Here is a 51,173-nt window from a genome sequence, read left to right on the forward strand (position 1 = left end):
AGTGAAACGATGCATCGCCGATGGTAGTGTGGGGTTTCCCCATGTGAGAGTAGGTCATCGTCAAGATTAAATTCCAGAACCCCTGTTTGCTAACGCAAGCAGGGGTTTTGTTTTGGGCGGTTGGAAAGTGCGAAGAGGCTCATTGCGGTGGCCTTTATTGCTAAAGCCCCACCTTTCTATGCAATGACCCCTCGCATGGCTATCATGCGGGCCTCATTGTGAGGCGATACTTGCATGCTGACGTTGCTAGAACTTCTGAAAGATGGCCGATTCCACTCCGGAGAAGCGCTTGGCGCGGCCTTGGGCATTAGTCGCAGTGCTGTCTGGAAGCAACTCCAGCACCTAGAGGCCGAATTGAACCTGCCGATCCATAAGGTTCGCGGCAAGGGATATCAGCTGGCTTCGCCACTGGTGTTCTTGAGTGCCGAGAAGATCAAGTCGAGCGCGCCTTCCCTGGCGTGGCCTATTCATATCTTCGACTCTATCGACTCCACGAATGCGGAAGCTTTGCGCCTGGTTGATCAGGCGCCTACGACACCGTTCCTGGTTCTTGCGGAGCAGCAAACTGCGGGAAGAGGTAGGCGTGGCCGAAAGTGGGTCAGTCCATTCGCCCAGAACGTTTACTACAGCCTTGTGCTGCGAGTTGAGGATGGCCTCCGGCAGTTGGAGGGCCTGAGCCTTGTCGTAGGTCTGGCTGTCATGCAGGCCTTGCGCGAATCGGGGGTGCAGGGTGCTGCTTTGAAGTGGCCAAACGACGTGTTGGTAGGGCAGAAGAAAATTGCCGGGATTTTATTGGAGTTGGTAGGGGACCCTGCTGATATCTGTCACGTTGTCCTGGGAATAGGTATCAACGTGAATATGCAAAAGGCAGATGAGGTTGACCAGCAGTGGACTTCGGTCCAGCTTGAAACGGCCTCCCCTGTTGATCGTAATACTCTGGTCGCTCATCTGGGCCTGCAGCTGCAGTGTTACCTGGATCGACACAGGGCGTCCGGATTTGCGGTACTCCGGGCGGAGTGGGAGCAAAATCACGCCTGGCAGGGCAGGACGGTGTCCCTAATAGCGGGTGTCAATCATGTTGAGGGTGTCGTGCTGGGGGTCGACCGCCAGGGTGCATTACGTTTAAGTGTTGATGGTGTTGAGAGAATCTACAGTGGTGGCGAGTTAAGTTTGAGGTTGCGTGATGATTCTTGAGCTCGACTGTGGGAATAGCTTTATCAAGTGGCGAGTGCTTGATTTGGATCGGGCCAGCGTCTCTGCGGAGGGCGTTGTTGGTTCGGACCTTGCGTTGATTGAAGGCCTGATCGAGTTGCCGGGCTTGTTGCTTACACGCTGCCGTCTGGTGAGTGTTCGTGCTCAGGGAGAAACAGATAAGCTGATCAACGCTCTGGTAGATGCGTTTGGCGTTGTGGTCTCCTGCGCTGCCTCTGCGCGCGAAATGGCTGGGGTGCGCAACGGTTACGAAGACTTCGAGCGTCTTGGTCTTGATCGCTGGCTGGCGATGCTGGGAGGGTTCAAATTGGCATCAGGCGCTTGCCTGGTGCTGGATTTCGGTACGGCTGCGACTGCAGATTACATTGCTGCAGATGGTGAGCACTTGGGTGGATTCATTTGCCCAGGTATGCCTCTCATGCGTAATCAGCTGCGCACGCATACGCGCAAGATTCGTTATGACGACGCCTCCGCTGAAAAAGCCTTGGAGCGCCTTCGGCCCGGGCGGACGACTGTTGAGGCGGTCGAGCGAGGCTGTACGTTAATGCTCAGGGGATTCGTGCTGACCCAGCTTGAGCTGGCCCGAAGCTACTGGGGCGACGATTTCAGTGTATTCCTGACCGGGGGGGATGCTGAATTGGTGGCGGATGCTGTACCTCAGGCGCGATTAGTGCCTGATCTGGTTTTTGTAGGGTTGGCGATGGCGTGCCCGTTATCTTGAGGTGATTATGCGTTGGCTGTTTTTGCTTTTACTCGTCCTCAACGCCTTTTACTACATATGGCATCAGCAAGAGGCCCCGTTGCGTGCCAAAGATGTCACTCCATTGAGTCTCTACCGGGGATCGCAGCAGGATATCCGCCTATTGAGTGAATCTGCTGATGCCGTAGTTCGTAAGGATCGAGCAAAGGTGCCTGATTCATCCAATACCTGCCTGTATATCGGTGGGTTTGCGGATCAGCGTCAGGCGCAGTCTGTCGAGCAGCGCCTGATGAGCCTGGATATAAAGGCCAAGGTTCAACTGCTAAACACGCCTGAAGCATCGGGTTACTGGTTGCGCGTGGCTCCTGAAAGTCGACGTCTGGCTGATGATCTGCCGTTTGAAAACCTTGCTAAGGAATTCAATGAGTTAAAACATAAAATAATGTTGTGCGAAGGCGTTGCAACTCTCGAATAGTTTGCATAGAATGGCGCCCGCTTCGCAGTGAAGACCTTAAAGGTCTTTGGTGAGAGGCGAGGTCAAAGCAGCTAACCTCATATTTTTAAATGAGAAAATGCTTGACAGAAGGCCGGCGTGATGTAGAATGCCGGCTCGCTTAGGAGGGGTTCCCGAGCGGCCAAAGGGATCAGACTGTAAATCTGACGTCTACGACTTCGAAGGTTCGAATCCTTCCCCCTCCACCATTTTTAGCGTGAGCTGCAAGCTCCGCGGGTATAGTTTAGTGGTAGAACCTCAGCCTTCCAAGCTGATGATGCGGGTTCGATTCCCGCTACCCGCTCCAAGTTTGCAGGTTGTGCAAGGTGTTTCGCTCTTGTAGCTCAGTTGGTAGAGCACACCCTTGGTAAGGGTGAGGTCAGCGGTTCAAATCCGCTCAAGAGCTCCATATAACAAGGCAGATATGAAAATATCTGCCTTTGTTTTAACAGCTGCCTCGGCTTGATGGTGTTGTATCTGGCTTTATCGTCAGGTGTTTTCAAGTCTAGTGGGGTTGGTTGTTGTAAAGTCTTTTTCAGGCCTGCATAATGGTCGGCCTGATTTGTTTTAGGTCAGTAGCTCAATTGGCAGAGCGACGGTCTCCAAAACCGTAGGTTGGGGGTTCGATTCCCTCCTGACCTGCCAGATTCACGTGGTGTGTCTGGCTTTCTTTTCACAGGATCTTCATAGATGACTCCTAAGGCTGAAGCTCAAAGCTCTCGTTTCGATCTCGTTAAGTGGCTCGCTGTAGTCGCATTGGTGGTCGTAGGCGTTGTTGGCAATCAGTACTACTCTGCTTCGCCGATCCTGTACCGCGTTCTCGCTTTGCTAGCCCTTGCTGCTGTAGCTGCCTTTGTAGGCCTGCAGACTGCCAAAGGCAAGTCTTTCGCGGTCCTGGTGAAGGAAGCTCGCACCGAAATCCGTAAAGTCGTTTGGCCAACTCGCCAAGAAACCACGCAGACCACGTTGATTGTTGTGGCTGTTGTTCTGGTTATGGCGTTGCTGTTGTGGGGGCTTGATTCCCTGCTCGGCTGGCTTGTTTCCTTGATTGTTGGCTAAGGGTGTCCCGTGGCTAAGCGTTGGTACGTTGTGCATGCTTACTCGGGTTACGAGAAGCATGTTATGCGCTCTTTGCTGGAGCGCGTAAAGCTGGCAGGCATGGAAGATGGCTTCGGCGAAATTCTGGTTCCCACTGAAGAAGTGGTTGAAATGCGGAATGGTCAGAAGCGCAAGAGTGAACGCAAGTTCTTCCCTGGCTATGTGCTGGTACAGATGGACATGAACGAAGGTACTTGGCACTTGGTCAAGGACACTCCTCGTGTTATGGGTTTCATTGGCGGTACCGCTGATAAGCCTGCTCCGATCACTGACAAAGAGGCGGAAGCAATTCTGCGTCGTGTTGCTGATGGTAGCGACAAGCCCAAGCCGAAGACGTTGTTCGAGCCGGGTGAGGTTGTTCGTGTCACAGATGGTCCGTTTGCTGATTTCAACGGCACCGTCGAAGAAGTTAACTACGAAAAGAGCCGGATCCAAGTGGCAGTGCTCATTTTCGGTCGCTCTACTCCGGTAGAGTTGGAGTTCAGCCAGGTCGAGAAGGTCTAGCTGAGCAAGCATCCCAACCCCGCAGCCTTAGGCTGTGGGGTTTTGTCGTCACTGGGATAAACGCGCAAGTAACCGGGGAGCCTTTCGAGGCGTTCGAACCCGTAATTGGAGTGCCTCATGGCCAAGAAGATTACCGCTTACATCAAGCTGCAAGTGAAGGCCGCTCAGGCCAACCCTAGCCCACCCGTCGGTCCAGCTCTGGGTCAGCACGGCGTGAACATCATGGAATTCTGCAAGGCCTTCAACGCCCGTACTCAGGGTCTTGAGCCAGGTCTGCCGACTCCAGTGATCATCACTGTATACAGCGACCGTAGCTTCACTTTCGAAACCAAGTCGACCCCGGCTTCGGTTCTGTTGAAGAAAGCTGCTGGTCTGACTAGCGGTTCCGCTCGTCCTAACACCGTTAAAGTCGGCACCGTAACTCGTGCTCAGCTGGAAGAAATCGCGAAAACCAAAAACGCGGATCTGACTGCAGCTGATATGGATGCAGCCGTGCGTACCATCGCCGGTTCTGCTCGTAGCATGGGCCTTAACGTGGAGGGTGTGTAATGGCTAAGCTGACCAAGCGCCAAAAGGCTATCGCCGGTAAAATCGAAGCAGGCAAGGCCTATAGCTTTGTAGACGCCGCTGCCCTGCTGACCGAGCTGTCGGCTGTCAAGTTCAGCGAATCCGTTGACGTTGCCGTAAACCTGGGTGTTGACCCACGTAAATCCGACCAGGTCGTTCGTAGCGCTACTGTGCTGCCACACGGTACTGGCAAGACTGTACGTGTTGCTGTCTTCACTCAAGGCCCAGCAGCTGAAGCTGCTCTGGCCGCCGGCGCTGATCGCGTTGGTATGGACGATCTGGCTGCCGAAATGAAAGGCGGCGACCTGAACTATGACGTAGTTATTGCTTCCCCGGATGCAATGCGCGTTGTAGGTCAGTTGGGTCAGATCCTCGGTCCACGTGGTCTGATGCCTAACCCTAAAGTCGGCACCGTAACCCCGGACGTAGCTACCGCGGTTAAAAACGCCAAGGCTGGTCAGGTTCGTTATCGCACCGACAAAAACGGCATCATTCACACCTCCGTTGGCAAAGTCGGCTTTGATGCCGTCAAGCTGAAGGAAAACGTTGAAGCCCTGATCGCTGATCTGAAGCGTATCAAGCCAGCCTCTTCGAAAGGTATCTACGTCAAGCGCGTTACCCTGAGCACCACTATGGGCCCAGGTCTGGTCATCGACCAAGGCTCGCTGGACGTATAAAACACAGGTTGGCGCAAGCGATTGCGTCAACTGAAAAATTGGGGTCCCTGCCTGGCGGGGGCTATCCAAGACCGTAGGCGGCGCAAGTCTTAAACCACAAGCCTACGCAGATGGTGCTCCCGGTTCCTTACCGAATCAGACACCAAAACGACATCCGGCCTCGGCCAGATGAAACGGTAACAAGCAGGAGTTAAACCCGTGGCAATTAATCTCGAAGACAAGAAGGCCATCGTCGCTGAAGTCAACGAGGCTGCCAAAGCTGCTCTGTCCGCTGTCGTGGCTGATGCCCGTGGTGTGACAGTAGGCGCTATGACCGGACTCCGTAAAGAGGCTCGTGAAGCTGGCGTATACGTACGTGTTGTACGTAACACCCTGCTCAAGCGCGCTGTTGCTGACACTGAATACAGTGTCCTCAACGACGTGTTCACCGGCCCGACTCTGATCGCGTTCTCCAAAGAACATCCAGGCGCTGCTGCCCGTTTGTTCAAGGAATTCGCCAAGAGTCAGGATAAGTTCGAGATCAAGGCAGCTGCGTTCGAGGGCAAGTTCCTCGCAGCTAACCAAATCGACGTACTGGCAACACTGCCGACCCGTAACGAAGCTATTTCGCAGCTGATGAGCGTGATTCAAGGCGCTACCAGCAAGCTGGCTCGTACTCTGGCCGCAGTTCGCGAGCAAAAGGAAGCTGCAGCAGCCTAAGGCTGGGCAACCTCTCTCGCGTTTTTTTGTTTATTTCGATGGCCGCGTAGGCCGTCCCCCAATTCAGGAAATACAGTAATGTCTATCTCCCAAGAAGATATCCTCAACGCCGTAGCTGAAATGTCGGTTCTGCAGGTTGTTGAGCTGATCAAAGCTTTCGAAGAAAAATTCGGCGTTTCCGCTGCCGCTGCTTCCGCTGGCCCAGCTGTTGCTGCTGTTGCTGCTGAAGAGCAAACCGAATTCAACGTCATGCTGCTGGAAGCTGGCGAGAAGAAAGTAAACGTGATCAAGGCAGTACGTGAGCTGACCGGTCTGGGCCTGAAAGAAGCCAAGGCTGTAGTTGACGGCGCTCCTGCCATGGTTCTGGAAGCTGTTGCCAAAGACGCAGCTGACAAAGCCAAAGCTACTCTGGAAGAAGCAGGCGCTAAAGTCGAGCTGAAGTAAGCATCGACTTTGCGTCTCCAGCCCAAGCGTTAAGCTGAAGGCTGATGGCTGGTGGCTCTTGCCACCGGCCTTTTTCCGTTCTTGGCTGTCGACTCGGTCGCCGCCATTAACGCGCTGTAGCCACCCGAAGCGGTGGTGCAAACCATGGGGTTTGCGAGATTTTCTGGCTGCTCCCGTCGGAGGGGCCAAACAAGCAGGTGACCAAGCTGGGGAACGCTGATGGCTTACTCATATACTGAGAAAAAACGTATCCGCAAGGACTTTAGCAAGTTGCCGGACGTCATGGATGTCCCGTACCTTCTGGCTATCCAGCTGGATTCGTATCGTGAATTCTTGCAGGCGGGAGCGACCAAAGATCAGTTCCGCGACGTGGGCCTGCATGCGGCCTTCAAATCCGTTTTCCCGATCATCAGCTACTCCGGCAATGCTGCGCTGGAGTACGTCGGTTATCGCCTGGGCGAACCGGCATTTGATGTCAAAGAATGCGTGTTGCGCGGTGTTACGTACGCCGTACCTTTGCGGGTAAAAGTCCGTCTGATCATCTTCGACAAAGAGTCGTCGAACAAAGCGATCAAGGACATCAAAGAGCAAGAAGTCTACATGGGCGAAATCCCACTGATGACTGAAAACGGTACCTTCGTTATCAACGGTACCGAGCGTGTTATCGTTTCCCAGCTGCACCGTTCCCCGGGCGTGTTCTTCGACCACGACCGCGGCAAGACGCACAGCTCCGGTAAGCTCTTGTACTCCGCGCGGATCATTCCGTACCGCGGTTCGTGGTTGGACTTCGAGTTCGACCCGAAAGACTGCGTGTTCGTGCGTATCGACCGTCGTCGCAAGCTGCCGGCCTCGGTACTGCTGCGCGCGCTCGGCTATACCACCGAGCAGGTGCTGGACGCGTTCTACACCACCAACGTTTTCAGCCTGAAGGATGAAACCCTCAGCCTGGAGCTGATCGCATCGCGTCTGCGTGGTGAAATTGCCGTCCTGGATATCCAGGATGAAACTGGCAAGGTGATCGTTGAGGCTGGCCGTCGTATTACTGCGCGCCACATCAACCAGATCGAAAAAGCCGGTATCAAGTCGCTGGAAGTGCCTCTGGACTACGTCCTGGGCCGCACGACCGCCAAGGTCATCGTTCACCCAGCCACTGGCGAAATCCTGGCAGAGTGCAACACCGAGCTGAACACCGAGATCCTGGCAAAAATCGCCAAGGCCCAGGTTGTTCGCATCGAGACCCTGTACACCAACGATATCGACTGCGGTCCGTTCATCTCCGACACATTGAAGATCGACTCCACCAGCAACCAGTTGGAAGCGCTGGTCGAGATCTATCGCATGATGCGTCCTGGTGAGCCGCCAACCAAAGACGCAGCCGAGACCCTGTTCAACAACCTGTTCTTCAGCCCTGAGCGCTATGACCTGTCTGCGGTCGGCCGGATGAAGTTCAACCGTCGTATCGGTCGTACCGAGATCGAAGGTTCGGGCGTGCTGTGCAAGGAAGACATCGTCGCGGTACTGAAGACCCTGGTCGACATCCGTAACGGTAAAGGCATCGTCGATGACATCGACCACCTGGGTAACCGTCGTGTTCGCTGTGTAGGCGAAATGGCCGAGAACCAGTTCCGCGTTGGCCTGGTGCGTGTCGAGCGTGCGGTCAAAGAGCGTCTGTCGATGGCTGAAAGCGAAGGCCTGATGCCGCAAGACCTGATCAACGCCAAGCCAGTGGCTGCGGCGGTGAAAGAGTTCTTCGGTTCCAGCCAGCTCTCGCAGTTCATGGACCAGAACAACCCGCTCTCCGAGATCACCCACAAGCGCCGTGTTTCGGCACTGGGCCCGGGCGGTCTGACCCGTGAGCGTGCAGGCTTTGAAGTTCGTGACGTACACCCGACGCACTACGGTCGTGTTTGCCCGATCGAAACGCCGGAAGGTCCGAACATCGGTCTGATCAACTCCCTGGCCGCTTATGCGCGCACCAACCAGTATGGCTTCCTTGAGAGCCCGTACCGTGTGGTGAAAGACGCTCTGGTCACCGACGAGATCGTGTTCCTGTCCGCCATCGAAGAAGCTGATCACGTGATCGCTCAGGCCTCGGCCACGATGAACGACAAGAAAGTCCTGATCGACGAGCTGGTGGCTGTTCGTCACTTGAACGAGTTCACCGTCAAGGCGCCGGAAGACGTCACCTTGATGGACGTTTCGCCGAAGCAGGTAGTGTCGGTTGCAGCGTCGCTGATCCCGTTCCTGGAGCACGATGACGCCAACCGTGCGTTGATGGGTTCCAACATGCAGCGTCAAGCTGTACCGACCCTGCGTGCCGACAAGCCGCTGGTAGGTACCGGCATGGAGCGTAACGTAGCGCGTGACTCCGGCGTTTGCGTCGTGGCTCGTCGTGGCGGCGTGATCGACTCCGTTGATGCCAGCCGTATCGTGGTTCGTGTTGCCGATGACGAAGTTGAAACTGGCGAAGCCGGTGTCGACATCTACAACCTGACCAAATACACCCGTTCGAACCAGAACACCTGCATCAACCAGCGTCCGCTGGTGAGCAAGGGTGATCGCGTTCAGCGTAGCGATATCATGGCCGACGGCCCGTCCACCGACATGGGTGAGCTGGCTCTGGGTCAGAACATGCGCATCGCGTTCATGGCATGGAACGGCTTCAACTTCGAAGACTCCATCTGCCTGTCCGAGCGTGTTGTTCAAGAAGATCGCTTCACCACGATCCACATTCAGGAACTGACCTGTGTGGCACGTGACACCAAGCTTGGCCCGGAGGAAATCACTGCAGACATCCCGAACGTGGGTGAAGCTGCACTGAACAAACTGGACGAAGCCGGTATCGTTTACGTAGGTGCTGAAGTTGGCGCAGGCGACATCCTGGTCGGTAAGGTCACTCCGAAAGGCGAGACCCAGCTGACTCCGGAAGAAAAGCTGTTGCGTGCCATCTTCGGTGAAAAAGCCAGCGACGTTAAAGACACCTCCCTGCGTGTACCTACCGGTACCAAAGGTACTGTCATCGACGTACAGGTCTTCACTCGCGACGGCGTTGAGCGTGATGCTCGTGCACTGTCCATCGAGAAGACCCAACTCGACGAGATCCGCAAGGACCTGAACGAAGAGTTCCGTATCGTTGAAGGCGCGACCTTCGAACGTCTGCGTTCCGCTCTGGTAGGCCACAAGGCCGAAGGCGGCGCAGGCCTGAAGAAAGGTCAGGACATCACCGACGAAGTTCTCGACGGTCTTGAGCACGGCCAGTGGTTCAAGCTGCGCATGGCTGAAGATGCTCTGAACGAGCAGCTCGAGAAGGCCCAGGCCTACATCGTTGATCGCCGCCGTCTGCTGGACGACAAGTTCGAAGACAAGAAGCGCAAACTGCAGCAGGGCGATGACCTGGCTCCAGGCGTGCTGAAAATCGTCAAGGTTTACCTGGCAATCCGTCGCCGCATCCAGCCGGGCGACAAGATGGCCGGTCGTCACGGTAACAAAGGTGTGGTCTCCGTGATCATGCCGGTTGAAGACATGCCGCACGATGCCAATGGCACCCCGGTCGACGTCGTCCTCAACCCGTTGGGCGTACCTTCGCGTATGAACGTTGGTCAGATCCTTGAAACCCACCTGGGCCTCGCGGCCAAAGGCTTGGGCGAGAAGATCAACCGTATGATCGAAGAGCAGCGCAAGGTCGCAGACCTGCGTAAGTTCCTGCACGAGATCTACAACGAGATCGGCGGTCGCAACGAAGAGCTGGACACCTTCTCCGACCAGGAAATCCTGGATCTGGCGAAGAACCTGCGCGGCGGCGTTCCAATGGCTACCCCGGTGTTCGACGGTGCCAAGGAAAGCGAAATCAAGGCCATGCTGAAACTGGCAGACCTGCCGGAAAGCGGCCAGATGCAGCTGTTCGACGGCCGTACCGGCAACAAGTTTGAGCGCCCGGTTACTGTTGGCTACATGTACATGCTGAAGCTGAACCACTTGGTAGACGATAAGATGCACGCTCGTTCTACCGGTTCGTACAGCCTGGTTACCCAGCAGCCGCTGGGTGGTAAGGCTCAGTTCGGTGGTCAGCGTTTCGGGGAGATGGAGGTCTGGGCACTGGAGGCATACGGTGCTGCTTACACTCTGCAAGAAATGCTCACAGTGAAGTCGGACGATGTGAACGGTCGGACCAAGATGTACAAAAACATCGTGGACGGCGATCACCGTATGGAGCCGGGCATGCCCGAGTCCTTCAACGTGTTGATCAAAGAAATTCGTTCCCTCGGCATCGATATCGATCTGGAAACCGAATAACACGTGACGCGAATCGAGAGCGGGGCTGTTTAGCCCGCTCTCTGCTCCGCCAGGAGGAAAGGCCTTGAAAGACCTACTGAATTTGCTGAAAAACCAGGGTCAAGTCGAAGAGTTCGACGCCATCCGTATTGGGTTGGCATCGCCTGAGATGATCCGTTCGTGGTCGTTCGGTGAAGTTAAAAAGCCGGAAACCATCAACTACCGTACGTTCAAACCTGAACGTGACGGCCTGTTCTGCGCCAAGATCTTTGGCCCGGTAAAGGATTACGAGTGCCTGTGCGGTAAGTACAAGCGCTTGAAGCACCGTGGTGTGATCTGCGAGAAGTGCGGCGTTGAAGTTGCGCTGGCCAAAGTTCGTCGTGAGCGCATGGCGCACATCGAACTGGCTTCGCCGGTTGCCCACATCTGGTTCCTGAAATCGCTGCCGTCCCGTATCGGCTTGCTGATGGACATGACCCTGCGTGATATCGAACGCGTTCTCTACTTCGAGAGCTATGTCGTCATCGACCCAGGCATGACCACCCTTGAAAAAGGTCAGTTGCTGAACGACGAGCAGTATTTCGAAGCGCTGGAAGAGTTCGGCGACGATTTCGATGCCCGTATGGGTGCCGAAGCTGTCCGTGAACTGCTGCACGCTATCGACCTGGAGCACGAGATTGGCCGTCTGCGCGAAGAGATTCCGCAAACCAACTCCGAAACCAAGATCAAGAAGCTGTCCAAGCGTCTGAAGTTGATGGAAGCCTTCCAGGGTTCCGGCAACTTGCCAGAGTGGATGGTGCTGACCGTTCTGCCGGTTCTGCCGCCAGACTTGCGTCCGCTGGTACCGTTGGACGGTGGTCGTTTCGCGACGTCCGACCTCAACGACCTGTACCGCCGCGTGATCAACCGTAACAACCGCTTGAAGCGCCTGCTCGATCTGTCCGCTCCGGACATCATCGTGCGCAACGAAAAGCGTATGTTGCAGGAAGCTGTCGATGCCTTGCTCGACAACGGTCGTCGTGGCCGCGCTATCACCGGTTCGAACAAGCGTCCTCTGAAATCCCTGGCTGACATGATCAAGGGTAAGCAAGGTCGTTTCCGTCAGAACTTGCTCGGTAAGCGTGTTGACTACTCCGGTCGTTCGGTAATTACCGTAGGCCCGACCCTGCGTCTGCATCAGTGCGGTCTGCCTAAGAAAATGGCACTCGAGCTGTTCAAGCCGTTCATTTTCGGCAAGCTGGAAATGCGTGGTCTCGCGACCACCATCAAAGCGGCTAAGAAAATGGTCGAGCGCGAACTGCCAGAGGTTTGGGACGTTCTCGCTGAAGTGATTCGCGAACACCCGGTTCTTCTCAACCGTGCACCGACCCTTCACCGTCTGGGTATCCAGGCGTTTGAACCGGTACTGATCGAAGGTAAGGCTATCCAGCTGCACCCTCTGGTCTGTGCTGCGTACAACGCCGACTTCGACGGCGACCAAATGGCCGTGCACGTACCGCTGACACTGGAAGCCCAGTTGGAAGCGCGTGCTTTGATGATGTCGACCAACAACATTCTGTCGCCAGCCAACGGTGAGCCAATCATCGTTCCGTCGCAGGACGTTGTATTGGGTCTGTACTACATGACCCGTGAAGCGATCAACGCCAAGGGCGAAGGTCGTGTATTCGCTGACCTGCAGGAAGTTGACCGTGTGTTCCGTGCCGGCGAAGCCGCACTGCACGCCAAGGTCAAAGTGCGGATCCACGAAACCGTCAACGACCGTGACGGCGGCAGCGTGAGCAACGTTCGTATTGTCGACACCACTGTCGGCCGTGCCTTGTTGTATCAGGTTGTGCCAAAAGGCCTGTCGTACGATGTCGTCAACCTGCCAATGAAGAAAAAGGCGATCTCCAAGCTGATCAACCAGTGCTACCGCGTGGTTGGTTTGAAAGAGACCGTGATCTTCGCTGACCAGTTGATGTACACCGGTTTTGCGTACTCGACCATTTCCGGCGTTTCCATTGGTGTTAACGACTTCGTTATCCCGGATGAGAAAGCTCAGATCATCAGTGCTGCTACCGATGAAGTGAAAGAAATCGAAAGTCAGTACGCCTCGGGCCTGGTAACTCAGGGCGAGAAGTACAACAAAGTGATCGACCTTTGGTCCAAGGCCAACGACGAAGTGTCGAAGGCGATGATGGCTAACCTCTCGAAAGAGAAGGTTATCGACCGTCACGGCGTCGAAGTCGATCAAGAGTCTTTCAACTCGATGTACATGATGGCCGACTCGGGCGCACGGGGTTCTGCAGCGCAGATCCGTCAGCTCGCCGGTATGCGTGGCCTGATGGCCAAGCCGGACGGTTCCATCATCGAAACGCCGATTACTGCGAACTTCCGTGAAGGTTTGAGCGTACTTCAGTACTTCATCTCCACTCACGGTGCTCGTAAAGGTCTGGCGGATACCGCGTTGAAAACCGCTAACTCCGGTTACCTGACGCGTCGTCTGGTAGACGTTGCGCAAGACTTGGTTGTGACTGAAGTTGACTGCGGCACCGAACACGGTCTGCTGATGACTCCGCACATCGAAGGCGGCGACGTTGTAGAGCCGTTGGGTGAGCGCGTACTGGGTCGAGTAATCGCCCGTGACGTATTCAAGCCAGGTACCGAGGAAATTATCGTTCCTGCCGGCACTCTGGTGGACGAGAAGTGGGTCGAGTTCATCGAACTCAACAGCATCGACGAAGTGATTGTTCGCTCGCCGATCAGCTGCGAAACCCGCTATGGCATTTGCGCCAAGTGCTACGGCCGTGACTTGGCTCGTGGTCACCAGGTGAACATCGGTGAAGCGGTCGGCGTTATTGCTGCCCAGTCCATCGGTGAGCCGGGTACCCAGCTGACCATGCGTACGTTCCACATCGGTGGTGCGGCAAGCCGGACCTCCGCAGCTGACAGCGTTCAGGTGAAAAATGGCGGTACCGTCCGTCTGCACAACCTGAAGCACGTTGAGCGAGTGGATGGTTGCCTGGTTGCAGTGTCTCGTTCCGGTGAGCTGGCTATCGCTGATGACTACGGTCGTGAGCGTGAGCGTTACAAGCTGCCGTACGGTGCCGTGATTTCGGTTAAAGAAGGTGACAAGGTCGACGCTGGCGCAATCGTGGCCAAGTGGGATCCGCACACTCACCCAATCGTTACCGAAATGAAAGGTACCGTGACCTACGTAGGCATGGAAGAAGGCATCACGATCAAGCGTCAAACTGACGAATTGACCGGTATGACCAACATTGAAGTGCTCGACGCCAAAGACCGTCCAGCTGCAGGCAAAGATATCCGTCCTGCTGTGAAGATGGTTGATGACAACGGCAAGGACTTGTTGCTGCCAGGCACTGACGTTATCGCTCAGTACTTCCTGCCAGCCAACGCCCTGGTCGGTGTTGCGGATGGTGCGAAGATCGCGATCGGTGATGTTATCGCGCGTATCCCGCAAGAAACTTCGAAGACCCGTGACATCACCGGTGGTCTGCCGCGTGTTGCCGACTTGTTCGAAGCGCGTCGTCCGAAAGAAGCGTCGATTCTGGCTGAAGTCAGCGGCACCATCGCGTTCGGTAAAGAGACCAAAGGCAAGCGCCGCCTGGTTATTACCCCGAACGACGGTACCGATCCGTACGAAGAGCTGATTCCGAAGTGGCGTCACCTGAACGTCTTCGAAGGCGAACAGGTAAACCGCGGCGAAGTTATCTCCGACGGCCCAAGTGATCCACACGACATCCTGCGTCTGCTGGGTGTGAGTGCGCTGGCCAAGTACATCGTTAACGAGATCCAGGACGTTTACCGTCTGCAAGGCGTGAAGATCAACGATAAGCACATCGAGACCATCCTGCGTCAGATGCTGCGTAAAGTTGAAATCGCTGAATCCGGCGATTCCAGTTTCATCAAGGGCGACCAGATGGAACTGACTCACGTACTGGTAGAGAACGAGCGCCTGGCGAACGACGAGAAATTCGTTTCCAAGTTCACTCGTGTACTGCTGGGTATCACCAAGGCGTCGTTGTCCACTGAGTCGTTCATCTCGGCGGCCTCCTTCCAGGAGACCACTCGCGTACTGACCGAAGCAGCGGTAACCGGCAAGCGCGATTACCTGCGCGGCCTGAAAGAAAACGTGGTCGTGGGTCGTCTGATCCCGGCCGGTACCGGTTTGGCTTACCACAGCGAGCGCAAGCGCCGCCGTGATGCTGACAAGCCGCTGCGCGTAAGCGCCAGTGAAGTGGAAGCTGCACTGACCGAAGCGCTGAACTCAAGCGGTAACTGAGTTCTGCGATAAATAAGTCTGGGCCCTGGCAGCCCCATTCGTCGGATCGAGGCAATTTTGCCCCGGTTCGACGAGAGGGGAGGTCGGGGCCTTGCCTTGACTGGGGGCAAGATCCTCTTTAGACTCTTGTACCCCTAAATTTGGCGGGAATTCGTTCCTGCCATTTTGCTTTTCTTGCAAGACAATAGCGTCGCAAGACAACAGTGGAGCTAGTAGATGGCAACTATCAACCAGCTGGTACGTCAGCCGCGTAAGCGTATCGTCGAGAAATCCGACGTGCCTGCGCTGCAGAACTGCCCGCAACGTCGTGGCGTATGCACTCGCGTGTATACCACTACGCCGAAAAAACCTAACTCGGCACTGCGTAAAGTATGCCGTGTGCGCCTGACCAACGGTTTCGAGGTTTCCTCGTACATCGGCGGTGAAGGCCACAACCTGCAAGAGCACAGCGTGGTGCTGATCCGCGGCGGTCGTGTAAAAGACTTGCCAGGTGTTCGTTACCACACCGTACGCGGCTCCTTGGATACTTCCGGCGTTAAAGGTCGTAACCAGGGTCGTTCGAAGTACGGTACCAAGAAGCCTAAGTAGTAGCGGCTTTTTGTAACACTGAATCATCTTATTTTCTGAGTCGATAAGAGTAAGGTCGGAGGTGTCCCGCAAGGGCACTGATTCCGAGCGAACCTGAAGACCGTTTGAGGGCTTATCCATGCCAAGAAGACGCGTAGCAGCCAAGCGCGAAGTGCTTGACGATCCAAAATACGGAAGCCAAATTCTGGCCAAGTTCATGAACCACGTGATGGAAAGCGGCAAGAAAGCCGTTGCCGAGCGTATCGTTTATGGCGCGCTGGAAAAGGTTAAAGAACGCAAGAACAGCGACCCCCTGGAAATCTTCGAGAAAGCTCTCGACGCCATCGCTCCGCTGGTCGAAGTGAAGTCGCGCCGTGTAGGCGGTGCTACTTACCAGGTTCCGGTCGAAGTTCGTCCGTCCCGTCGTAACGCCCTGGCAATGCGCTGGTTGGTAGACTTCGCCCGTAAGCGTGGCGAGAAGTCTATGGCCCTGCGTTTGGCTGGCGAACTGTTGGACGCTGCTGAAGGTAAAGGTGCTGCTGTTAAGAAGCGTGAAGACGTGCACCGTATGGCTGAAGCCAACAAAGCTTTCTCGCACTACCGCTTCTAATCTTAGCTTCACTAATTTTGCGAGGGCTTTATGGCTCGTACTACTCCGATTAGCCGCTACCGTAACATCGGTATCGTTGCTCACGTGGATGCTGGTAAAACCACCACCACCGAGCGCGTACTGTTTTACACCGGCAAAAGTCACAAGATGGGCGAGGTGCATGATGGCGCCGCGACCACAGACTGGATGGTTCAGGAGCAGGAGCGTGGTATTACCATTACTTCTGCTGCTATTACCGCCTTCTGGAAAGGTTCCGAGAAGCAGTACAAAGATGAGCACCGCTTCAACGTAATCGATACCCCGGGTCACGTAGACTTCACTATTGAAGTTGAGCGTTCCCTGCGCGTACTCGACGGCGCTGTGGTTGTGTTCTGCGGTACCTCGGGTGTTGAGCCGCAGTCGGAAACCGTATGGCGTCAAGCCAACAAATACGGCGTTCCACGTCTTGTTTATGTAAACAAGATGGACCGTGCTGGTGCCAACTTCCTGCGCGTGATCGGTCAGATCAAGCAGCGCCTGGGTCACACCCCGGTGCCAATCCAGTTGGCTATCGGTTCCGAAGACAACTTCCAGGGCCAGATCGATCTGCTGACCATGGAAGCTGTTTACTGGAACGATGCTGACAAAGGTATGGTCCCTGTTCGCAAGCCTATCCCTGCTGAACTGCAGGAATTGGCTGACGAGTGGCGCAACAACATGGTTGAAGCTGCGGCCGAAGCCAACGAAGAGCTGATGAACAAGTACCTCGAAGGTGAAGAACTCACCAACGTGGAAATCAAGGCCGCTCTGCGTCAGCGTACTATCGCTGGTGAGATCGTCTTGGCTGTTTGCGGTTCCTCGTTCAAGAACAAGGGCGTTCCCCTGGTTCTCGATGCTGTGATCGACTACCTGCCTGCTCCAACCGACATTCCTGCTATCAAGGGTACCAACCCTGATAACGAGGAAGAAGAAATGGAGCGTCACGCAGACGACAGCGAGCCGTTCTCGGCCCTGGCGTTCAAGATCGCTACCGACCCATTCGTGGGTACCTTGACCTTCGTCCGCGTTTACTCGGGCGTGTTGGCCTCCGGCGACGGCGTGATCAACTCGGTTAAAGGCAAGAAAGAGCGCGTGGGTCGTATGGTGCAAATGCACGCAAACGCCCGTGAAGAGATCAAGGAAGTTCGCGCTGGTGACATCGCGGCCCTGATCGGCATGAAGGATGTCACCACTGGTGAGACCTTGTGCGACGCTGCTAAGCCAATCATCCTGGTTCGCATGGACTTCCCGGAGCCGGTTATTTCGGTTGCCGTAGAGCCTAAGACCAAGGATGACCAGGAAAAAATGGGTATTGCTCTGGGCAAACTTGCTCAGGAAGATCCATCTTTCCGCGTCAAGACTGATGAAGAGACTGGTCAAACGATCATCTCCGGCATGGGCGAGCTGCACCTGGACATCCTGGTTGACCGGATGCGCCGTGAGTTCAACGTCGAAGCCAACATCGGTAAGCCTCAGGTTTCCTATCGTGAGCGCATCACGAAGAACTGTGAAATCGAAGGCAAGTTCGTTCGTCAGTCCGGTGGTCGTGGTCAGTTCGGTCACTGCTGGATCCGTTTTGCCCCTGCTGACGAAGGTCAGGAAGGTCTGCAATTCGTGAACGAAGTAGTTGGTGGTGTTGTTCCTAAGGAATACATCCCGGCTATCCAGAAGGGTATCGAAGAGCAGATGAAGAACGGTGTTGTTGCCGGCTATCCGCTGATCGGCCTGAAAGCAACCGTTTTTGACGGTTCTTACCACGACGTCGACTCCAACGAGATGGCGTTTAAGGTGGCTGCTTCCATGGCAACCAAGCAACTGGCCCAGAAGGGCGGTGGTGAGTTGCTTGAGCCAATCATGGCGGTAGAAGTTGTTACACCTGAAGACTATATGGGTGATGTCATGGGCGACCTTAACCGTCGTCGCGGCATGATCTTGGGTATGGAAGACACGGTTTCCGGCAAAGTGATTCGCGCCGAGGTTCCGTTGGGTGAGATGTTCGGTTATGCGACCGACGTTCGCTCCATGTCCCAGGGTCGCGCAAGCTACTCTATGGAATTCAAAAAATACAACACAGCTCCGGCGCACATCGCTGAAACTGTATCCAAAAAACAAGGCTGATTCAGTCCTTTAGGCAAGGAGTTAATTGTCGTGGCTAAAGAAAAATTTGATCGTTCCCTACCGCACGTCAACGTTGGCACTATCGGTCACGTTGACCACGGTAAAACCACTCTGACTGCTGCTCTGACTCGCGTTTGCTCCGAAGTATTCGGTTCCGCAATCGTTGATTTCGATAAAATCGACAGCGCACCAGAAGAAAAAGCTCGTGGTATCACCATCAACACCGCGCACGTTGAATACAACTCGCTGATCCGTCACTACGCTCACGTTGACTGCCCAGGTCACGCTGACTATGTGAAGAACATGATCACCGGTGCTGCCCAGATGGATGGCGCGATTCTGGTTTGCTCGGCCGCCGATGGTCCGATGCCACAAACCCGTGAGCACATCCTGCTGTCCCGTCAGGTTGGCGTTCCGTACATCGTGGTTTACCTGAACAAGGCCGACCTGGTAGACGACGCTGAGCTGCTGGAACTGGTTGAGATGGAAGTGCGCGATCTGCTGAGCACTTACGACTTCCCAGGCGACGACACTCCGATCATCATCGGTTCTGCTCGTATGGCTCTGGAAGGCAAAGACGATAACGAAATGGGCACCACGTCCGTTCGTAAACTGGTTGAGACTCTGGACAGCTACATCCCAGATCCAGTTCGTGTTATCGACAAGCCGTTCCTGATGCCAATCGAAGACGTGTTCTCGATCTCCGGTCGCGGTACTGTTGTAACTGGTCGTATCGAGCGCGGTATCGTTAAGGTTCAAGATCCACTGGAAATCGTTGGTCTGCGTGACACTACCGTCACCACCTGCACCGGTGTTGAAATGTTCCGTAAGCTGCTCGACGAAGGTCGTGCTGGCGAGAACTGCGGCGTTCTGCTGCGTGGTACCAAGCGTGACGACGTTGAGCGTGGCCAGGTTCTGGTTAAGCCAGGTTCGGTTAAGCCGCACACCAAGTTCGAAGCTGAAGTGTACGTGCTGAGCAAAGAAGAAGGCGGTCGTCACACTCCGTTCTTCAAAGGCTACCGTCCGCAGTTCTACTTCCGTACTACCGATGTTACTGGTAACTGCGAACTGCCGGAAGGCGTAGAAATGGTAATGCCAGGCGACAACATCAAAATGGTTGTCACCCTGATCAAAACCATCGCTATGGAAGACGGTCTGCGTTTCGCAATCCGTGAAGGCGGCCGTACCGTTGGTGCTGGTGTTGTAGCTAAAATCATCGAGTAATTATCTCTTCTGAGATAGCTCTGATGTTTTGAAAAGGCCCCCGCTCAGCGGGGGCCTTTTTTATTGGGTTGACACCTATCAGGGCCGTCTATAGAATTGCGCCTCCTTTTAACGGGCGTATTGCGCTCGCTGGGAATAGCAGCCGGAGTCTGAAATCCAATGCAAAATCAGCAAATCCGTATCAGGTTGAAGGCTTTTGACCATCGCCTGATCGACCAATCCACCCAGGAAATCGTGGAAACCGCGAAACGTACTGGTGCTCAAGTGCGTGGTCCAATTCCACTGCCTACCCGTAAAGAGCGGTTCACCGTTCTGGTCTCCCCGCACGTCAACAAAGACGCGCGTGACCAGTACGAGATCCGCACTCATAAGCGCGTACTGGACATCGTCCAGCCAACGGATAAAACCGTTGATGCACTTATGAAGCTTGATCTGGCGGCCGGTGTGGAAGTACAGATCAGCCTCGGCTAAGACTTGGGTCTTAGTCGTGTAACGCTCTGAAATGGGCGGCCATAGCGGGTGAAAGCCCCGTACACTCATGAGGTTTACAACATGACTATTGGTGTAGTCGGTCGTAAATGCGGTATGACCCGTATTTTCACCGAAGAAGGTGTCTCCATTCCGGTCACGGTCATTGAGATCGAGCCGAATCGCGTCACCCAGTTCAAAACTGAAGAAACCGATGGCTATCGTGCAGTGCAAGTCACTGTCGGCGAGCGTCGTGCTTCGCGCGTGACTGCTGCTCAAGCAGGTCACTTCGCTAAAGCAAACGTTGCAGCTGGTCGTACTGTTATGGAGTTCCGTCTTGAAGACGGCGACTACCAGGCTGGCGATCTGATCAACGCTGAAATCTTCGCCGCTGGTCAACTGGTTGATGTAACCGGTCAGTCCAAGGGTAAAGGCTTCCAGGGTACGATCAAGCGTTGGAATTTCCGTGGTCAAGACAACACTCACGGTAACTCCGTTTCCCACCGCGTCCCGGGCTCTATTGGCCAGTGCCAGACTCCTGGTCGTGTATTCAAGGGCAAAAAAATGTCCGGTCATATGGGCGCTGAGCGCGTGACCGTGCAGTCCCTCGAAGTAGTGCGCGTCGACGCTGAACGCAATCTGTTGTTGGTCAAGGGTGCTGTTCCTGGCGCTACTGGCGGCAACCTGGTTGTACGTCCAGCGGCCAAGGCTCGCGGTTAAGGGGAAGCTGACATGCAATTAAATGTAAATGACGCTCAAGCGATCGAAGTTTCCGAACTGACATTTGGCGGCGAATTCAACGAGACGCTCGTTCACCAAGCAGTCGTGGCCTACATGGCCGGCGGCCGTCAAGGTAGCAAGCAGCAAAAGACCCGTTCCGACGTACGTGGTGGCGGTAAGCGCCCTTGGCGTCAGAAAGGTACTGGCCGCGCTCGTGCCGGTACTATCCGTAGCCCAATCTGGCGTGGCGGCGGTACCACTTTCGCAGCACGTCCACAGGATCACACTCAGAAGCTCAACAAGAAGATGTATCGCGCAGCACTGCGCTCCATCCTTGCTGAACTCGTGCGTACTGATCGTCTGGTCGTGGTTCAGGACTTCGCTGTTGAAGCGCCGAAAACCAAAGATCTGCTGAACAAGCTGAACGACATGGGTCTGACCGACGTCCTGATCGTGTCTGAAGCTGTTGATCAGAACCTGTACCTGGCTGCTCGCAACCTGCCACACGTTGATGTACGTGACGTGCAAGGTTCCGATCCAGTTAGTCTGATCGCATACGACAAGGTGTTGATCACCGTGTCGGCCGTGAAGAAATTCGAGGAGCTGCTGGGATGAACCAGGAACGCGTATTTAAAGTTCTGCTTGGCCCGCACGTTTCCGAAAAGGCTACGGTTCTGGCTGACAAGAAAGGCCAGTTCGTTTTCAAGGTTGCAACTGACGCAACCAAGCTGGAAATCAAGAAGGCCGTCGAAAGCCTGTTCAGCGTGAAAGTAGAGCGTGTTACTACCCTGAATGTTCTGGGTAAGAGTAAGCGCACTGCTCGCGGTCTGGGCAAGCGTAATGACTGGAAGAAGGCGGTTATCTCCCTTCAGCCAGGCCAAGATCTCGATTTCAGCAGCAGTGCTGAGTAAGGAAGGGGTGCATCATGGCAATCGTTAAATGCAAACCGACTTCCCCTGGCCGCCGTTTTGTGGTCAAGGTGGTCAACCAGGAGCTGCATAAAGGCGCTCCTCACGCACCGCTGCTCGAGAAGAAATCGAAGACTGGTGGTCGTAACAACAATGGTCGCATTACCACTCGTCACATCGGTGGTGGCCATAAGCAGCATTATCGTCTGGTCGACTTCCGTCGCAACGACAAAGATGGCATCTCTGCCACTGTCGAGCGTATTGAATACGATCCAAACCGTACTGCTCACATCGCTCTGCTGCTGTACGCAGATGGCGAGCGTCGCTACATCATTGCCCCTAAAGGCGTGAGCGCTGGCGACCAGCTGATTGCAGGTGCTCTGGCACCGATCAAGCCGGGCAACGCTCTGCAACTGCGCAACATTCCAGTTGGTAGCACCGTACACGGCATCGAATTGAAGCCAGGTAAAGGCGCGCAAATCGCTCGTTCCGCTGGTGCTTCGGCTCAGCTGATCGCTCGTGAAGGTGTCTACGTGACCCTGCGTCTGCGTTCTGGTGAGATGCGTAAAGTATTGGCTGAATGCCGTGCGACCCTGGGCGAAGTCTCGAACTCCGAGCACAGCCTGCGTTCGCTGGGTAAAGCTGGTGCCAAACGCTGGCGTGGCGTTCGCCCAACCGTTCGTGGTGTTGCCATGAACCCGGTTGACCACCCACACGGTGGTGGTGAAGGTCGTACCTCTGGTGGTCGTCATCCGGTATCGCCATGGGGCTTCCCGACTAAGGGCGCGAAGACTCGTGGTAATAAGCGTACCGACAAAATGATCGTCCGTCGTCGCAAGTAAATAGAGGGATACGACAGTGCCACGTTCTCTGAAAAAAGGTCCTTTTATTGATCTTCACCTACTGAAGAAGATCGAAGTGGCGGCGGAAAAGAACGATCGCAAGCCGGTGAAAACCTGGTCGCGTCGTTCGATGATCCTGCCACAAATGGTCGGTCTGACCATCGCAGTACACAACGGTCGCTTGCACGTCCCAGTTCTCGTGAACGAAGACATGGTCGGCCACAAACTAGGCGAGTTTGCCGGTACCCGCACATATCGTGGGCACGTGGCAGACAAGAAAGCCAAGCGTTAAGGGGTTAGGAAATGGAAGTAGCCGCTAAGTTGTCGGGCGCTCGAATCTCCGCCCAGAAAGCCCGCTTGGTCGCCGACCAGATCCGCGGGAAGAAGGTGGGCGAAGCGCTCAACCTGTTGGCTTTCAGCAGTAAGAAAGCCGCCGAGATCATGAAGAAAGTGCTGGAGTCGGCCGTAGCCAACGCCGAGCATAACGAAGGCGCAGACGTTGATGACCTGAAGGTCAGCACCGTTTTCGTCAACGAAGGGCGTTCGCTGAAGCGCATCATGCCGCGTGCCAAAGGCCGTGCTGATCGCATCGTCAAGCGGTCTTGCCATATCACTGTCAAGGTTGCTGACAAGTAACGGAGTCGAAGAGATGGGTCAGAAAGTACATCCCATTGGCATTCGCCTGGGAATCGTCAAGGAGCACACCTCCGTCTGGTACGCAGACGGTCGGACTTATGCGGACTATTTGTTCGCTGATCTGAAGGTGCGTGAGTATCTCCAAGACAAACTAAAAAGCGCGTCCGTAAGCCGTATCGATATCCATCGTCCGGCGCAAACTGCACGTATCACCATCCACACCGCTCGTCCAGGTATCGTTATCGGGAAGAAAGGTGAAGATGTTGAGAAACTGCGTCAGGACCTGACCAAGCAAATGGGTGTGCCTGTGCACATCAATATCGAAGAGATCCGTAAGCCGGAGCTCGACGGTATGCTGGTTGCGCAGAGCGTAGCTCAGCAGCTGGAGCGTCGCGTAATGTTCCGTCGCGCTATGAAGCGCGCCGTACAGAACGCCATGCGCATTGGTGCCAAAGGCATCAAAATCCAAGTGAGCGGTCGTCTCGGCGGTGCTGAAATCGCACGTACTGAATGGTATCGCGAAGGTCGTGTGCCACTGCACACCCTGCGTGCCGACATCGACTATGCCAACTACGAAGCTCACACCACTTACGGTGTGATCGGTGTAAAGGTTTGGATCTTCAAAGGCGAAGTAATTGGTGGTCGCCAAGAAGAACTGAAACCACAAGCACCAGCGCCTCGTAAAAAAGCTGCTAAGTAAGGGGTACGCCAAATGTTGCAACCAAAGCGTACGAAGTTCCGCAAGCAGATGACAGGCCACAACCGTGGTCTGGCTCAGCGCGGTAGCAAAGTCAGCTTCGGCGAGTTCGCGCTGAAGTCTGTAGCTCGTGGTCGTCTCACCGCTCGTCAGATCGAGTCAGCGCGTCGTGCACTGACCCGTCACGTTAAACGTGGCGGCAAGATCTGGATCCGTGTATTCCCGGACAAGCCAATCTCCAAAAAGCCCCTCGAAGTTCGGATGGGTAAAGGTAAGGGTAACGTGGAATACTGGGTAGCCCAGATTCAGCCAGGCAAAGTCCTGTATGAAATCGAGGGTGTAACTGAAGAGCTGGCGCGTGAGGCTTTTGCCCTGGCTGCTGCAAAGCTGCCGCTCGCCACCGCCTTTGTTAAACGGACGGTGATGTGATGAAAGCGAATGAACTTCGTGAAAAATCCGCACAGCAGCTGAACGAGCAACTGCTCGGCCTGCTGCGCGACCAGTTCAATCTGCGCATGCAGAAAGCAACTGGCCAGTTGGGGCAGTCTCATCTGCTCTCGCAAGTTAAGCGTGACATTGCTCGCGTGAAAACTGTGCTCAACCAGCAGGCAGGTAAGTGATCATGGCTGAAGCCGAAAAGACTGTCCGTACGCTGACTGGCCGTGTTGTCAGCGACAAGATGGACAAAACCATCACCGTTTTGATCGAGCGTCGCGTTAAGCACCCGATCTACGGTAAATATGTTAAGCGTTCGACTAAGCTGCACGCGCACGACGAAACCAATCAGTGCCACATCGGCGACAAAGTCACTATTCGTGAAACTCGTCCGCTGGCCAAGACCAAGTCTTGGGCACTGGTTGATGTTCTCGAACGCGCTGTGGAAGTCTAAGGACTAGGGGTCGGAGAAATTATATGATTCAGACTCAATCCATGCTCGATGTGGCCGATAACAGCGGCGCTCGCCGTGTTATGTGCATCAAGGTGCTGGGTGGCTCCCATCGTCGTTACGCTGGTATCGGTGACATCATCAAAGTTACCGTGAAGGAAGCAATTCCTCGCGGTAAAGTGAAAAAAGGCCAAGTGATGACTGCTGTTGTAGTCCGCACTCGTCACGGCGTACGCCGTGCAGATGGCTCCATTATCCGCTTTGATGGCAACGCTGCTGTTCTTCTGAACAACAAGCAAGAGCCGATCGGCACCCGTATCTTTGGGCCAGTGACCCGTGAACTTCGTACTGAGAAGTTCATGAAGATCGTCTCGCTCGCCCCAGAAGTGCTGTAAGGAGATCCGACATGCAAAAGATTCGTCGTGACGACGAGATCATCGTGATCGCCGGCAAAGACAAAGGTAAGCGCGGTAAGGTGCTTAAGGTTCTCGCTAATAACCGTCTGGTTATCGGTGGTCTGAACCTGGTTAAGCGTCATACCAAGCCTAACCCGATGTCGGGCGTGCAGGGCGGTATCGTCGAGAAAGAAGCTCCGCTGGACGCTTCTAACGTCGCCATCTTCAACGGCGAGACCAACAAGGCTGACCGCGTTGGTTTCAAAGTAGAAGACGGTAAGAAAATTCGTGTCTTCAAGTCGACCCAAAAAGCGGTTGATGCTTGAACACTGCTAGGTAGATTAGACCATGGCACGACTACAAGAGATTTACCGGAAGGAAATCGCCCCTAAGCTTAAGGAAGAACTTAAGCTTGGGAACGTGATGGAAGTTCCGCGCGTTACCAAAATCACCCTGAACATGGGTCTGGGCGAAGCGATCGGTGACAAAAAAGTCATCGAGCACGCTGTTGCTGACCTGGAAAAGATCACCGGTCAAAAAGTCGTTGTGACTTACGCTCGGAAATCCATCGCTGGCTTTAAAGTCCGTGAAGGTTGGCCGATCGGCGTCAAAGTGACTCTGCGCCGTGAGCGTATGTACGAATTCCTGGATCGTCTGCTGTCGATCTCCCTGCCTCGGGTTCGCGACTTCCGCGGCCTGAATGCCAAGTCCTTTGATGGTCGTGGTAACTACAGCATGGGCGTGAAAGAGCAGATCATCTTCCCGGAAATCGACTACGACAAGATCGATGCTCTCCGCGGTCTGGACATCACCCTGACCACCACTGCCAAGAACGATGATGAAGGCCGCGCTCTGCTGCGTGCGTTCAAATTCCCGTTCCGCAACTGATTGGAGTAGGACCATGGCCAAGATGAGCATGAAAAACCGCGAGCTGAAGCGTCAGCTCACGGTTGCCAAGTACGCCAAGAAGCGTGCAGCACTGAAAGCAATCATCGTTGATCTGAACGCAAGTCCAGAAGCGCGTTGGGAAGCTACAGTAGCTCTGCAGAAGCAGCCACGTGACGCAAGCGCTTCGCGCATGCGTAACCGCTGCCGCCTGACCGGTCGTCCACACGGCGTTTACCGCAAGTTCGGCCTCGGCCGTAACAAACTGCGTGAAGCGGCTATGCGTGGTGACGTACCAGGTCTGGTTAAAGCCAGCTGGTAAGTACTTTCAACGTCCAGGTGGTTTGCATCGCAAGATACTGACCGCCGGTGACCTTGAATCTGGAACAAGCCCCTTTTGGGGCTTGTTTCATTTCTGGAGTGTGTCTAAAATACGCGGCTCGCCTGAGCCCGTGTGTTTTGCGCTCGGAGATTCTCGGCGACATATGTAGCCGCAAGGCTAATTTTTTTGTATTAGGAGCGTCTAGCCCATGAGTATGCAGGACCCGTTAGCGGACATGCTAACTCGTATCCGTAATGCCCAGATGGCTGAAAAGTCCGTCGTAAGCATGCCATCTTCCAAGTTGAAGGTAGCTGTTGCCAAAGTCCTGAAAGACGAAGGCTACATTGCGGGTTATCAGATCAGCAGCGAAACCAAGCCACTGCTGTCCATCGAGCTGAAGTACTTCGAAGGCCGTTCGGTCATCGAGGAAGTGAAGCGCGTTAGCCGTCCAGGCCTGCGTCAGTACAAGTCCGCTGAAGATCTGCCGAAAGTTCGTGGCGGTCTGGGCGTGTCTATCGTCTCCACCAACAAAGGTGTGATGACGGATCGTGCTGCGCGCGCTGCCGGTGTCGGCGGCGAAGTTCTTTGCACTGTGTTCTAAGGGGGGATAAGCATGTCTCGCGTCGCTAAGAACCCCGTTAAGCTGCCAGCCGGTGTCGAAGTCAAATTCGCAGGCCAACAGCTTTCGGTGAAGGGTGCCAAGGGCACTCTTGAACTGAACATCCATTCGTCCGTTGAGATCGTTGAAGAAGCTGGTGAGCTGCGTTTCGCTGCTCGCAATGGCGATCAACAAACTCGCGCAATGGCCGGTACCACGCGTGCGTTGGTAAACAACATGGTCCAGGGCGTAAGCCAAGGCTTCGAGCGCAAGCTCCAGCTGGTCGGTGTTGGTTACAAAGCGCAAGCAAAAGGCACGGTTCTGAACCTGGCCCTTGGCTTCTCGCACCCAGTGGATTACGAACTGCCGGAAGGCATCACCGCTGAGACCCCTAGCCAAACCGATATCCTGATCAAGGGTATCGATAAGCAGCTGGTAGGTCAGGTGGCCGCTGAGATCCGCGACTTCCGTCCACCAGAGCCGTACAAAGGCAAAGGTGTGCGCTACGCGGACGAAGTCGTCCGTCGTAAAGAAGCCAAGAAGAAGTAGGGCATAGCAAATGACCGACAAAAAAGTTACTCGACTGCGTCGCGCTCGCAAAGCACGCCTGAAAATGCACGAACTCGAAGTCGTGCGTCTCTGCGTGTTCCGCTCGTCGCAGCACATCTACGCCCAGGTCATCTCGGCCGACGGCAACAAAGTCCTGGCAAGCGCCTCGACTTTGGATAAAGAACTGCGTGATGGTGCCACTGGCAACATCGACGCGGCCACTAAGGTTGGCCAGCTGGTCGCTACGCGTGCTAAGGCCGCTGGCGTCTCGCAAGTGGCTTTCGACCGCTCTGGCTTCAAGTACCACGGCCGCGTTAAAGCGCTGGCTGATGCTGCTCGTGAAGCTGGGCTGGAGTTCTAAGTTATGTCAAATAACGACCAAAAGCGCGACGAAGGCTACATTGAGAAGCTGGTTCAAGTTAACCGCGTAGCCAAAACCGTAAAAGGCGGCCGTATCTTCACTTTCACCGCGTTGACCGTGGTGGGTGATGGTAAAGGGCGTGTGGGCTTCGGCCGTGGCAAGTCACGTGAAGTGCCTGCTGCGATCCAGAAGGCAATGGAAGCTGCTCGTCGCAACATGATCCAAGTTGATCTGAACGGCACCACTCTGCAGTACGCAATGAAGTCCGCCCATGGCGCTTCGAAGGTGTACATGCAGCCTGCTTCTGAAGGTACCGGTATCATCGCTGGCGGCGCTATGCGTGCTGTCCTCGAAGTTGCTGGTGTTCAGAACGTTCTGGCCAAGTGCTACGGCTCGACTAACCCAGTAAACGTGGTTCACGCCACTTTCAAGGGTTTGAAGGCTATGCAATCTCCTGAGTCCATCGCTGCCAAGCGTGGCCTGACTGTCAAGGAGATCTTCTGATCATGGCTACCGTTAAAGTAACGCTGATCAAAAGCATGACCGGCCGCATTCCTAACCACAAACTGTGCGTTAAAGGTTTGGGTCTGCGTCGCATCGGTCACACTGTAGAAGTCCAGGATACTCCCGAGAATCGCGGGATGATCAACAAGGCTTACTACATGCTGCGTGTAGAGGGTTAATCGATGAAACTCAATGATCTGAGTCCAGCGCCGGGTTCCCGTCGCGAAAAGCATCGTCCGGGCCGTGGTATCGGTAGCGGTTTGGGTAAGACTGGTGGCCGTGGCCACAAAGGTCAAACCTCCCGCTCCGGTGGCACCATCGCTCCAGGCTTTGAAGGCGGTCAACAGCCGCTGCATCGTCGCCTGCCTAAGTTCGGTTTCGTTTCCCTGAAAGCCATGGATCGCGCAGAAGTGCGTTTGTCCGAGCTGGCTAAAGTGGAAGGCGACATCGTTACTGTGCAGACCCTGAAAGATGCCAACGTGATCAACGTCAACGTACAGCGTGTGAAAATCATGCTGTCCGGTGAAGTGACTCGCGCTGTCACTATCGGCAAGGGAATCGGCGCCACCAAAGGTGCGCGTTCGGCTATCGAAGCAGCTGGCGGCAAGTTCGAGGAATAAATGGCTAAGCAAGGTGCTCTCTCAGCGCTCGGCAAAGGCGGTATGTCTGAACTTTGGGCTCGTCTGCGTTTTCTGTTCCTGGCGATTATCGTCTACCGAATAGGCGCACACATCCCGGTTCCAGGTATCAACCCGGACCGACTCGCAGACCTGTTTCGACAGAATGAGGGGACCATTCTTAGCTTGTTCAACATGTTTTCCGGCGGCGCGCTGGAACGGATGAGCATCTTTGCACTGGGGATCATGCCGTACATTTCGGCATCGATCATCATGCAGCTGATGACCGCCGTCAGCCCGCAGCTGGAGCAGTTGAAGAAGGAAGGTGAAGCTGGCCGTCGCAAGATTAGCCAGTACACCCGCTACGGCACTGTCGCCCTCGCCCTGGTTCAGGCTATCGGTATGTCCGTTGGCCTGGCGGGGCAGGGTGTTGCGTTCACTGGTGACTTTGGCTTCCATTTCGTCGCGGTATCCACATTTGTGGCTGGTGCGATGTTCATGATGTGGCTGGGTGAGCAGATTACTGAGCGTGGTGTTGGTAACGGTATCTCGATGTTGATTTTCGCAGGTATCGTCGCCGGTCTTCCGAGAGCGATTGGGCAGTCTTTCGAGTCTGCACGTCAGGGTGATATCAATATCTTCGCCTTGGTTGCTATCGGTTTGCTGGCAGTAGCGATTATCGGTTTTGTGGTGTTCATTGAGCGTGGTCAGCGTCGTATTGCTGTTCACTACGCCAAGCGTCAGCAGGGCCGTAAGGTTTTTGCTGCGCAGACCAGCCACTTGCCGCTGAAAGTGAATATGGCCGGTGTTATTCCGGCAATTTTCGCGAGCAGCATTTTGCTGTTTCCGGCTTCGTTGGGTACCTGGTTTGGTCAGTCTGAAAATATGGGCTGGCTGCAGGACCTCTCTCAGTCGATCGCTCCTGGTCAGCCGTTGAATATTCTGCTGTTTAGTGCAGGGATTATTTTCTTCTGCTTCTTCTATACGGCGTTGATGTTCAATCCGAAAGACGTAGCGGAAAACCTGAAGAAGTCCGGTGCCTTTATTCCGGGTATCCGTCCAGGTGAGCAGTCTGCGCGCTACATTGATGGCGTTCTGACTCGTTTGACTCTGTTCGGTGCTCTATATATGACGGCCGTCTGCTTGTTGCCCCAGTTTCTGGTGGTTGCAGCAAACGTTCCGTTCTACCTTGGCGGGACCTCGTTGCTGATCGTGGTCGTGGTTGTGATGGACTTCATGTCCCAAGTACAATCGCACCTCGTTTCGCACCAGTACGAATCCCTGATGAAGAAAGCCAACCTGAAGGGCTACGGCAGCGGCATGTTGCGCTGAGTACCCCATAAGGTTCGAGGAGTTGGTGATGAAAGTTCGTGCATCGGTGAAAAAGCTGTGCCGTAACTGCAAGATTATTCGCCGCGAAGGTGTTGTTCGAGTAATTTGCAGCGCGGAACCGCGTCACAAACAGCGCCAAGGCTGAGTGTGATCCGCTTGAAGCCCGGTAGCTAGTGCGCTACCGGGTTGATTATTTGTTATTACAGCGATATTATCTCGCGCCCTATTTCTTGGCTTCCGGGGCGTAGGTAGCTGTCAATTGGAGTCCCACTGAATGGCCCGTATTGCAGGCGTTAACATTCCAGATAACAAGCACACTGTTATCTCGCTGACCTACATCTATGGTGTTGGTCGCACTACTGCGCAGAAAATTTGCGCAGTTGCTGGGGTAAACCCAGCCGCTAAGATCAAGGATCTGAGCGACGAGCAGATTGAATTGCTGCGTGGCGAAGTGGCGAAGTTCACCACTGAAGGTGATCTGCGTCGCGAAATCAACATGAAAATCAAGCGTTTGATGGACCTCGGTTGCTATCGCGGTCTGCGTCATCGTCGTGGTCTTCCAGTACGCGGTCAGCGTACCAAGACTAACGCGCGTACCCGTAAAGGTCCGCGTAAGCCGATCCGCAAGTAATCGCCCCAGCGAATCGACAGGAAAATTATCATGGCAAAACCTGCTGCTCGTCCTCGTAAAAAAGTTAAAAAGACAGTGGTTGATGGCATCGCCCACATCCATGCTTCTTTTAACAACACAATCGTGACCATCACCGACCGTCAAGGTAACGCGCTTTCTTGGGCTACCTCCGGTGGTTCGGGTTTCCGCGGTTCCCGCAAGTCCACCCCGTTTGCTGCTCAAGTAGCTGCTGAACGTGCTGGTCAAGCTGCGCTGGAATACGGCCTGAAAAACCTTGACGTTAACGTCAAAGGTCCAGGTCCAGGTCGTGAGTCTGCTGTCCGTGCTTTGAACGGCTGTGGCTATAAGATCGCCAGCATCACCGACGTGACGCCAATCCCGCACAACGGGTGCCGTCCGCCGAAGAAGCGCCGCGTGTAATCCAGGAGATTGTAAAGAATGGCTCGTTACATTGGTCCAAAATGCAAACTCGCTCGTCGCGAAGGCACCGATCTCTTCCTGAAGAGCGGCGTGCGCGCGATCGAATCGAAGTGCAACATTGAAGCAGCACCTGGTATCCACGGCCAACGCCGCGGTCGCCAGTCCGATTACGGCACCCAACTGCGTGAAAAGCAGAAGGTCCGTCGTATCTACGGCGTTCTCGAGCGTCAGTTCAGCGGCTACTACAAAGAAGCTGCTGGCAAGAAAGGTGCAACCGGTGAAAACCTGCTGCAACTGCTCGAATGCCGTCTGGACAACGTTGTATACCGTATGGGCTTTGGTTCGACTCGTGCCGAATCCCGTCAGCTGGTATCGCACAAATCCGTCAGCGTAAACGGCCAAACCGTTAACGTTCCGTCTTACCAGGTTCGTGCTGGTGACGTTGTCGCGATTCGCGAGAAAGCAAAAAACCAACTTCGCATTGTCCAAGCTCTCGATCTGTGTGCCCAACGTGGCCGCGTAGAATGGGTAGAAGTAGACACTGAGAAGAAGTCGGGCGTTTTCAAGAACGTTCCTGCTCGCAGTGATCTGTCCGCCGACATCAACGAAAGCCTGATTGTCGAGCTCTACTCCAAGTAAGGGCTAGAAAATAGGTGCATCCATGCAGATTTCGGTAAATGAGTTCCTGACACCCCGCCACATTGATGTGCAGGTTGTCAGTCCAACCCGCGCCAAGATCACTCTCGAGCCTCTCGAGCGTGGTTTTGGCCACACCCTGGGCAACGCGCTGCGCCGCATCCTGTTGTCCTCAATGCCCGGCTGTGCAGTAGTCGAGGCCGAGATTGACGGTGTGCTCCACGAGTACAGCGCCATCGAAGGTGTACAGGAAGACGTAATTGAAATCCTGTTGAACCTTAAAGGTCTGGCTATCAAGCTGCACGGCCGTGACGAAGTTACGCTGACCTTGTCGAAGAAGGGTTCGGGGGTGGTTACCGCTGCCGATATTCAGCTGGATCATGATGTCGAGATCGTTAACCCCGATCACGTAATCGCTAACCTGGCGTCTAACGGCGCCCTGAACATGAAGCTCACCGTAGCTCGTGGTCGTGGTTATGAACCGGCCGACTCGCGTCAGAGCGATGAAGACGAAAGCCGCAGCATTGGTCGCTTGCAGCTTGACTCTTCGTTCAGCCCGGTTCGCCGCATCGCATACGTGGTGGAAAACGCCCGTGTCGAGCAGCGTACTAACCTGGACAAGCTGGTTATTGATCTGGAAACCAACGGTACTCTGGACCCTGAAGAGGCTATCCGTCGCGCTGCAACCATCCTGCAACAGCAGTTGGCTGCGTTCGTCGACCTCAAAGGTGACAGCGAACCAGTGGTAATCGAGCAGGAAGACGAGATCGATCCGATCCTGCTTCGCCCGGTTGACGATCTGGAACTGACTGTACGTTCGGCTAACTGCCTTAAGGCGGAAAACATTTACTACATCGGTGACCTGATTCAGCGCACCGAAGTAGAACTGTTGAAGACTCCGAACCTGGGCAAGAAATCCTTGACTGAAATCAAGGACGTTCTGGCCTCCCGCGGTCTGTCCCTCGGCATGCGCCTCGACAACTGGCCGCCTGCAAGTCTTAAGAAGGACGACAAGGCGACTGCCTGATCGTCGTAATCACCGAACGTGAGTTTGGTAAGGAATGAACCATGCGTCATCGTAAAAGTGGTCGTCACCTGAGCCGTACCAGCTCGCACCGCAAGGCCATGTTTCAAAACATGGCGGTGTCGCTGTTCGAGCACGAGCTGATCAAAACTACACTGCCAAAAGCTAAAGAACTGCGTCGCGTTGCTGAGCCGCTGATCACTTTGGCCAAGACAGACAGCCTGGCTAACCGCCGTTTGGTTTTCGACCGTACTCGTTCGAAAGCTATCGTTGGTAAGCTCTTCAACGACCTGGGCAAGCGCTACGCTACCCGTGAGGGTGGCTACCTGCGCATCCTCAAGTGCGGCTTCCGCACTGGCGACAACGCGCCTATGGCGTACGTCGAGTTGGTTGATCGTGCTACTGCCGGCGAAGCTGTAAGCGCCGAGTAAGACGACAAGCTGTAACGAAGAACCGGGCCTAGTGCCCGGTTTTTTGTGCGCGTAAGAAAAGCGCTATTTGTACAAGCTTGAGTCAGGTTGAGAGCGGCACTATGGGCGTTGGATGTGTTGGTAGTAATTTTCTATTGATGTCCGCAATTTAATGAATTTGTCGATGTCATGTTGATGATCAATACTCCTTCCAAGCCGATTAGCCGGCAGTTTCAAGTCCGACCTGAGGAAAATTGAGCATGAGCCAGAACAAAATCCTTACCACCGCCAGCGGCGCGCCCGTTGCGGACAACCAGAATTCCCGTTCCGCAGGCCCGCGCGGCCCGTTGCTCCTTGACGATTTTCACCTGATCGAGAAGCTCGCTCACTTCAACCGTGAAAACATTCCTGAGCGTCGCGTCCACGCCAAGGGTTCAGGCGCCTACGGCACCTTTACGGTTACCCAAGACATCACCCAATACACCAGCGCCAAGCTGTTCGAGTCTGTTGGCAAGCAGACTCCGACGTTCCTGCGTTTTTCCACCGTTGGCGGTGAGCGCGGGTCGGCTGACACCGAGCGTGACCCACGTGGTTTCGCCCTCAAGTTCTACACAGAGGAAGGCAACTGGGACATCGTCGGTAACAACACCCCGGTGTTCTTTATCCGTGATCCGTTGAAATTCCCGGACTTCATTCATACCCAAAAACGCCTGCCGCAAAGCAACCTGAAAAGCGCGCAGATGATGTGGGACTTCTGGTCGCACTCCCCAGAGGCGCTGCACCAGGTCACCATTCTGTTTTCGGACCGTGGCATTCCTGACGGCTACCGTCATATGCACGGCTTCGGCAGCCACACCTACAGCCTGATCAACGCCAATGGCGAACGGCACTGGGTGAAGTGGCATTACAAAACCAAGCAAGGCATCAAGAACCTGGCCCCCGCCGAGGCTGCCCGCCTTGCAGGTACCGACCCTGATTACGCCCAGCGCGATTTGTTTGGTGCGATCGAACGGGGTGATTTCCCGAAATGGCGTGTTTGCATCCAGATCATGACCGAGGCTCAGGCGAATGCTCACTACGAGAACCCTTTTGATGTGACCAAAACCTGGTCGCAAAAGGAATTTCCGTTGATCGAAGTCGGTGAGCTGGAGCTCAATCGCAACCCGCAGAACTACTTCGCTGAGGTAGAGCAAGCTGCGTTCGGCCCGAGCAACATGGTGCCTGGTGTTGGCCTGTCGCCGGACCGCATGCTGCAAGGTCGTGTGTTCGCTTATGCAGATGCCCACCGCTACCGTGTCGGCACCAACCACCAGCAACTGCCGGTGAATGCGCCGCGCAATCCGGTGAACAGCTACCAGCGCGACGGCTCGATGGCTTTCGGCAGCAATGGCGGGGCGGCACCCAACTACGAGCCGAACAGCTACGTCGACGCACCGAAACAGGCGCCACAGTACGCTGAGCCTGCGTTGGCTTTAAGCGGCGCCGCCGATCGTTACGATCACCGTGAAGACAGCGATTACTTCAGCCACGCCGGTGCGCTGTTCCGCCTGATGAGCGATGAGCAGAAAGCCCTGTTGATCAGCAACATCGCCGGTGCCATGGCGGGTGTTTCCAGCGACGTGGTGCAGCGCCAGTTGCAGTACTTCTTCAAGGCAGACCCTGCTTATGGAGAAGGTATCGCATCTGCACTGGGTGTATCGCTTAACTAACTCTAAACGATAAGCAGAACCGCCCTCATTTGGGCGGTTTTTGCGTTATTTCAGCTACTTTTCTCAGGAAATGTTCACTTTTCTGCCGTTGGTCCCGTGACCTCCGGGTCAGCATGGTTCAAACTACAGACTTTCAAGCAGGGAGATGTAGGGCGATGCAAGGTCACCCCGACGTAATCGATTACCTCAACACGTTGCTGACGGGCGAACTGGCAGCTCGTGACCAATATTTCATCCATTCGCGTATGTACGAAGACTGGGGCTTTACCGAGCTCTATGAGCGTATCAACCACGAAATGGAAGAAGAGGCACAGCACGCCGACGCTTTGATGCGCCGTATCCTGATGCTCGAAGGTACGCCACGTATGCGTCCTGACGACCTGGATGTGGGCACCACGGTGCCTGACATGTTGGCTGCCGACCTTCGCCTTGAGTACAAGGTGCGTGCCGCACTCTGCAAGGGTATTGAGCTCTGCGAGCAGCACAATGACTATGTGACCCGGGAAATCCTGCGGGTGCAGTTGAACGACACTGAAGAAGATCACACCTACTGGCTGGAAAAGCAGTTGGGCCTGATCAAGCTGATTGGCCTGGAAAACTACCTGCAATCGCAGTTCTGATTCCCCGGCTACAAAAAAGCCCCTGTCACTGATGAAGTGACAGGGGCTTTTTATTGGGCCCGATCAATCACGCCCGGTCGCGTGCCAACAGTGGTTTCAAGTAGTAACCAGTGTGGGACTGCGGCATTTCGGAGACCTGCTCCGGTGTGCCCACCGCAATAATCTGGCCACCCTTGGAGCCGCCTTCCGGCCCCAGGTCTACCAGCCAGTCGGCAGTCTTGATCACGTCCAGGTTGTGCTCGATCACCACCACGGTGTTGCCGTGGTCACGCAAGCGGTGCAGCACGTCCAGCAACTGCTGGATGTCCGCGAAGTGCAGCCCGGTAGTCGGCTCATCGAGGATATACAGGGTTTTACCTGTGTCCCGCTTGGACAGCTCACGAGACAACTTCACACGTTGCGCCTCGCCGCCGGACAGGGTAGTCGCCGACTGCCCCAGCTTGATATACGACAGCCCCACGTCCATCAATGTCTGCAGCTTGCGCGCGAGCGCTGGCACCGCGTCAAAGAACACCCGTGCTTCCTCGATAGTCATCTCGAGGGTTTCGTGGATGCTCTTGCCCTTGTATTTGATCTCAAGGGTTTCGCGGTTATAGCGCTTGCTCTTGCACACATCGCACGGCACGTAGATGTCTGGCAGAAAGTGCATTTCTACCTTGATCAGGCCGTCGCCCTGGCAGGCTTCGCAACGCCCACCCTTGACGTTGAACGAAAACCGGCCAGGGCCGTAACCCCGCGAGCGGGACTCCGGTACGCCGGCAAACAACTCGCGAATCGGCGTGAACAGCCCGGTATAGGTCGCCGGGTTGGAACGCGGTGTGCGGCCAATCGGGCTTTGGTCGATATCGACCACTTTATCCAGGTGTTCCAGGCCTTTGATGCTGTCGTGCGCTGCGGCTTCTAGAGTAGTCGCGCCGTTCAAGGCGGTAGCACTCAATGGAAACAGCGTGTTGTTGATCAGCGTCGACTTGCCCGAGCCGGACACGCCCGTCACGCACGTCAGCAGGCCCAGCGGGATTTCCAGGTCAACATTGCGCAAGTTGTTGCCGCGCGCGCCCTTGAGGTGCAGCGCCTGCTTCTTGTTGCGCGGTGTGCGCTTGGCCGGGACTTCAATTTTCACGCGGCCGGACAGGTACTTGCCGGTCAACGAGTCCGGGTGCGCCATGACTTCTTCAGGCGTACCCTCGGCGACAATATGCCCGCCGTGCACACCCGCGCCCGGGCCGATGTCGACCACATAATCCGCCAGGCGGATCGCGTCTTCGTCGTGCTCGACCACAATCACCGTGTTGCCGATATCGCGAAGGTGCTTCAGGGTGCCCAGCAGGCGATCGTTATCGCGCTGATGTAAGCCAATCGACGGTTCATCGAGGATGTACAACACCCCGACAAGGCCCGCGCCAATCTGGCTGGCCAGGCGGATGCGCTGGGCTTCACCGCCGGACAAGGTGTCTGCGCTGCGATCCAGCGACAGGTAATCCAGCCCTACGTTGACGAGGAATTGCAGGCGCTCGCGGATTTCCTTGAGGATCTTGTCGGCAATTTCCCCACGGCGCCCGGTCAGCTTGAGCATACCGAAGTATTCGCAGGCATCGCCGATCGGCAGGTTGGTCACCGCCGGCAGGGTCTTTTCGCCGACCCACACATGCCGCGCTTCACGACGCAGGCGAGTGCCGCGGCAATCCGGGCACGGTTGGGTGCTGAGGAATTTTGCCAGCTCCTCACGCACGCTCGCCGATTCGGTCTCGCGATAGCGGCGTTCCAGGTTCGGCACGATGCCTTCGAACGGGTGCGAGCGTTTGACGATGTCGCCACGGTCGTTCAGGTACTTGAAGTCGACGTTCTGCGAGCCGCTGCCGTTCAGGATGACTTTCTGCTGATCGACCGGCAGTTGGTTGAACGGTACTTCCAGGCTGAATTTGTAGTGCGAGGCCAACGACCCCAGCATCTGGAAGTAGTAGACGTTACGCCTGTCCCAGCCGCGTATCGCCCCCTCCGCCAGCGTCAGGTCGCCGTTCACCAGGCGCTTGATATCGAAGAACTGCTTGACCCCCAGGCCGTCACAGGTCGGGCAAGCACCGGCCGGGTTGTTGAAGGAGAACAGCTTGGGTTCCAGCTCGCTGATTGCATGGCCACAGATCGGGCAGGCAAAGCGCGCGGAGAAGATGATTTCTTCGCCCGGTTCGTCGTCCATCGGCGCAACCAGGGCGATCCCATCGGCCAGCTTCAAGGCTGTCTCGAAGGACTCCGCCAGACGCTGCTGCAGGTCGGCACGCACTTTGAAGCGGTCCACCACCACATCAATGGAATGCTTCTTCTGCTTGTCGAGCTTTGGCGCTTCGTCCAGCTCATAGAGCTTGCCGTTGATGCGCGCGCGTACAAAACCCTGGGCGCGCAGCTCTTCGAAGACCGAAAGGTGTTCACCTTTACGCTCGCGAATCACCGGGGCCAGCAGCATCAGCTTGGCGCCTTCCGGTTGGGCCAGCACCAGGTCGACCATCTGGCTGACGGTCTGGGCTTCCAGTGGAATGTCATGGTCCGGGCAGCGCGGAATACCCACGCGCGCGTACAACAGGCGCAGGTAGTCGTAGATTTCGGTAATGGTGCCCACGGTGGAACGTGGGTTATGGGACGTTGATTTCTGTTCGATGGAAATCGCTGGCGACAGGCCTTCAATGGTGTCGACGTCTGGTTTTTCCATCATCGACAGGAACTGGCGGGCATAGGCCGACAGCGATTCCACGTAGCGACGCTGACCTTCGGCATACAGCGTGTCGAACGCCAGGGACGATTTGCCGGAGCCGGACAGGCCGGTGATGACGATCAGTTTGTCCCGGGGCAGGGTCAGGTCGATGTTCTTCAGGTTGTGGGTTCTAGCCCCACGAATCAGGATCTTGTCCAAGATGGCCTCGCACGGCGGGCGTAAATAATGCCGGAGTATACGGCTAAAGACTGGATGAATATACACTGTCAAAAGGCCGCTTGCAGCCTTACATGAAAGCTGCGCGGCAAAGCGCCGCATATACCCTCTCAATCGATGGGACTGGTAGAATCGCCGCCGGTTCACACGAGGTTTTTCCATGCACGATCCCCACAGCGAACGCATGAGTAGCGGCGAGACCCGAGCAGCAAGCGGTCTGGCCCTGGTGTTCGCCTTCCGTATGCTTGGCATGTTCATGGTGTTGCCAGTGCTGGCGACCTATGGAATGGATCTCGCAGGCGCGACCCCCGCATTGATCGGCCTGGCGATTGGCGCCTATGGCCTGACCCAGGCGATTTTTCAGATTCCGTTCGGGATCATTTCTGACCGCATCGGTCGTCGCCCGGTGATTTACTTGGGGCTGATCGTCTTCGCCCTCGGCAGCGTGCTCGCCGCGCAGTCCGATTCGATCTGGGGCGTGATCGCCGGACGCATCCTGCAAGGCGCCGGGGCGATTTCCGCCGCGGTCATGGCATTGTTGTCGGACCTGACCCGCGAACAGCACCGCACCAAGGCCATGGCCATGATCGGCATGACCATTGGCCTGTCGTTCGCCGTGGCGATGGTCGTGGGCCCGCTGCTGACGCGCGCCTTTGGCCTGCACGGGCTGTTCCTGGCCACAGGTGGCATGGCACTGTTCGGTATCGTCATCGTGGCCTTTATGGTGCCGCGCTCCACCGGCACGCTGCAGCATCGCGAGTCGGGTGTCGCGCGCAAGGCTTTGTTGCCGACACTCAAGCACCCGGACCTGCTGCGCCTGGATTTAGGTATCTTCGTATTGCACGCGATGCTGATGTGCAGCTTCGTCGCGCTGCCCCTGGCGCTGGTCGAAAAAGCCGGCCTGCCCAAGGAGCAGCACTGGTGGGTCTACCTGACCGCGCTGCTGGTTTCGTTCTTCGCCATGATCCCGTTCATCATCTACGGCGAGAAGAAACGCAAAATGAAACGAGTTTTACTCGGCGCCGTCACGACGCTGATGCTCACTGAGCTATTCTTCTGGGAGTTCGGCGACAGCCTGCGGGCGCTGGTAATCGGCACGGTGGTGTTCTTCACCGCGTTCAACCTGCTGGAGGCTTCGCTGCCTTCGCTGATCAGCAAGGTTTCACCGGCCGGCGGCAAGGGCACGGCGATGGGGGTGTATTCCACCAGCCAGTTCCTCGGTTCTGCACTGGGCGGCATCATGGGCGGCTGGATGTTCCAGCATGGCGGTTTGTCGGTTGTGTTCCTGGGATGCGCAGGTCTGGCTGCCCTCTGGCTAGCCTTTGCTGTTACCATGCGCGAACCTCCCTATGTGACGAGCCTGCGTTTGCCGTTATCGCCAGAAGCGATCCGCGAAGCCGGTCTGGTTGAGCGCCTTAAGGCCGTTGCCGGGGTTACGGATGCCGTGGTTATTGCTGAAGAAGCCGCCATCTACATCAAATTGGACACCGAATTATTGGATCGCGCGACGCTCGAGCAACTGGTCAACCCAGTGCCGACAGCGCGCCCAGCCTAGGAGAACGTTATGGCCCGTGGGGTTAACAAAGTCATATTGGTCGGTACATGCGGCCAGGATCCCGAAGTTCGCTTCTTGCCTAACGGTAACGCCGTGACCAATCTGAGTCTGGCGACCAGCGAACAGTGGACCGACAAGCAGACCGGCCAGAAGGTCGAGAAAACTGAATGGCACCGTGTGTCGATGTTCGGCAAGGTGGCAGAGATCGCGGGTGAATACCTGCGTAAAGGTTCGCAGGTCTACATCGAAGGCAAGCTGCAGACCCGCGAGTGGGAAAAAGACGGCATCAAGCGTTACACCACTGAAATCGTGGTCGACATGCAAGGCACCATGCAACTGCTGGGCGGCCGTCCACAACAGGGCGACCAACAAGGTGGGGGCAACAACTACCAGCAGTCCGCTCCGGCTCCACGCCAGCAGGCCCCGCGCCCGCAGCAGTCGGCACCACAACAGTCGCGCCAGGCACCGCCTCCACAGCAGGCCGCTCCGCAGCCGGCTCCGGATTTCGACAGCTTTGATGACGATATCCCGTTCTGAGGTTTAACCACCGGAACGAGCAAAACCCCCGATGGCCAACGCCTCGGGGGTTTTTTATTGCCGGTGATCAGGCGCCCGTCGAAACGTTCGGGCATTTGTCCTCATGCCTAACAAGATTTAGGCTGTGGCCAACCTCAACAGAAGGAATGCCGCATGACCTGGTCCGCCAAGCAGTACACGATGTTCGAACAGCAGCGTACCCGCCCTGTGCGCGACCTGGTGGCGGCCATTCCCGATACCCAGGTGCGCACCGCCGTTGACCTGGGCTGCGGCCCTGGGAATTCGACGCAGGTCTTGGCCGAGCGTTTCCCGCAGGCGCGGGTCACCGGCATGGACAGCTCCGAGGATATGTTGGCCGATGCGCGCAAACGCCTGCCGGCGCTCAGCTTCGAACTGGCGGATATCGGCGCCTGGGCGCCAGCGCAAACATTCGACGTGATCCTGGCCAATGCTTCGCTGCAATGGTTGCCCGACCACGCCACGCTCTACCCGCACCTGGTCCGCCAGCTGACGTCGGGTGGCACGCTGGCGGTGCAAACCCCGGACAACCTCGACGAACCTGCCCACCGGCTGGCCCGCGAGGTGGCCGCAGAGGGCCCATGGTCTGCCAGGATCGGCGCGGTCAAACACAATGAGCGGCACACCGCGAGCTACTACTATGAGTTGCTCAGCAAGCACTGCAGCGCTGTGGACGTGTGGCGCACCACCTACCAGCACCCGCTGGCCGATCATGCGGCGGTGGTGGAGTGGTTCAAGGCGTCGGCATTGCGGCCGTTTCTTGCGCCGTTGAGCGACGATGAGAAAGCCGCCTTCCTACGGGAATACCAGGCGCGGATTACTCAGGCTTACCCGGCATTGGCGGACGGCAGGGTGTTACTGCCATTCCCGCGACTGTTCATCATCGCAACCCGTTAATACCGGCAGTGGCGGTCAGACGGCCGCCGCCTGCGCTTGCAGGTAGTCCTCCGTCGACACCACCGTCGCATAGCCAAACGCCAGCGCCGCCATATAGGCGTCGTGCACCTGCGCTGCCGGGATGACCTTGCCATTGAATTCCAGGTCCCGCGTGGCGCAGGCGTCATGCAGCAGCGTGACCTTGTAGCCCAGGTCCGCGGCGGCACGCACCACTGCGTCGATGCACATATGGCTCATGCTGCCGACCACCACCACCTCGGTGATGCTGCGTTGTTCCAGCACCGTGCGTAGGTTGGTTTCGCGAAAGGCGTTCACAAAATGCTTGAGCACTACCGGCTCGTTGCCCGCGTTTAGCACTTTAGGATGCAAATGGGCACCCTCGGAACCCGGGGTAAAGAACGGCGCATCCTCAGAGGTGAATTCGTGGCGTACATGAATCACTGCTTCGCCTGCCGCACGAAAAGCCTGAAGCACTCGCGCAGCCTTGTCCGCCGCGGCTTCCACGCCGTCGAGCGGCCACTTGCCCTCGGGGAAGTAGTCGTTCTGTATATCGATCAGGATAAGTGCTTGCTTGGCCATGCGTGATGCCTCGTGATGGGGGCTGGGGTCTGTATCTTAGCTGGCGCGGGCGCCGATGAACCTCTCAATCGTGCAGAACGCCGCACAATAAGAGCGGTGTCGTGCAGAATCAAACAGGCCAACTGCTATCGCTTTTCCGGCAACTGATTGATTTAAAAAACATCCCTATCGAAAACGCCTTGGCCTGATCCCTGCTACCTTTTAGCTACACACAGGGCTGGATGGCCAAGGGGGACGCATGACCCCGATTCAACGCAAAAAAGTGGTGGTGGCTTATTCCACGAGGGAAGGCGCACCGCAGCATGAAGTCGAAACCAACCGCGCTTTGGCGCGCTGGCTGGCGCATATCCTGGGGTTCAAGTTCGGTGGCGGCTATGATCCCAAACAGCATGCCGGCCGTGATCTGTACTTGCTGCCCACGCAAACCCTGGTCGGCCCCGACCAGGCGCGCGCGCTCAATATAAAAGGTCCGCAAGACCTGTGGGGCGGCTATGTCGACCACGACTTCATCTGCACCAAAGCCATCACTCATGGCGTATTGGGGCCTGAGGCGATCACGCCGGAAGGCTGGTCGCCGTTGTTCTGCGAGCGGGTGCGTGGGGTCGTGCTGGATGGTCTCAGCGTGTTCGCCTTGACGGACGCGCGGGAAGCGGCCACCCGCCTGCTGTATAGCGGGCCGGTCCGCTTGAAACCCGTGCATGCATGCGCCGGGCGCGGGCAGGAGGTGATCCGCAGCCTCGACGAATTCGATGCGTTGCTGGCACGCCCGGACGCAGAGCACCTGTTCAATGATGGCGTGGTGCTTGAGCAGGACCTGCACGACGTGATTACCCACAGCGTGGGCCAGAGCTTTATCGGTGACCACGTGCTCAGCTATTGCGGCGAGCAATACTTGACCCAGGATGGGCATGGCGAAGAGGTGTACGGTGGTTCCGATCTGATCGTGGTGCCGGGTGGCTACGAGCACTTGCTCGCACTCGACTTGCCTGACGACGTGCGCCAAGCCATCGAGCAGGCCCAAGTGTTCGACGCCGCCGCCGATGAAGCCTACCCCGGCTTCTACGCCTCACGGCGCAATTACGATATTGCCCAAGGCCTGGACGCCGACGGGCAACGCCGCAGTGGCGTGCTCGAACAGTCCTGGCGCATGGGCGGGGCCAGCAGCGCGGAAGTCGCGGCGCTGCAGAGCTTTATCAACAACCCGGGCCTGAAGGCGATCCACGTGTCCTCGGTGGAAACCTACGTCGACCAGGCGCTGCCGGCGGATGCCATTGAGGTGTACCGCGGCCCGGCGGAAAACAGCGACTTTCTCCTCAAGTATGTGACGGTTAAATCTTATGACGGCTAGAAGCGAAAGCATTGCGATCGATATCGACGACGAACAGATGAGCGGCACATTCCTCAGCCCCAAATCCAAAGTACCCGGCGTGTTGTTTGTACACGGCTGGGGCGGCAGCCAGGAGCGCGACCTGGAACGCGCCAAAGGCATCGCTGGCCTGGGCTGCGTGTGCCTGACCTTTGACCTGCGCGGGCACGCCGGCACCGGTATCCCGTTGTCGCGCGTCACCCGTGAAGACAACCTGCGCGACTTGCTCGCCGCCTATGACCGCCTGCTGTCGCACCCGGCCATCGACACCTCGGCGGTGGCGGTGGTGGGCACCAGCTATGGCGGTTACCTGGCGGCGATCCTGACTTCGTTACGCCCGGTGCGCTGGCTGGCGCTGCGCGTGCCGGCGCTGTATCGCGACCAGGAATGGCTCAAGCCCAAGCGCGATCTGGATAAAGCCGATTTGATGGACTACCGCAGCACGCTGGTACACGCCGAAACAAATCGAGCCCTGCATGCCTGCTCGGCGTTTACCGGCGATGTGCTGATTGTCGAATCGGAAACCGACGACCATGTGCCCCACGCGACCATCATGAGTTACCGCGCGGCGTGCCAGCAGACCCATTCCCTGACCCATCGCATCATCGATGGCGCCGACCACTCCCTGAGTGATCCGGTGTCCCAGCAGGCCTATACCTCGATCCTGGTGGACTGGATCACCGAGATGGTGGTGGGCGAGCGCTTGAGCATCATCCAGTCGAAATAAGCCGGCGTTCTTGCGGCCGCTTTCGCGGGCAAGCCCGCTCCCACATTTGGAAGGCGTGCCCCTGTGGGAGCGCGCTTGCCCGCGATAGCAATTGACCAAACACCCACGTTTCAGGCGGGCGTTTTCTTCACCCGCAATGCCTTGGCCTTGGCTTCCACGCCGAGGTACATCACCAGCGCGATCAGCAACGGCAAGATGAAGTAGATCGCGCGGTAGGCGATCAGCCCGGCCAGCAGGCTGCCGCGCGAGGCCTCGTGTTGCAGCAGCGCGATAAACACTGCCTCCAGCACGCCGAGCCCGGCCGGGATGTGTGTGACCACCCCGGCAATCGCGCTGATCAGCAATACGCCAAGCACCAACGGGTAATCCAGCTTGGCCGGCAGCAGGGTGAAAATCACCGCCGCCATCAGCGACCAGTTCAGCGCGCCGAGTGCCAGTTGCAAACACGCCATGCGCAGCGAAGGCAGGTTGATTTCAATCCCGCGAATCGACCACGCGCGCTTTTTCGAAAACTGGCAGGCCGCCAGATAGCCCAGGCTCGCCAGCACCAACAGCGCGCCGATCCCCTGCAATGCCGTGGTGCTGACCTTCCAGCCCGGTGGCATCGTCACCAGCCCGCTGCTGAACACCACGCCGGCCAACGCCATGTAGCCAAACCAGTTGGTCGCCAGGCTCAGGCCGAGGATCTTTGCGATATTGCTAGTGCTCACCCCCAGCCGTGAATACAGCCGATAGCGCATGGCGATCCCGCCGACCCAGGCGCTGAGGTTGAGGTTGAACGCGTAGCTGATAATCCCCACCGGCAATATCTGCTTCCAGCCCAGGGGCTGACGAATGTAGGTGCGGCCGATCAGGTCGAAGCAGGCGTAGACGATAAAGCTGCACAGCGTCAGCCCGCTGGCGATGATCAGCGTGCGCACCTTGAAGTCGCTCAAGGTGTCGAACACTTCGCTCCAGTCGATGCGCCGGGCGAGCATAGTGAACAGCGCGATCAGCACCAGAAAGAACAGGATGGTCAGCGGTTTTTTCCAGCGCTTGAACCGCGAGCCTTTTTTATCAGAGGTCATGGGGCTGGCTCTCGACAGGTTTCAACCGCGGCTTGTGCGCCGGCAACCAGCCCGTCAGCGCAGGGAAGTGGCGCATCACATGGAACACCAGGAAACCCACGGTCAGCCGCCAGAGCCACAGGCGCGGCTTGCGGTTTTCCGGCATGGTCTGGCAGTGATTGTTGGCCAGGGTTTCCAGGCGCTCGTACAGCTGTTGATTGAACGCGCGATCGCGGATCAACACATTCGCTTCCAGGTTCAGCGACAGGCTCAACGGGTCGAGGTTGCTCGAACCCACCGTGCTCCAGTCGTCATCCACCAGCGCGACTTTGCCGTGCAGCGGGCGCTGGCAATACTCGTGGATCACTACGCCGTCCTTGAGCAAATAGTCGTAGAGCATGCGCGCCGCCAGCTTGGCCAGCAGTACGTCAGGCTGGCCCTGCATGATCAACTGCACGTGCACGCCACGCCGCGCGGCATTCCTGATTTCGCGCAGCAAGCGATAGCCGGGGAAGAAGTAAGCGTTGGCGATCACCGCGCGTTTTTGCGCTTTGCTCAGCGCGTGGATGTAGGCCTCTTCGATATCGTCGCGATGCTGGATATTGTCGCGATAAATCAGGCGTACCAGACCGTCGCCTTTGTCGTTTGTCCACAACGAAGGCCGTTGCTGGCGCCGCCGCCAACCACGCCGCGTGCGCACCTGGCGACCGCTTTGCGCGAGGGCAAAATGGTGCAGGTCGGCCACCGCCGGGCCAATTATCTGCACCGCGTAATCCTGCTTGGCTTCGGGGCCGAAGTCCCCGAGGTGATCGGCCGAAAAATTGATCCCGCCGATAAACCCCACGCTGGCGTCCACCACCACGATCTTGCGGTGCAGGCGGCGGAACCAGTTGGTGCGAATGCCCAGGGTCTTGGACGCCGGGTCGAACATCTGCACCGCCACGCCGGCCTCGGCCAGTTCGCCGAGAAACCCCGGGCTCAGCTCGCCGCAGCCAAAACCGTCAAGGCTCACCACCACCTTGACCCCGCGTTGCGCGGCCTCGATCAGGATGCCTTGCAGCTCATGGCCGACCTTGTCTTCGAACAAGATAAAGGTCTCCAGCAGGATCTCGCGCTGCGCGCCGCGCATGGCGTCGAAGACTTTGGGGAAGTAGGCCTCGCCATTTTCCAGCAGCTCAATCTGATTGCCGCCCTGCCAGCCGTAATCCAGGTCACGGGCCTTGGCTTCGTCCGGCGGTTGGTCGGTGGCGATGTGTTCTACGGCGACGTTCATAGCTCGATCTCCACCGACAGCGGCGCGTGGTCTGATAGATGGGACCAGGGGCGCGCAGTCAGCACCCGCGGGTTATGAATTTTCACGTTGCGCACATAAATGCGGTCCAGTGGCAGCAACGGCAGGCGCGCCGGGAAGGTCCGCGCAGGCTTGCCGAGGGTGTCGACGAACACTTCCTTGAGCCCGCTTTGGCTGAGGTCGGCCTTTTGGCGCCAGTCATTGAAGTCACCGGCCACCACCAGCGGCGCATCGGCCGGAATCTCACTGATGCGTTGCTCCAGCAAACGCAGCTGCTGCTGGCGATGCACCTCGCGCAAGCCCAGGTGAATGCAGATCGCATGCACCTCTTGCCCGGTGCCCGGCAGGCGTAGCACGCAGTGCAGCAGGCCGCGGTTTTCATGGCCGCTTTGCGAGATGTCGAGGTTGTCGTGGCGCACGATCTGGAATTTCGACATCAGTGCGTTGCCATGGTCGCCATGGGGGTAGACCGCGTTACGCCCGTAGGCGAACTGCGGCCAGATGCTGTCGGCGAGGAACTCGTATTGCGGCATGTTCGGCCAGTCGCTGTAGCGCGTGGGATGGTGCTCGTGGTTGCCATGGATTTCCTGCAGAAACACCATGTCGGCACCCACGCTGCGCACCGCTTCGCGCAGCTCGGGCAGGATGAAACGCCGGTTCAGGGCGGTGAAGCCCTTGTGGATATTCACCGTCAGCACGGTGAAGCGCGTGATGGCGGTGGTGGGCGCGGTGGGGATCCATTCGGGGTTGGTCATGCCAGCACCCCCGGTTCCGGCAAGTGGCCTGGCTGGGTGGCAAGGTGCTTGTCCAGTCCGAAACGCTGCAGCAACTGGCGCGCGTCGAAGGGCGCGCGCACTTTGATGTCGTTGTCGAAAAAACAAAATATGTCGCGCTGTTTGCGTGCGCGGGGTTTGTGCTGTGGGTCGATCAGATGGGCGTCCGCCGGTTGCTTGCCGTGAGTCCAGCGTTCGATGCGATCACCCCAGCGCTCTATGGCTTCGTCGGTGTAGCCGCTGGCGTAAAGTTTTTTGTCGCCGTGCAAACGCAGGTACATGAAGTTGGCCGTGACGTCTTCCAGATACGGCCACTTGCCGGCAGTGTCGGCGACCACCAGGGCCACACCGTGCTTATCCAGCATCTGCACAAACTCCGGCACCGCGAAGCTTTTATGGCGAATCTCCACGGCATGGCGCAGCGGTTTCTTGCCATGGGCCTGCAGGCTCGCCTTGCCGTTGAGGCGCGGCTCATGCTCGCGGGCGAGGGCGGCGGCCTGCTGGGTGTCGCAGGGTAATTGCGCGAGGAAGGCTTCGAACAGCGGCGGGTCGAACTTGAAACTCGGCGGAAACTGCCAAAGGATCGGTCCAAGTTTTTCCTTCAGCTCCAGCACCCCGGAGGCGAAGAAATTTGCCATCGGCTTGTGCACTTCGCGCAGGCGCAGGACGTGCGTGATATAGCGCGGCGCCTTGACGCTGAAGATGAAATCGTCAGGGGTGTCGGCGTACCACTCGGCGTAACGCTTGGGGGTTTGCAGCGCATAGAACGAGCCGTTGATTTCGATGCTGTTGACGGCACGTGACGCAAACTGCAACTCGCGTTTCTGGGTCAGCCCCTGGGGGTAGAAATCCCCCCGCCAGGGCGTGTAGCGCCAGCCGGAAATGCCGATATGAATCGCCGCCATGGTGACTCCCGTGGATAGTGGGTCGAGTGACCTTCGTGTTGGAATGACTGCGATTTTTGTCGGAAAGTTTCCACGGTCCTACAGACGGTGCACGGACAAAATGTGGCAGGGCCTGCAAGCCAAAGATGCCCAGACAGGGGAACGATCAAGGCTCAAACCCGTCAGTTCCTTACACACCCTGTTGAAGGAGCCCGGTGTTTTGCCGAATCTAAAGACTGCATTACTGCTCGGCGCGCTGCTGTTCTGCGGCAGCGGCGCACTGCAAGCCGCGGCGACCGCGCCTGAACCCGAAGCGCCGGCCAAGCCCGAGCTGCTGGTCGAAGGCGGACTGCTCGGCGCCATCAGCTCCAGCATTGATGATGTGCAACAGAAGCTGGACCTCAACCAGAACCTGGTCGATGAATGGCGCCTGCGTGCCGACCGCGCGGCGGATGAAGTCGGGCGCCTGGTCGATCAGACGTCCCAACGCTCGCCGTGGAGCGTTGCAGGCGACTTTCTGTTGTTGTCCGGGGTGTGGATCGGCGCGTTTACGCTGCTGACAGTGCTCGGGCGCTTTTTGGTCGGGCGCTTGAGCCGGCGCGCCTTTTTCGAACGGCGCAAACGCCTGCTGGCGGTGCTCGGGTATGTGATTCCCTACACGATTCCCGCGCTGATCTGCCTGCCGCTGACCCTCTCCGTCAGCCACTTTTTAGCCACTTCGATAGGCCGCGCGCTGGCGCTGTGTTTTGCCTACGCCACCAGCAGCGGTATTTTTTCCACCTCAATGCTGCTGTGCGTGATTGTGATGTTCAATGTCGGCCACAAGCGCCCGGCGGTGCAGATTATTCGCGATTATTGCCCCAAGCCGCTGTTCCTGATCGGCTTCCTCGCGGCCCTCAGCGATGCGCTGACCAGCCCGCAGATCGCGCGTCAGCTGGGCGGCAATATCACCAGCAGCATCGCGGTGTTTACCGGTTTGTTCGCGGCAGTGATCTTTGGTGTGCTGGTGGTGCGCCTGCGCCGCCCGGTGGCGCATCTGATCCGCAATCGGCCGTTGGCCCAACGCCTGAAACACCCGGCGCTGCAGCAATCGCTGCGGGTGTTTTCCGGGCTGTGGTACTGGCCGATCCTGCTGATGGTGCTGGTCTCGGCGATCAATCTGATCGGCGCCGGCGACGACAACCAGAAGGCCCTGCGTTGCGCGCTGTTCACCACCATCCTGTTGATCGGTACGGTGTTTCTCAGCACGGTGTTGCAACACCTGTTCAAGTCCCGGAGCCAGGTGGCGATCCAGCGCAGCAGTGCGTACAAGGAGCGCTTCCTCAGCCTGTTGCACGCGATTCTGCGCATTGCGATGGCGATCGCGTTTATCGAAATCCTCGGGCGCATCTGGGGCGTTTCGTTGTTCGAATTTGCCCAGCGCAACTCGGTGGGCCGGGCGATCAGCGACTCCCTCAGCAGCATCGGCCTGATCCTGCTGATGACCTGGCTGTTCTGGGTGGTACTCGACACGGCGATCCAGGAAGCGCTGAAACCACCGGTCAACAAGCGTTCCAGCCGCCAGCCGAGCACCCGGGTCAAGACCATCCTGCCGCTGCTGCGTAATGCGATAAAAATCATCCTGGTGGTGATTTGTGCGATTACCACCATGGCCAACCTGGGTATCAACGTCGCGCCGTTGCTGGCGGGTGCCGGTGTGGTCGGCCTGGCGATTGGTTTCGGTTCGCAGCAACTGGTGCAGGACGTGATCACCGGCCTGTTCATCATCATCGAAGACACGCTGTCGATCGGCGACTGGGTGGTGCTCGACTCCGGCCACGCCGGCACCGTCGAGGGCCTGACCATCCGTACGCTGCGCCTGCGTGACGGCAAGGGTTTCGTGCACTCGGTGCCGTTCGGGCAGATCAAGGCGGTCACCAATCAGTCGCGGCAGTTCGCCTACGCGTTCTTCTCGGTGCAGTTCACCTACGACACCGATGTGGACAAGGCCGTGGAGTTGATCCGCGAAACCGGGCAGTCGATCCGCGACGATGTGTTCCTCAAGTACAACCTGCAAGGCCCGCTGGAGGTGTTCGGCGTCGACAAAATGGACCTCAACGGCGTGGTGCTGACCGCGCAGTTCCGCACGGTGTCGGGCGGGCAATATGCGGTGAGCCGCGCGTTTAACCAGCGGCTGAAAAAGCTTGTGGATAACTGTGACGAGGTGCATTTCGCGCAAACTTATCCACAGCAGGTGTTGTTGCCTAAGCGCACAGCCCAAGTGGATGAGCCGGATGAAGAGGTGCCTGCGTCGGTGGTGGTGACGGAGCAGCCCAGGCCTCAACGATGATGTTGGCTATTCTGGCCTCATCGGGAGCAAGCCCCCCTCCCACAGTTTGATCTGCGAACACGCTTAAATGTGGGAGGGGGCTTGCCCCCGATGGGGCCCTCAAGCTCAATGCCTGATCAGCTTCTCCTGCACCGCCGACTGATCCACCTCGAGCAACACCTGCTGCTTGCCCGCAACCATTACCGCCGCCGGCAGCCCATCGCGATACACAATCCGATTGCCACTCACTGCCGGCACCTTCGTCCCCGGCAGCAAGGTGCCTACCAGGTTCAGCGGGTCGGCCCCGCACACCGCAATCAAACTGCCGTCATGTTCTCGGCGCCGCACCTCGCGCAGCAACGGGATCGCCTCCGGCAAGGCAAACTGCTCCCCGGCCAACCCACTGACAAACCGCCCGCCGCGAATCTCACCGCGTGCTTCCAGCCGATGGAACGTGCGCAGCAATTCGCGCCAGCTCGGCAACCAATCCGCCTCGCGCTCCAGCAAACGCCAGAACACCACGCCGTAGCGGCGCAGCAGGGTCATCGCCACATGTTCCAGGGTCTCGGCCGAATGCGCGCCGGCGGCGGAGGGCGAGCGCCGGATCAGCGCCC

At 56.9% G+C, this 51,173-nt stretch carries 58 protein-coding genes and 4 tRNA genes; 55 read left to right on the forward strand and 7 right to left on the reverse strand.

What is annotated here, in order from left to right; translation table 11 throughout:
- The first annotated feature begins 234 nt into the window (after nucleotides 1-234).
- From birA to bfr, 49 genes are all read left to right on the forward strand, one after another.
- Nucleotides 235-1,194 carry a bifunctional biotin--[acetyl-CoA-carboxylase] ligase/biotin operon repressor BirA gene (birA, locus tag WBR57_RS16955; RefSeq protein WP_424084820.1) on the forward strand — a complete coding sequence of 320 codons (960 nt, stop codon included), beginning with the start codon at nucleotides 235-237 and terminating at the stop codon, nucleotides 1,192-1,194.
- Complete coding sequence (locus tag WBR57_RS16960) at nucleotides 1,184-1,933, forward strand: pantothenate kinase (RefSeq protein ID WP_424084821.1); 750 nt, start codon at nucleotides 1,184-1,186, stop codon at nucleotides 1,931-1,933. The genes birA and WBR57_RS16960 overlap by 11 nt, the downstream gene beginning before the upstream one ends.
- Before the next feature lie 7 nt (nucleotides 1,934-1,940).
- Nucleotides 1,941-2,387 (forward strand): hypothetical protein, encoded by a 447-nt coding sequence (locus WBR57_RS16965; RefSeq protein ID WP_424084822.1) that lies wholly within the window; start codon nucleotides 1,941-1,943, stop codon nucleotides 2,385-2,387.
- A 142-nt stretch (nucleotides 2,388-2,529) separates the two neighbouring features.
- A tRNA-Tyr gene (locus tag WBR57_RS16970) sits at nucleotides 2,530-2,614 on the forward strand.
- Nucleotides 2,615-2,638: 24 nt separating this feature from the next.
- Nucleotides 2,639-2,712, forward strand: a tRNA-Gly gene (locus tag WBR57_RS16975).
- 26 nt (nucleotides 2,713-2,738) lie between these two features.
- Nucleotides 2,739-2,814 (forward strand) — tRNA-Thr (locus WBR57_RS16980).
- Nucleotides 2,815-2,974: 160 nt separating this feature from the next.
- Nucleotides 2,975-3,050, forward strand: a tRNA-Trp gene (locus WBR57_RS16985).
- Nucleotides 3,051-3,095: 45 nt separating this feature from the next.
- Nucleotides 3,096-3,464 (forward strand): preprotein translocase subunit SecE, encoded by a 369-nt coding sequence (secE, locus tag WBR57_RS16990; RefSeq protein WP_003194658.1) that lies wholly within the window; start codon nucleotides 3,096-3,098, stop codon nucleotides 3,462-3,464.
- A 9-nt stretch (nucleotides 3,465-3,473) separates the two neighbouring features.
- The gene (gene nusG, locus WBR57_RS16995; RefSeq protein WP_003176436.1) at nucleotides 3,474-4,007 is read left to right on the forward strand and encodes a transcription termination/antitermination protein NusG; all 534 of its coding nucleotides are present in this window, start codon (nucleotides 3,474-3,476) and stop codon (nucleotides 4,005-4,007) included.
- 117 nt (nucleotides 4,008-4,124) lie between these two features.
- On the forward strand, nucleotides 4,125-4,556 hold the full coding sequence (gene rplK / locus WBR57_RS17000) for a 50S ribosomal protein L11 (RefSeq protein ID WP_003176435.1): 432 nt from the start codon (nucleotides 4,125-4,127) through the stop codon (nucleotides 4,554-4,556).
- Nucleotides 4,556-5,251, forward strand: a complete 696-nt coding sequence (rplA, locus tag WBR57_RS17005) for a 50S ribosomal protein L1 (RefSeq protein WP_424084823.1) — start codon at nucleotides 4,556-4,558, stop codon at nucleotides 5,249-5,251. The genes rplK and rplA overlap by 1 nt, the downstream gene beginning before the upstream one ends.
- A gap of 198 nt (nucleotides 5,252-5,449) precedes the next feature.
- Nucleotides 5,450-5,950: a 50S ribosomal protein L10 gene (gene rplJ, locus WBR57_RS17010; RefSeq protein ID WP_010174464.1), complete on the forward strand. Its 501-nt coding sequence runs from the start codon at nucleotides 5,450-5,452 to the stop codon at nucleotides 5,948-5,950.
- Between the two features lie 78 nt (nucleotides 5,951-6,028).
- On the forward strand, nucleotides 6,029-6,394 hold the full coding sequence (rplL, locus tag WBR57_RS17015; protein WP_424084824.1) for a 50S ribosomal protein L7/L12: 366 nt from the start codon (nucleotides 6,029-6,031) through the stop codon (nucleotides 6,392-6,394).
- Between the two features lie 219 nt (nucleotides 6,395-6,613).
- A complete protein-coding gene (gene rpoB / locus WBR57_RS17020) occupies nucleotides 6,614-10,687 on the forward strand; it encodes a DNA-directed RNA polymerase subunit beta (RefSeq protein WP_424084825.1) in 4,074 nt (1,357 codons plus the stop codon).
- Nucleotides 10,688-10,751: 64 nt separating this feature from the next.
- Nucleotides 10,752-14,951, forward strand: a complete 4,200-nt coding sequence (rpoC, locus tag WBR57_RS17025) for a DNA-directed RNA polymerase subunit beta' (RefSeq protein WP_424084826.1) — start codon at nucleotides 10,752-10,754, stop codon at nucleotides 14,949-14,951.
- Nucleotides 14,952-15,167: 216 nt separating this feature from the next.
- Nucleotides 15,168-15,539: a 30S ribosomal protein S12 gene (gene rpsL, locus WBR57_RS17030; protein ID WP_002555494.1), complete on the forward strand. Its 372-nt coding sequence runs from the start codon at nucleotides 15,168-15,170 to the stop codon at nucleotides 15,537-15,539.
- 118 nt (nucleotides 15,540-15,657) lie between these two features.
- Nucleotides 15,658-16,128, forward strand: a complete 471-nt coding sequence (rpsG, locus tag WBR57_RS17035; RefSeq protein WP_002555493.1) for a 30S ribosomal protein S7 — start codon at nucleotides 15,658-15,660, stop codon at nucleotides 16,126-16,128.
- 30 nt (nucleotides 16,129-16,158) lie between these two features.
- Nucleotides 16,159-18,264, forward strand: a complete 2,106-nt coding sequence (gene fusA / locus WBR57_RS17040) for an elongation factor G (protein ID WP_424084827.1) — start codon at nucleotides 16,159-16,161, stop codon at nucleotides 18,262-18,264.
- Between the two features lie 30 nt (nucleotides 18,265-18,294).
- Nucleotides 18,295-19,488 carry an elongation factor Tu gene (gene tuf / locus WBR57_RS17045; RefSeq protein ID WP_003176426.1) on the forward strand — a complete coding sequence of 398 codons (1,194 nt, stop codon included), beginning with the start codon at nucleotides 18,295-18,297 and terminating at the stop codon, nucleotides 19,486-19,488.
- Between the two features lie 159 nt (nucleotides 19,489-19,647).
- A complete protein-coding gene (gene rpsJ, locus WBR57_RS17050) occupies nucleotides 19,648-19,959 on the forward strand; it encodes a 30S ribosomal protein S10 (RefSeq protein WP_003186070.1) in 312 nt (103 codons plus the stop codon).
- Nucleotides 19,960-20,040: 81 nt separating this feature from the next.
- The gene (gene rplC, locus WBR57_RS17055) at nucleotides 20,041-20,676 is read left to right on the forward strand and encodes a 50S ribosomal protein L3 (RefSeq protein WP_003194649.1); all 636 of its coding nucleotides are present in this window, start codon (nucleotides 20,041-20,043) and stop codon (nucleotides 20,674-20,676) included.
- Between the two features lie 12 nt (nucleotides 20,677-20,688).
- The gene (rplD, locus tag WBR57_RS17060) at nucleotides 20,689-21,291 is read left to right on the forward strand and encodes a 50S ribosomal protein L4 (protein ID WP_048724873.1); all 603 of its coding nucleotides are present in this window, start codon (nucleotides 20,689-20,691) and stop codon (nucleotides 21,289-21,291) included.
- On the forward strand, nucleotides 21,288-21,587 hold the full coding sequence (rplW, locus tag WBR57_RS17065) for a 50S ribosomal protein L23 (protein ID WP_002555488.1): 300 nt from the start codon (nucleotides 21,288-21,290) through the stop codon (nucleotides 21,585-21,587). The genes rplD and rplW overlap by 4 nt, the downstream gene beginning before the upstream one ends.
- Before the next feature lie 14 nt (nucleotides 21,588-21,601).
- Nucleotides 21,602-22,426 (forward strand): 50S ribosomal protein L2, encoded by an 825-nt coding sequence (rplB, locus tag WBR57_RS17070; protein ID WP_003176423.1) that lies wholly within the window; start codon nucleotides 21,602-21,604, stop codon nucleotides 22,424-22,426.
- A 16-nt stretch (nucleotides 22,427-22,442) separates the two neighbouring features.
- Nucleotides 22,443-22,718 (forward strand): 30S ribosomal protein S19, encoded by a 276-nt coding sequence (rpsS, locus tag WBR57_RS17075; RefSeq protein ID WP_003232420.1) that lies wholly within the window; start codon nucleotides 22,443-22,445, stop codon nucleotides 22,716-22,718.
- An 11-nt stretch (nucleotides 22,719-22,729) separates the two neighbouring features.
- A complete protein-coding gene (rplV, locus tag WBR57_RS17080) occupies nucleotides 22,730-23,062 on the forward strand; it encodes a 50S ribosomal protein L22 (protein ID WP_003103908.1) in 333 nt (110 codons plus the stop codon).
- Nucleotides 23,063-23,075: 13 nt separating this feature from the next.
- Nucleotides 23,076-23,762 carry a 30S ribosomal protein S3 gene (gene rpsC, locus WBR57_RS17085; RefSeq protein ID WP_003176422.1) on the forward strand — a complete coding sequence of 229 codons (687 nt, stop codon included), beginning with the start codon at nucleotides 23,076-23,078 and terminating at the stop codon, nucleotides 23,760-23,762.
- Nucleotides 23,763-23,774: 12 nt separating this feature from the next.
- Nucleotides 23,775-24,188, forward strand: coding sequence for a 50S ribosomal protein L16 (rplP, locus tag WBR57_RS17090; protein ID WP_003232424.1), 414 nt, complete (start codon nucleotides 23,775-23,777; stop codon nucleotides 24,186-24,188).
- On the forward strand, nucleotides 24,188-24,379 hold the full coding sequence (gene rpmC, locus WBR57_RS17095; RefSeq protein ID WP_002555481.1) for a 50S ribosomal protein L29: 192 nt from the start codon (nucleotides 24,188-24,190) through the stop codon (nucleotides 24,377-24,379). Before rplP ends, rpmC begins: the two co-directional genes overlap by 1 nt.
- Nucleotides 24,380-24,381: 2 nt before the next feature.
- Nucleotides 24,382-24,648, forward strand: coding sequence for a 30S ribosomal protein S17 (gene rpsQ, locus WBR57_RS17100; protein ID WP_003176419.1), 267 nt, complete (start codon nucleotides 24,382-24,384; stop codon nucleotides 24,646-24,648).
- A 23-nt stretch (nucleotides 24,649-24,671) separates the two neighbouring features.
- Entirely contained in the window at nucleotides 24,672-25,040 is a 369-nt protein-coding gene (rplN, locus tag WBR57_RS17105; RefSeq protein ID WP_002555479.1) for a 50S ribosomal protein L14, read from the forward strand.
- Between the two features lie 11 nt (nucleotides 25,041-25,051).
- A complete protein-coding gene (rplX, locus tag WBR57_RS17110; protein ID WP_003176416.1) occupies nucleotides 25,052-25,366 on the forward strand; it encodes a 50S ribosomal protein L24 in 315 nt (104 codons plus the stop codon).
- Nucleotides 25,367-25,388: 22 nt separating this feature from the next.
- Nucleotides 25,389-25,928, forward strand: a complete 540-nt coding sequence (rplE, locus tag WBR57_RS17115) for a 50S ribosomal protein L5 (RefSeq protein WP_003194642.1) — start codon at nucleotides 25,389-25,391, stop codon at nucleotides 25,926-25,928.
- Nucleotides 25,929-25,941: 13 nt separating this feature from the next.
- Nucleotides 25,942-26,247, forward strand: a complete 306-nt coding sequence (rpsN, locus tag WBR57_RS17120; protein WP_003176414.1) for a 30S ribosomal protein S14 — start codon at nucleotides 25,942-25,944, stop codon at nucleotides 26,245-26,247.
- Nucleotides 26,248-26,455: 208 nt separating this feature from the next.
- Nucleotides 26,456-26,848 (forward strand): 30S ribosomal protein S8, encoded by a 393-nt coding sequence (gene rpsH / locus WBR57_RS17125; protein WP_010566853.1) that lies wholly within the window; start codon nucleotides 26,456-26,458, stop codon nucleotides 26,846-26,848.
- A gap of 12 nt (nucleotides 26,849-26,860) precedes the next feature.
- Nucleotides 26,861-27,394 (forward strand): 50S ribosomal protein L6, encoded by a 534-nt coding sequence (gene rplF, locus WBR57_RS17130; protein ID WP_003176412.1) that lies wholly within the window; start codon nucleotides 26,861-26,863, stop codon nucleotides 27,392-27,394.
- Nucleotides 27,395-27,404: 10 nt separating this feature from the next.
- Nucleotides 27,405-27,755 (forward strand): 50S ribosomal protein L18, encoded by a 351-nt coding sequence (gene rplR / locus WBR57_RS17135; protein ID WP_003186037.1) that lies wholly within the window; start codon nucleotides 27,405-27,407, stop codon nucleotides 27,753-27,755.
- Between the two features lie 3 nt (nucleotides 27,756-27,758).
- The gene (gene rpsE / locus WBR57_RS17140; protein WP_003176409.1) at nucleotides 27,759-28,259 is read left to right on the forward strand and encodes a 30S ribosomal protein S5; all 501 of its coding nucleotides are present in this window, start codon (nucleotides 27,759-27,761) and stop codon (nucleotides 28,257-28,259) included.
- A gap of 2 nt (nucleotides 28,260-28,261) precedes the next feature.
- Nucleotides 28,262-28,438 (forward strand): 50S ribosomal protein L30, encoded by a 177-nt coding sequence (gene rpmD / locus WBR57_RS17145; RefSeq protein WP_003176408.1) that lies wholly within the window; start codon nucleotides 28,262-28,264, stop codon nucleotides 28,436-28,438.
- Nucleotides 28,439-28,441: 3 nt separating this feature from the next.
- The gene (rplO, locus tag WBR57_RS17150; RefSeq protein ID WP_003176407.1) at nucleotides 28,442-28,879 is read left to right on the forward strand and encodes a 50S ribosomal protein L15; all 438 of its coding nucleotides are present in this window, start codon (nucleotides 28,442-28,444) and stop codon (nucleotides 28,877-28,879) included.
- A complete protein-coding gene (gene secY, locus WBR57_RS17155) occupies nucleotides 28,880-30,208 on the forward strand; it encodes a preprotein translocase subunit SecY (RefSeq protein WP_017736663.1) in 1,329 nt (442 codons plus the stop codon).
- 28 nt (nucleotides 30,209-30,236) lie between these two features.
- Nucleotides 30,237-30,353, forward strand: coding sequence for a 50S ribosomal protein L36 (rpmJ, locus tag WBR57_RS17160; protein WP_002555468.1), 117 nt, complete (start codon nucleotides 30,237-30,239; stop codon nucleotides 30,351-30,353).
- A 129-nt stretch (nucleotides 30,354-30,482) separates the two neighbouring features.
- A complete protein-coding gene (rpsM, locus tag WBR57_RS17165) occupies nucleotides 30,483-30,839 on the forward strand; it encodes a 30S ribosomal protein S13 (protein WP_024077676.1) in 357 nt (118 codons plus the stop codon).
- Nucleotides 30,840-30,869: 30 nt separating this feature from the next.
- On the forward strand, nucleotides 30,870-31,259 hold the full coding sequence (rpsK, locus tag WBR57_RS17170; RefSeq protein WP_002555466.1) for a 30S ribosomal protein S11: 390 nt from the start codon (nucleotides 30,870-30,872) through the stop codon (nucleotides 31,257-31,259).
- An 18-nt stretch (nucleotides 31,260-31,277) separates the two neighbouring features.
- Nucleotides 31,278-31,898, forward strand: a complete 621-nt coding sequence (rpsD, locus tag WBR57_RS17175; protein ID WP_003210056.1) for a 30S ribosomal protein S4 — start codon at nucleotides 31,278-31,280, stop codon at nucleotides 31,896-31,898.
- Nucleotides 31,899-31,920: 22 nt separating this feature from the next.
- Nucleotides 31,921-32,922: a DNA-directed RNA polymerase subunit alpha gene (locus WBR57_RS17180; RefSeq protein WP_003176403.1), complete on the forward strand. Its 1,002-nt coding sequence runs from the start codon at nucleotides 31,921-31,923 to the stop codon at nucleotides 32,920-32,922.
- A gap of 41 nt (nucleotides 32,923-32,963) precedes the next feature.
- The gene (gene rplQ, locus WBR57_RS17185; protein ID WP_017135967.1) at nucleotides 32,964-33,350 is read left to right on the forward strand and encodes a 50S ribosomal protein L17; all 387 of its coding nucleotides are present in this window, start codon (nucleotides 32,964-32,966) and stop codon (nucleotides 33,348-33,350) included.
- Between the two features lie 239 nt (nucleotides 33,351-33,589).
- Nucleotides 33,590-35,038 carry a catalase gene (locus WBR57_RS17190; RefSeq protein WP_424084925.1) on the forward strand — a complete coding sequence of 483 codons (1,449 nt, stop codon included), beginning with the start codon at nucleotides 33,590-33,592 and terminating at the stop codon, nucleotides 35,036-35,038.
- A 155-nt stretch (nucleotides 35,039-35,193) separates the two neighbouring features.
- Nucleotides 35,194-35,658 carry a bacterioferritin gene (gene bfr, locus WBR57_RS17195; RefSeq protein WP_003176400.1) on the forward strand — a complete coding sequence of 155 codons (465 nt, stop codon included), beginning with the start codon at nucleotides 35,194-35,196 and terminating at the stop codon, nucleotides 35,656-35,658.
- Between the two features lie 67 nt (nucleotides 35,659-35,725).
- On the opposite strand, the gene uvrA is transcribed toward bfr, so the two are convergent.
- Entirely contained in the window at nucleotides 35,726-38,560 is a 2,835-nt protein-coding gene (gene uvrA / locus WBR57_RS17200) for an excinuclease ABC subunit UvrA (protein ID WP_424084927.1), read from the reverse strand.
- A 178-nt stretch (nucleotides 38,561-38,738) separates the two neighbouring features.
- On the opposite strand from uvrA, the gene WBR57_RS17205 reads away from it, so the two are divergent.
- The 3 genes from WBR57_RS17205 (at nucleotide 38,739) to tam (ending at nucleotide 41,585) form a co-directional block, all read left to right on the forward strand.
- On the forward strand, nucleotides 38,739-40,133 hold the full coding sequence (locus tag WBR57_RS17205) for an MFS transporter (protein WP_424084929.1): 1,395 nt from the start codon (nucleotides 38,739-38,741) through the stop codon (nucleotides 40,131-40,133).
- Nucleotides 40,134-40,142: 9 nt separating this feature from the next.
- On the forward strand, nucleotides 40,143-40,670 hold the full coding sequence (locus tag WBR57_RS17210; RefSeq protein WP_424084931.1) for a single-stranded DNA-binding protein: 528 nt from the start codon (nucleotides 40,143-40,145) through the stop codon (nucleotides 40,668-40,670).
- A 153-nt stretch (nucleotides 40,671-40,823) separates the two neighbouring features.
- Nucleotides 40,824-41,585 (forward strand): trans-aconitate 2-methyltransferase, encoded by a 762-nt coding sequence (gene tam, locus WBR57_RS17215; RefSeq protein WP_424084933.1) that lies wholly within the window; start codon nucleotides 40,824-40,826, stop codon nucleotides 41,583-41,585.
- 15 nt (nucleotides 41,586-41,600) lie between these two features.
- Here tam and WBR57_RS17220 read toward each other — a convergent pair whose 3' ends face one another.
- Nucleotides 41,601-42,164 (reverse strand): cysteine hydrolase family protein, encoded by a 564-nt coding sequence (locus tag WBR57_RS17220; RefSeq protein ID WP_424084935.1) that lies wholly within the window; start codon nucleotides 42,162-42,164, stop codon nucleotides 41,601-41,603.
- A gap of 238 nt (nucleotides 42,165-42,402) precedes the next feature.
- On the opposite strand from WBR57_RS17220, the gene WBR57_RS17225 reads away from it, so the two are divergent.
- A complete protein-coding gene (locus WBR57_RS17225; RefSeq protein WP_424084937.1) occupies nucleotides 42,403-43,512 on the forward strand; it encodes a DUF3182 family protein in 1,110 nt (369 codons plus the stop codon).
- Entirely contained in the window at nucleotides 43,502-44,257 is a 756-nt protein-coding gene (locus WBR57_RS17230) for an alpha/beta fold hydrolase (RefSeq protein WP_122538739.1), read from the forward strand. Before WBR57_RS17225 ends, WBR57_RS17230 begins: the two co-directional genes overlap by 11 nt.
- 110 nt (nucleotides 44,258-44,367) lie before the next feature.
- On the opposite strand, the gene WBR57_RS17235 is transcribed toward WBR57_RS17230, so the two are convergent.
- The 4 genes from WBR57_RS17235 to WBR57_RS17250 are packed head-to-tail and all read right to left on the reverse strand — an operon-like array spanning nucleotide 44,368 to nucleotide 48,272.
- A complete protein-coding gene (locus WBR57_RS17235; protein WP_424084939.1) occupies nucleotides 44,368-45,324 on the reverse strand; it encodes a lysylphosphatidylglycerol synthase domain-containing protein in 957 nt (318 codons plus the stop codon).
- Nucleotides 45,314-46,576: a cardiolipin synthase ClsB gene (gene clsB / locus WBR57_RS17240; RefSeq protein WP_424084941.1), complete on the reverse strand. Its 1,263-nt coding sequence runs from the start codon at nucleotides 46,574-46,576 to the stop codon at nucleotides 45,314-45,316. The genes WBR57_RS17235 and clsB overlap by 11 nt, the downstream gene beginning before the upstream one ends.
- A complete protein-coding gene (locus WBR57_RS17245; protein ID WP_424084943.1) occupies nucleotides 46,573-47,349 on the reverse strand; it encodes an endonuclease/exonuclease/phosphatase family protein in 777 nt (258 codons plus the stop codon). Before WBR57_RS17245 ends, clsB begins: the two co-directional genes overlap by 4 nt.
- Nucleotides 47,346-48,272 carry a DUF72 domain-containing protein gene (locus tag WBR57_RS17250; protein ID WP_424084945.1) on the reverse strand — a complete coding sequence of 309 codons (927 nt, stop codon included), beginning with the start codon at nucleotides 48,270-48,272 and terminating at the stop codon, nucleotides 47,346-47,348. Before WBR57_RS17250 ends, WBR57_RS17245 begins: the two co-directional genes overlap by 4 nt.
- Nucleotides 48,273-48,471: 199 nt before the next feature.
- On the opposite strand from WBR57_RS17250, the gene WBR57_RS17255 reads away from it, so the two are divergent.
- Nucleotides 48,472-50,580, forward strand: a complete 2,109-nt coding sequence (locus WBR57_RS17255; RefSeq protein ID WP_424084947.1) for a mechanosensitive ion channel family protein — start codon at nucleotides 48,472-48,474, stop codon at nucleotides 50,578-50,580.
- Nucleotides 50,581-50,685: 105 nt separating this feature from the next.
- On the opposite strand, the gene WBR57_RS17260 is transcribed toward WBR57_RS17255, so the two are convergent.
- On the reverse strand, nucleotides 50,686-51,173 hold a 488-nt coding region (locus WBR57_RS17260; protein ID WP_424084949.1), incomplete at its 5' end, for an Lhr family helicase.

The organism is Pseudomonas sp. (assembly GCF_049590575.1).
Taxonomy (GTDB): Bacteria; Pseudomonadota; Gammaproteobacteria; order Pseudomonadales; family Pseudomonadaceae; genus Aquipseudomonas.

Coding starts and splice junctions, on each gene's coding strand:
- birA (WP_424084820.1), top strand. CDS start 235: ATGCTGACGTTGCTAGAACTTCTGAAAGATGGCCGATTCCACTCCGGA.
- WBR57_RS16960 (WP_424084821.1), top strand. CDS start 1,184: ATGATTCTTGAGCTCGACTGTGGGAATAGCTTTATCAAGTGGCGAGTG.
- WBR57_RS16965 (WP_424084822.1), top strand. CDS start 1,941: ATGCGTTGGCTGTTTTTGCTTTTACTCGTCCTCAACGCCTTTTACTAC.
- secE (WP_003194658.1), top strand. CDS start 3,096: ATGACTCCTAAGGCTGAAGCTCAAAGCTCTCGTTTCGATCTCGTTAAG.
- rplK (WP_003176435.1), top strand. CDS start 4,125: ATGGCCAAGAAGATTACCGCTTACATCAAGCTGCAAGTGAAGGCCGCT.
- rplA (WP_424084823.1), top strand. CDS start 4,556: ATGGCTAAGCTGACCAAGCGCCAAAAGGCTATCGCCGGTAAAATCGAA.
- rplL (WP_424084824.1), top strand. CDS start 6,029: ATGTCTATCTCCCAAGAAGATATCCTCAACGCCGTAGCTGAAATGTCG.
- rpoB (WP_424084825.1), top strand. CDS start 6,614: ATGGCTTACTCATATACTGAGAAAAAACGTATCCGCAAGGACTTTAGC.
- rpsL (WP_002555494.1), top strand. CDS start 15,168: ATGGCAACTATCAACCAGCTGGTACGTCAGCCGCGTAAGCGTATCGTC.
- rpsG (WP_002555493.1), top strand. CDS start 15,658: ATGCCAAGAAGACGCGTAGCAGCCAAGCGCGAAGTGCTTGACGATCCA.
- fusA (WP_424084827.1), top strand. CDS start 16,159: ATGGCTCGTACTACTCCGATTAGCCGCTACCGTAACATCGGTATCGTT.
- rpsJ (WP_003186070.1), top strand. CDS start 19,648: ATGCAAAATCAGCAAATCCGTATCAGGTTGAAGGCTTTTGACCATCGC.
- rplC (WP_003194649.1), top strand. CDS start 20,041: ATGACTATTGGTGTAGTCGGTCGTAAATGCGGTATGACCCGTATTTTC.
- rplD (WP_048724873.1), top strand. CDS start 20,689: ATGCAATTAAATGTAAATGACGCTCAAGCGATCGAAGTTTCCGAACTG.
- rplW (WP_002555488.1), top strand. CDS start 21,288: ATGAACCAGGAACGCGTATTTAAAGTTCTGCTTGGCCCGCACGTTTCC.
- rplB (WP_003176423.1), top strand. CDS start 21,602: ATGGCAATCGTTAAATGCAAACCGACTTCCCCTGGCCGCCGTTTTGTG.
- rplV (WP_003103908.1), top strand. CDS start 22,730: ATGGAAGTAGCCGCTAAGTTGTCGGGCGCTCGAATCTCCGCCCAGAAA.
- rpsC (WP_003176422.1), top strand. CDS start 23,076: ATGGGTCAGAAAGTACATCCCATTGGCATTCGCCTGGGAATCGTCAAG.
- rplP (WP_003232424.1), top strand. CDS start 23,775: ATGTTGCAACCAAAGCGTACGAAGTTCCGCAAGCAGATGACAGGCCAC.
- rpmC (WP_002555481.1), top strand. CDS start 24,188: ATGAAAGCGAATGAACTTCGTGAAAAATCCGCACAGCAGCTGAACGAG.
- rpsQ (WP_003176419.1), top strand. CDS start 24,382: ATGGCTGAAGCCGAAAAGACTGTCCGTACGCTGACTGGCCGTGTTGTC.
- rplN (WP_002555479.1), top strand. CDS start 24,672: ATGATTCAGACTCAATCCATGCTCGATGTGGCCGATAACAGCGGCGCT.
- rplX (WP_003176416.1), top strand. CDS start 25,052: ATGCAAAAGATTCGTCGTGACGACGAGATCATCGTGATCGCCGGCAAA.
- rplE (WP_003194642.1), top strand. CDS start 25,389: ATGGCACGACTACAAGAGATTTACCGGAAGGAAATCGCCCCTAAGCTT.
- rpsN (WP_003176414.1), top strand. CDS start 25,942: ATGGCCAAGATGAGCATGAAAAACCGCGAGCTGAAGCGTCAGCTCACG.
- rpsH (WP_010566853.1), top strand. CDS start 26,456: ATGAGTATGCAGGACCCGTTAGCGGACATGCTAACTCGTATCCGTAAT.
- rplF (WP_003176412.1), top strand. CDS start 26,861: ATGTCTCGCGTCGCTAAGAACCCCGTTAAGCTGCCAGCCGGTGTCGAA.
- rplR (WP_003186037.1), top strand. CDS start 27,405: ATGACCGACAAAAAAGTTACTCGACTGCGTCGCGCTCGCAAAGCACGC.
- rpsE (WP_003176409.1), top strand. CDS start 27,759: ATGTCAAATAACGACCAAAAGCGCGACGAAGGCTACATTGAGAAGCTG.
- rpmD (WP_003176408.1), top strand. CDS start 28,262: ATGGCTACCGTTAAAGTAACGCTGATCAAAAGCATGACCGGCCGCATT.
- rplO (WP_003176407.1), top strand. CDS start 28,442: ATGAAACTCAATGATCTGAGTCCAGCGCCGGGTTCCCGTCGCGAAAAG.
- secY (WP_017736663.1), top strand. CDS start 28,880: ATGGCTAAGCAAGGTGCTCTCTCAGCGCTCGGCAAAGGCGGTATGTCT.
- rpmJ (WP_002555468.1), top strand. CDS start 30,237: ATGAAAGTTCGTGCATCGGTGAAAAAGCTGTGCCGTAACTGCAAGATT.
- rpsM (WP_024077676.1), top strand. CDS start 30,483: ATGGCCCGTATTGCAGGCGTTAACATTCCAGATAACAAGCACACTGTT.
- rpsK (WP_002555466.1), top strand. CDS start 30,870: ATGGCAAAACCTGCTGCTCGTCCTCGTAAAAAAGTTAAAAAGACAGTG.
- rpsD (WP_003210056.1), top strand. CDS start 31,278: ATGGCTCGTTACATTGGTCCAAAATGCAAACTCGCTCGTCGCGAAGGC.
- WBR57_RS17180 (WP_003176403.1), top strand. CDS start 31,921: ATGCAGATTTCGGTAAATGAGTTCCTGACACCCCGCCACATTGATGTG.
- rplQ (WP_017135967.1), top strand. CDS start 32,964: ATGCGTCATCGTAAAAGTGGTCGTCACCTGAGCCGTACCAGCTCGCAC.
- WBR57_RS17190 (WP_424084925.1), top strand. CDS start 33,590: ATGAGCCAGAACAAAATCCTTACCACCGCCAGCGGCGCGCCCGTTGCG.
- bfr (WP_003176400.1), top strand. CDS start 35,194: ATGCAAGGTCACCCCGACGTAATCGATTACCTCAACACGTTGCTGACG.
- WBR57_RS17205 (WP_424084929.1), top strand. CDS start 38,739: ATGCACGATCCCCACAGCGAACGCATGAGTAGCGGCGAGACCCGAGCA.
- WBR57_RS17210 (WP_424084931.1), top strand. CDS start 40,143: ATGGCCCGTGGGGTTAACAAAGTCATATTGGTCGGTACATGCGGCCAG.
- tam (WP_424084933.1), top strand. CDS start 40,824: ATGACCTGGTCCGCCAAGCAGTACACGATGTTCGAACAGCAGCGTACC.
- WBR57_RS17220 (WP_424084935.1), bottom strand. CDS start 42,164: ATGGCCAAGCAAGCACTTATCCTGATCGATATACAGAACGACTACTTC.
- WBR57_RS17225 (WP_424084937.1), top strand. CDS start 42,403: ATGACCCCGATTCAACGCAAAAAAGTGGTGGTGGCTTATTCCACGAGG.
- WBR57_RS17230 (WP_122538739.1), top strand. CDS start 43,502: ATGACGGCTAGAAGCGAAAGCATTGCGATCGATATCGACGACGAACAG.
- WBR57_RS17235 (WP_424084939.1), bottom strand. CDS start 45,324: ATGACCTCTGATAAAAAAGGCTCGCGGTTCAAGCGCTGGAAAAAACCG.
- clsB (WP_424084941.1), bottom strand. CDS start 46,576: ATGAACGTCGCCGTAGAACACATCGCCACCGACCAACCGCCGGACGAA.
- WBR57_RS17245 (WP_424084943.1), bottom strand. CDS start 47,349: ATGACCAACCCCGAATGGATCCCCACCGCGCCCACCACCGCCATCACG.
- WBR57_RS17250 (WP_424084945.1), bottom strand. CDS start 48,272: ATGGCGGCGATTCATATCGGCATTTCCGGCTGGCGCTACACGCCCTGG.